The sequence below is a fragment of the Streptosporangium sp. NPDC002607 genome (assembly GCF_053592655.1).
In genome coordinates, this window is sequence record NZ_JBSFWD010000055.1 from 1 (window position 1) to 52,785 (window position 52,785).

Below are 52,785 nucleotides of genomic sequence, written 5' to 3' on the forward strand. Positions count from 1 at the left end.
CGGCCACGTCGCCTGGATCGGCGACGATCAGCAGGACCTGGACGACCACCTCTCCCGCTGGTTCGGCAAGCCCGCCAACTGATTTCGCCTGAGCAACCGAAAAGGCCCGTGAGAAGGATCGGAACGGCCAGTAGCGTCTGTTTGACGCGCGGCTTGAGATGAGGAGGAGTTCCCTTCCGGACGCTCCCGTCCCAGAGGTGCTTGAGCAGGGCGTATCCGGTGGCCGGGAATGACCGGATGTGGCCGCGTTGATCGGTTGACCTATCACTTGGTTCAGATCATCGTCAAAGGCACTTCGGCGGGCGAAGAGGGGTGGTCATGGCGGCTGGGGATGCGCTGCTCAAGATCTACGGCGACCGCGTTTACAGGCATGTGGCGATGGTTCGTCATCAGGGCACCACGGTGGCGTTCGCGATGGACGCGGCGCGGCGGATTGTCTACAACGTCCTGGATCTGGCCAAGCAGGATGCGGCCAAGGGCGAGCTGGACACGGCGTACTGGGCCGACAACCCGGCCGAGCTGCCGTTCCCGCGGGAGATCACCGAGGTCGGCTACGGGATCGCCGGCGCCACGGCGATGCCGACGGTCAAGCGGGGAGGCCGGATCGAAGCGGGGCCGGCCGAGCAGCTGGAGGCCGACGAGATCGACACGTTCCTGTCCACGACCGCGCGGCTCACGGCGGCGGTCCCGTTCCAGGTGATCTCGGACGGCACGTACGTGATGATCCTGCGACAGTCGATCGGCGACGGCCACGCGGACGCGGTGTTCAAGCTGACCGGCGGCGGCTGCTCGTCCGACACGGCCAGGAAGGACTATGTGCTCAGCGGCGGCAAGCAGGTGCCGCTGGTACGCGACACGCTGCTGTGCGACCGGTTCCTGCTGGTGGACGGCAAGCTCAAGCCGGTGCTCGAAGTGCGCTACCGGCGCAGCCGCCACGCCACCCGGCCGGAGTCGGCCAAGGACACTTTGGGCACCGAGGACATGGAAGGGCGGCCGTTCTACGAGCCGACGCGGGAGCTGTCCTTCGTCCGGAACCTGAAGGAGGGCCGGTTCACGGCGGTGCAGGTGCCGACCGCGACGAACGAGATGTGGCGGTGGCAGCTGTTCGCGCACAACGACGCCACCGGACGCGTCGACTCCTTCAACGTCGAACGCGGCGCGGACGGCTGGTTCAACACCCAGGGCACGCGGTTCTACACCAGCCCCGACCCCAAGTACCGCGACGCGGTCTTCGAGCGCAGCCCTGGAACGTGCCCGTTCACCAACCGCGAGCTGGTGCCGGTCGCGGGCGCGGCGGGCCACGCGGAGGCCGCGCTGCTCCTGGACGGCAAGGCCGCACACGTGGACCTGGGCAACCCGGCCGTGCTGAAGTTCGGCGGCGGGCCGTACACGATCGAGGCGTGGATCAAGCCGTCGGCCTTCGACGGGATCGTCCTGGCCAAGGGCGCGGCCTGCCAGCTGGGGACGCGCCAGGACGGCACGGTGTTCCTCTCGCACGACAGCGCGCCCTTCTCGGTGGCCTCCTCCGACCCCATCACGCTGAACGAGTACACCCACGTGGCCGGGGTCTACGACGGCTCCGACGCGATCGTGTACGTCAACGGCAGGGCGAGCGGCACCGTACGATTGCCGTTCCGTGCCAACCAGACCGCGTCGGTCCTGATCGGCGCGACGAACTCCACGGGACAGCCGGGCAGGTTCTTCCGCGGCGAGATCGACGAGGTGCGCGTCTGGGACCGCGCGCGTACGGCGGAGGAGCTGAAGCGGGACCTGGACCACCGCCTCATCGGCAACGAGCCGGGCCTGGTGGCCTACTACCGCCTCGACGAGGGCAGCGGCACCACCGCCTACGACCAGGGCGACAACGCCCTGCACGGCACGCTGCGCGGCGGCCCGCAGTGGGTGGGGTCGCAGGCGCCCGTGGGCGACCACCCGGGAGTGCGCCGCGACAGCTTCACCATCACGGGCAGGAGCGTGACCTCCGGGCTGGCCTCTGTGCTCTACCACCAGCAGCAGGCCTCCACCACCGGGTACGGCGTGGCCGCCAAGCCGGTCAAACAGCAGGCGCGGGTGCTGCTGGCCTTTGCCACCAAGGCGGCCGGCGACAAGGACGCGCAGGTGGCGAGCGTGGATTTCGGCGTGGGCCGGGACGGGCGGCTGGCCCAGGTGGCCGACGTCCTGGACCTGCCGGTGCTGCAGCGGCCCGCGCAAAGCCAGAACCTGGACGCGATCAGCGTGCTGGAGCAGCGGGTCACGGCGCTGGACGCCGAGGTCCTCAGCCTGCCCAGGGACATCGACGCGCTCAAGGCGGAGGCCGGGAAGGTGCCCGCCCTGCAGGCCGCCTACGACGTCAAGGTCGATGAGGTCGACGCCCTGCAGAGGGCGTACGACGGCTTGAAGGACAGGCTGACGGCATGGCGGTATCGCCTGCAGTTCAAGGAGAACCTGGACACCCGGAACCTGTACTACATCGCGGTCCGGGGCAACAGCGTCGACGACGGGGCCGACCTCAGCAAACTGGTCGATGCCAGCGCGCGTTCCGGCCTGTGGCAGTTCATCCCGGTGGGCGAGGACTACGGCGGCAAGCCCTGCTACTACATCAAGAACGTCCTGACCGGCTACGAGATGAACGTGTCCGGCGGATCCACCTCCGACATGGGAAAGCTCATCCAGTTCCACCGGCAGGAGACCCACGCGTGGAACGGCCAGTTCTACCTGCTGGAGGCCGGCGAGTACGTCAGGATTGTCAACCGCAACAGCAGGCTCCCGGTGACCTCCGCGGGCACCACCTCCACCATCATCCAGGCCGGCGTGGGCATGAACATGGACTTCGGCCTGGTGAAGATGATCCGCATGAGCATGGTCTCCGGTATCGACGAGCGGCTGAAGGACCGCAAGATCGAACGCGATCAGGCCAAGGCCGTCCTGGACGTGGCGCTCAAGGCGCAGGCCAGGATCGACGAGCTGCGGCGCAGGCTGGCCAGCAAGCAGGCCGAGCTGGACGCGGCCCGCATCCAGCTCGCTGCGATGACCGGCGCCACCAAGGGCGATACCGACCTGACCGTGAACATGCCGCTGCTCGACCTGGACCGCACCGGTCTGAGCTGCTACGGCGCCCTGCTGGCCTTCGCCCGCTGCAGTGACGCGCCCGCCCTGCTGGACAGCGCCACCGGCAACGTGGTGCTGTACTACCGCGGCGTCAACGACCAGTTCTTCGCCGCCTATCTGGACACCCAGGTCAGCCCGTCGGTTCAGGACTTGGTCGGCGGCGGCGGCGCGGTCCTGTTCACGGCAAAGGACGCGGCCATCGACCTGGGCTCGTTCACGATCACGGTGAGCGACGGCGACGCGCCGGGCCGGTGCGACCTGACCATCTCCGCCGGCCGGGACACCGAGACCTGGAAGTCGCTGCCACGCGACACCGCGCGCATGGCGGCCATCCTGGCCGGAGCCCCGGGCGAGCCCGTCAAGCTCGGCACGGTCTCCAGGATCCTCCGCGACCGGGTGGAGCTGGGCGAGCCGCTGGCGGCCGCCGTGCCGGAGTTGAGCCACATCATGATCGGCACCTCGACCGGTTTCCGCGCCGGCTCCGCCCACGCCCTGGGGGAGAAGAGTCTCACCCTGACCCCTGTCGGCGGGCCGATCCCCCCCGGCGGGCAGATCTTCCTCCTCGCCTACGACTACGAGCAGGCCACCTGCTCCCGGCCGGGGGCGTCGCTGTCGTCGGGTTCGCGCCTGGTCAGCCTCACACCCGGCAACGTCGCCGCCCTGGTGAACGGCAAGGCCAAACGCCTGGTCGCCGGGCACGGCTGCCGCTGGCGGGGCGAGATGCCCGGCCGCGCGTACGCCTTCGACGGCCGCGAGCAGCACCTGCGCCTGTCCGCAGGCCAACTGGAGCGCGTCACGACGACCGGCGACCTGACCATGGAGGCCTGGGTCCACGCCTCGCCCATGGCCGGCAGGGCCAGGATCCTGAACGCCAACACCGGCGCGTCGCAGTACATGCTGGCGCTCGCGGAGGCGCCGCGGGACACCGCGCAGGTGTTCGACGGCATCGACGACTTCGTCGACCTGGCCGACAACATCGAGCTGGCCGGGCGGGACTTCACGATCGAGATGTGGGTACGGCGCACCACCTCCCGGGGGACCACCGAGCCGCTGCTGATCCACGGCGAGATGGCCGGAGGGCAGAACCGGACACTGCACCTGCAGATCTTCGGCGACAACTCGTTCGGCTTCAGCTTCTACGGCGATGATCTCAACACCGCCCCGAGCTCCCTGGACCTGAACTGGCACCACTGGGCCGCCGTGTACGAGCACGCCACCCGCACCCAGATCCTCTACCGCGACGGAGTCGAGGTCGGCCGCCGCGTCTCCAACGCCGGCTACTTCGGCAAAGGCCCGCTGCGCCTGGGCGTCAAGCCCTTCGCCGGCCAGTTCCTGTCCGGCGAGATCGACGAGGTACGCGTCTTCGGCCGCGCCCGGACCGCGGACGAGATCACCATCGAGCGCAACCAGCGGCTGTCCGGCCGCGAGCCCGGTCTGCTGGGCTACTGGACCTTCCCCGGCGCGTCGGCCGCACAATCCCCGATCAAGGGCTACCGGATGGTGGCCGGGGTCGGCGGCCGCTTCCTCCGCAGCCGCGACGTGTTCCCCTGCGGTGAGTGGGCGCACATGGCCGCCGGCTTCGAGCAGTCGTGGGGGGTCCAGGTCAACGGCGGTGCGCACCTGGAGGTGGCCAAGGACGAGGCGCTGGACCTGCCGGAAGACCTGACCATCGAGGTGTTCCTGAAGGTCGACCGGCTGGGCCAGCGCATGGGGCTGATCTCCAAGGGCGAGCCGGACATGGGGGCCGGCGTGCCGTACCACTTGTGTTTACGGCAGGACGGCAAGCTGGAGTTCACCTTCGAGGAGCCCGACGGCAAGGTCGTGCGCTACGCCTCCAACCGCGCCATCAGCCCGAACGCCTTCCACCGGGTGGCCGTGGTCCGCCAGGGACGCCAGATCGCGGTCTCCTCCGTCGCGCAGCCCCCGGCGGACAGCCAGCCCTGGCAGGACATCCGCTTCTACATCGACGGCCAGCCGGCCGGCTTCGAGCGGTACACCGGCCCCGGCGCCCAGGGCAACTCCAGCGGCCTGACGCTCGGGCTGGCCCGTGACGCGGGCAAGGCCTATGCGCTGGCCGGCGTGCTGGGCGAGGTGCGGCTGTGGCGCGTGGCCCGCAAGGAGGCCCAGATCGGACTGCCCGTCACCGGACACGACAAGGGGCTGCTGGCACGCTGGGCGTTCGAGGAGAACACCGGCAACGTCACCTTCGACGACGGCGGCTCCTACCCGGCTCGCCTGCGCGGCGCCCGCTGGACCCGCGATCCCGACCCGAACGCCAGCAAGCTCCGCCTGTACCGCAACGGCGAGCTGCTCACCTGCGACCCCACCACGGACGCCGGCGTGGGCGACTACGGCGATCAGCAGCTCACCCTCGCCGCCCGGCTGTCCTCTGGGGCGGTGAGCGAGCCGTTCGGCGGCAAGCTGGAGGAGGTGCGCATCTGGCGTACGGTACGCACCCCCGAACAGATCCTGGACAGCCTCTTCACCCGGCTCCAGGGCGACAAGCAGGACCTCATCGCCTATTGGCCCTTCGACCGCGACTCCACCACCGACACCGCCAAGCAGGTACGCGACGAGGGCCTGCGCGGCAACTCCCTGGACTTCCCCGCGGCCCGTCCCACCCCGCTGCTGTCCAACGCGCCCATCTCCACCGACACCGCCCAGGTGCGCTCGGCGCTGGCCGCCATCCGCACCCCCTTCCACGACACGATCGGCTCGGCCCCGGCCGTGGGCGAGTACGCGGACATGCAGCGCACGGCCAAGAACGTGGCGTTCGGCGTGCTCAAACGCTGTTACGGCTACGTGCGCGACGGGCGCTGGCACCTGGTCACCGGCTACAAGGTCGGCAGCCTCGTGTCCGAGTGGGTGGGCCAGGTCCAGTTCGACCCGCAGCTCATCGGCTACATCGAGAGCGCACCTCCGGTGCCGTCGGAGAACCTGACCGGTGCCGACTCCTTCGCCGGCGCCTCCAGCGTCGAGTTCAACGAGGCCAACCAGGTCGTCTACAGCCTGTCGGCCAACCGCAACAGCAGCGTCGACTTCGCCTTCAGCTTCACCCTCGGCAACGACACCGACCAGAGCGTGCTGTCGATCACCGCGCCGGGAGGCATCGGAGTCGCCGAACCCCTCGTGAAGATCAAGGCCGAGTTGCTCATCACGGCGGGCCTGGAGTACTCCAACGCCTGGTCGAGCGAGACCAAGCTCTCCCAGGGCCTGAACACCACCCGCGCGGCCAAACTGCGGCTCTCCGGCCACCTGGAGGATTCCACCAAGCTGCTCAACCCCGCCATCGGCCGCCGCTACGTGCCCGCCAACATGGGCTTCGCGCTCGTGCAGTCGGAGACGGCCGATGTCTTCGCGCTGCGCCTGGCCCACAGCGGCGCCCTGGTCGCCTACCGCATGCTGGCCAACCCCGACATCCCCAAGGACTGGAACATCATCTCGTTCCCGGTCAATCCCCGCTACACCAAGCAGGGCACCCTGGATGGCGCGGTCGGCTTCAACGACCGTGGCAAGGTCTGCGATCCCGACTACCCCACCGCCATCGACTACGGCCAGTACAGCTTCTTCAAACCCCGCGAAGCGTACGCCCTCAAACGCCGCATCATGCGCGAACAGGAGCGGCTGCGCGCCTTCTACGAGAACGCCTCCACCGAAACCCACCACGCCGACCCCACGGGCAAGCAGGCCCGCAAGATCCTTCGCGCCATGGGCATTACCGAGCCTCCCGCCAAGCCTGACCGGGACGCCACCTCCAGCGCCGTGCCCGAGGGATTCTCCCACCGCGACCTGGTCAACACCTATGTCTGGACCGCCCAGGGCGGCTTCTTCGCCGAGACCACCCAGGCCACCGATGCCGTCACGGAGACCCATTCCGGCTCCTACACCTTCAAGAGCACGCTGAGCGGCTCCGTCGAGTTCGGCTTCAAGGTCAAGTCGACGGGCCTGACCGGTAAGTTCGACGCCTCGCTCGGCGGCAGCACCTCGGTGACCCGAGCCAAGTCCAAGGAGGCCAGCCGCGGGTTCGGCCTGACCGTCGACTGCGCACCCTCGGGCGACCTGCAGCGCTACGACAACGGCAAACCCGTCTTCACCCCTCAAGGCAAGCCCGTGCTCGTGCCGGGAAAGGTGGACGCCTACCGCTTCCTCACCTTCTACCTCGGCGAGAGCAGCGCCAACTTCGACGACTTCTACCACAAGGTCGTCGACCCGATCTGGCTGTCGAACAGCAACGAGGCCAACGCCGCCGCGCTGCGCCAGGCACGCCAGTCCGTCGCCAAACCGCCCTGCTGGCGGGTCATGCACCGCGTCACCTACATCAGCAGGGTGCTCCCGCCCGTGCCGCCGCCCGGCGCGCCGCCGCTTGAGCGGGCGATGCGGGCGGAGAACATCGACAGCAACTACGAACTGATCCAGCGCCTGGATCCCTACGTCCGCACCTCCGCGACCCGCGCGTCGGACCTGGCCGTCGCCACCCGCGCGGCGCTCGCCGCGCGCCTGCCCGAACTGCTGCCCCACGCCGATGACGTCATCACCTACCTGGCCCAGTACTACGGGCTGGATATCTGATCCCACACAATCCGCCGCCCCCGCTGGTCCGGGGGCGGCACACCAGAGGGGCCGGCAGGCCACCTCGCCAGCCGAACCGGTCACTGAGCGAGGAGAAAGGGGGTCCCCGTAGTACTCGCCGAAAATCGGGCGGATATGGCGCTGACCAGCGATGATCCGACCGGGCAGGCGGCATGATCACCGGGTGGTCATGCGGTCTGCGAGTTCGTCGGCGCTGGGTGTCCAGGTACCGCGCTGGGCCTCGATGCCGTCGAGTCGGCGCTGGGTCCTTCTTTGCTGGGCTTGAGGTAGCGCTGGAGGGTGCGGCGGTCTTCGTGGCCGGAGAGGTTCATCAGGTCGGCTTCGGTGGCGCCGTCCTCGCCGGCGTGGGTGAGTCGGGAGTGGCGCAGGTCGTGCAGATTCCAGCCGTCGGTGGCGGCGCCGAGGTGGCGTTCGGCGGTGCGGTAGGTCATGCGTCGGCGGCGGCTGGCCGGGTCGACGTCACGTACGGGCGCGGTGCCGTCGTCAGGGGCGATGCGCGCGGACAGGAAGATCGGCCCGCGGGTGCGGCGGCCGAGGAGCTGGCCGAGCATTCGGGCGGTGCGGATGTCGTAGAGCAGCTCGTCGGCTTTGCCGCCTTTGCGGATGGTGCGTGCGCGGCGGTTGGCGCGGTCGAGGTCTTCGACGTTCAGGCGCAGGACTTCCTCGGCGCGGGCGGCGGTGGAGTAGAGCATCGCCCACAGCGTCCGGTCTTCCAGCGGGCGGCGTTTCCGGGAAAGGTGCACGGCCCGCACGGGTGTTCCCGCAGGAGCCGATCCCGCCGTTGTCAGATAATACGCCATTATCTGACAAGCTTGGCGGATCGGCGAAGACGAGGACGACCGGGGCACGGACCTGCGGCTCCGTCGCCATTGCGATCGGCATGCTCACCGGCGCAGTTGTCGTCGGCGTCAACGGACAGCTGTGGCTGGCAGCGCTCCTCACCGGCCCCAGCCTCATCGCGCTGGCGAAGATCTTTGTTCTCCGCCGGTCGGATGCCACCGACATGAAGCAACTCCAAGCTCAGCGCGACGCTGTGACCGCGCCACCGCTGGTCTGAACCGTCGGTTAGGCGTCCTGTCCGACCTCGGCGAGGCCGCGCGGGTGACTGACCTCGCCGAGGCGGCGTCTGGTTTGGCATCGCGGTCGGAGGCGCGCCGATGCGGCCCCTAAGTAGCAGGCGCCGAGAAACAACGCTTAGCCGTGCTGACCCCACCTCGACATCGAGGGTGTGCCCGACCCGGAGCACGTTCCCTGGATCGACCCCGACCCATCCGGCCTGGCGAACGGCCCGGTGTCAGCGGCTTCACCGATCAGAAATCCTCCGCCACGTCGTCAGTTCTGTTAGTTTTCGCACCGGTGGAAGGATTGATGACCATGACCGACACCAGACCGCTGGGCGCCGACGAGGCCACGTTCCTCGCGGCGGTCCGCTCAGGCGACACGGCGCGGTTCGCACTCATCACGGAGCGCCACCGGCGTGAGCTGCAGGTGCACTGCTACCGGATGCTCGCGAACTACGAGGACGCCCAGGACCTGACGCAGGAGACGTTCCTGCGAGCGTGGAACAAGCGGGGGTCGTTCAAGGGCCACGCGGCCCTGCGGACCTGGCTGTACCGGATCGCGACGAACGCCTGCCTCGACTTCCTGGACAAGCGCAACGACCGCACACCCGTACCGTCCGAGCTGCCGGACCCCGGCTCCGAGGTGCTGTACCTGCAGCCCTACCCCGACCGGATGCTCCCCGAGGACCCGCAGGAATCGGTGGTGGCGCGGGAGACGATCGAGCTGGCGTTCATCGTCGCCGTCCAATACCTGCCGCCGCGGCAGCGGGCGGTGCTCATCCTGCGCGACGTCCTCGGCTGGCCGGCGTCGAAGGCCGCCGACGCCCTCGAGCTGACCGTCGCGTCGGTGACCAGCGCACTGCAGCGGGCGCGCGTGACGATGCGCGAGCAGCTGCCCGACCGCCGCCTCGATTGGCGGAGCCCCGCCACCCACGAGCTGTCGAATGACGAGCGGGGCGTGGTGAAGTCGTATATGGACGCCCATGAGCGCAACGACCTGGACGGGCTGATGGCCCTGCTGCGCGACGACCTGCGCTTCGCGATGCTGCCCGAACCGGGAACCTCGGTCATCACGGCCAAGGACGCGGTGGACGGCTGGGTCTCCGGTGGGCTCTTCCAGCGCGGCCACGACGACTGGCGCTGTATCACCACGACGGTCAACCGCATGCCTGCCGCCGCGCTGTACCTCCGCACCCCCGACGACCCGGAGTACCGGCTGTTTACCATCGCGGTCCTGCACATCGTCGACGGGAAGATCGCCGAGCTCACCGGATTCGACGCCACCGACAAACCATGGCTGGGCCTGCCCCCGACACTGTCATCAGACAAAAGCCCCATCGTCGACGAGTCCAGCGCACGGGCCGCCGTCACCGAAGTCACCGCGAAATGAGCACCCCGACCAGCTGAACACCAACGCGGCAACGCGAACACCACCGCCCCGCCGGCGTTGCCGGCGGGGCATCTTCATGCCCGAAGAACATCGTCACGATCAACGACGCCGTCGCCCTCATCTCCAGCACGTCGGTCAACAGCTCACTCGGAACGCAAGGAAGGGCCCGGGGAAGGTTCCCTCATAGCCGAGGGTCACGGTGAGCACGCCAGGAAGGATTTCGACCTGGCCTCACGAGCCGAGCATCTGGCCCGTGCTCATCGCCTCGTCTCGTATCGGGTCAGCACCACGCCGCCGGGAAACGTCCGCGTCTCCACCAGGTTCAGGTTCACCCAGCTGTCCAGGGCCGTGAAGAACGGCGTGCCGCCGCCCAGCAAGGCCGGTGCGGTGACCAGCACGTACTCGTCGATCAGCCCGGCCCGCATGGCCGCTGCGGCGAGCGTGGCGCCGCAGATGTCCATCGGGCCGCCGTCCTCGGCCTTGAGCCGGGTGATCTCGGTGACCGCGTCGCCGGTGACCAGGCGGGTGTTCCAGTCGACCGTGCTGGTCGTCGAGGAGAACACCACCTTCGGCATGTCCCGCCAGCGGCGGGCGTACTCGATCTCCGCCGGTGTGGCGCCGGGCTGCTGGTCGGCGGTCGGCCAGTGGGAGCTCATCGTCTCCCACAGTTTGCGCCCGTACAGCGCCAGGCCGGTCGCCCCCACCCGGTCGGACCACCACTGGAACAGCTCGTCGCTCGGTACGCTCCAGCCGAGGTCGTCGCCGGGCGCGGCGATGTAGCCGTCCAGGCTCAGGTTCATGCCGAAGATCAGTTTCCGCATCGTGCCAGCCTCCTGTGAGTCGATCTCACACGTACAGACGGGCACGGCGCGGAAACCTAATCGGTGCGCGATCTGCGTCCGCAGGTAGTCCCCGCGTTCCGGACTCGGCACGGCGTACTCGGCTGGGCTCGAGCACTACCCACCGGATCTCGACTTCACCCTCGTAGGGGTGTGACCCAGATACGCTCCAAACCCGCCACGAGATGATCTTGGGCTAGGCCGTCGCGACGTCGTGCCGCGTAGGTCAGAGAACCGCAGGACAGCCCGGGCAGGAGAACAGGAACTCGCGCGGCACGAACCCGGCGGTGCCGGCGCGCTCGGGTGCGCCGCGCCACCGCCATCCGGCTTCCGTGTCAATTCTGTCCGTGTTGCTGCGTGGGACGTCGGGGCCCCGGACAACTGCCCGGCTTCCGCTCAGCGCTTCCGCTCACTCAGGACGCAGAACTCGTTGCCCTCCGGGTCGAGGAGGGTCACCCAGTGCTGCTCGTCCTGCACGGTGTCGGCGCGCCGGGCACCGAGGGAGAGCAGCCGGGCGACCTCGGCCTCCTGGTCGTCGGGGCGGAAGTCGGGGTGGAGCCGGTTCTTCGACGTCTTGCCCTCGGGGACAGGCACGAAGAGCAGCCCCGGCATCTGGTCCGGCTCAGGCCGGATCTCGATGATTTCCTCGGATTCGTCGACCACTACCCAGCCGAGAGCCTTGGCCCACCAGCGCCCGAGAGCGACGGGGTCGGCGGAGTCGACGATGATCTGTTCCCATTCCAGTGCCATGGGCCTGAGCATAGACAGGACCGGCGGCCCACCCGTCCCTCCGTCGAGGGGCGGGCCGCCCCGGCGGCCCTGGCTCATCATCTCCCGGCAGTGACAGGAGAGCGAACACGGCCTCGGAGTCCTGGCTCAGACACCAGCCGCAAGGTAGCGGTGGATCACGCCTCTGCGGTCGCGGTGGCCTGCTCGTCGTGTTCGCGCAGCATCCGCATGACGGTAGCCGGTGACGGGTGCTGGCCCTTCTTCTTGCCGCTGGTGATGACGAGCTTCGCGGCTATGTCGCGCAGGCTCAGACCTTGATCCCGGTAGTGCAGGGCCATGGCGAGCATGTCCGGGTCGGCGACGGTGGCGCCGCCGATGGTCTTGCCGCGTTTGCGGGCGGACTCGTGGCCTTCGAGGGTGCGGTCGCGGATGTACTCGCGTTCCATGCCGGACAGCGCGGCGAGCACGGTGAACACGACCCCGGAGGGATCGTGCTGGCCCTGGAGCTCTCCGGTGAGGAACTCCAGCCCGACCTCGGACGCTTTGAGTTCTTCGGCGAGCGTGGCGAGGTCGATGCCGCGGCCGAGGCGCTTGTGCTCGTGGACGACGAGGGTGACCGCGGCGCCGGAGGCGCGCAGTTCCCGCGCGAGCGTGACGGCCCTGTCCAGCTCGGGCCGCTTCGTGACCCGGGCGGAGATCTTTTCCGAGAAGACCCGGGTCACCCCGGCCTCGGCGAGGGGAGTCGAGCTGGGCGTCGAGGGACTGCCGGGCGGTGGAGGCGCGGGCGTAGCCGAGGCGGACGTGCCCAGTCGGCTCGGCGCCGGCGGCACGCGGCCGCGGCAGCTTCACCCAGGCCGTGCCGGGCTTGCGTACGGGCGGGGTGGGCACGTTGAGCGTCTTGGCGAGCTGAGGCACCAGGCGGAAGCGGGCGGTGTGGTACTGCACGGCGACCTTGCCCTTGCCGGTCCGGCACAGCGAGCCAGCCGGGGCGGCGCAGGACGACATCGGGCAGGTGTGGGGGTGTGAGGAACATCAGAACCGGATCGTGCGCTTGTACGCTCCGTGACGAGCTATCGCAGCTAACTGCTGAGTATCTGCGGCTTCTGGTCTCGCACTTCCCGTGGAGCATGGACAGGAGACTTCCCCAGGGTGGCGGACTCCGTCTGGTCCGACAGGTCCAGACCGTCCGCGCCCAAAGAGCGCAGGAACTCCAGCTTGGCGACCTCGGCCTTCACCGCGGCCGGGGACGCCTCCACCGGGCCGGTGGCCAGCCACCGCAGACGGGTCATGCGGATCTCCGGATCGGTGATCAGCAGCCCGTCCAGCGCGGCGCACCGTGCCTCGGTGAACTCGTGCGCCAGCCGGTCGAACGTCTCCCGCTGCGCCTCGGCGCGGGCGTGGGCGACCCGCTCGACCACGGTCACCAGTCCCGGACGGATCACGCGTGCCGAGATCAGGTACTCGCACCCGAGCCGGAACAGCAGGGTCGGCGAGTCGTGTTCCATCGCCCTGGCGAGCAGGAACTCGTCTAGTTCCTTGAGCTCCAGCGTGGTCGGCAGCCGCCACCCCAGATACTTCGCCACCAGCCGCAAATGCTCGGTCCGCGTCTTCGCCTGCCGCCCGTACGAGCGCAGCCCGGCCGGGTCGACGCCGAGCTGCTCGGCCAGCCTGGCCACCGCCACCGGCGGGGCCGAAAGCACCTTGTCCGGCACGAACCCCAGCCACGGCAACGTGCATAACGCCACGGCCAGGCCGAGCCGGTCCGCCGGACCACGGCCCCGACCGGGATCGACGAACGCGACATCCGCCGGAGTCAGGGTGAAGAACCTCGCTAGCTCGTCCCTGCCAATCTGCCGGGAACCCCCGCAAGCGCTCCAGCTCCTCGTCCGCGAACACCTGCGTCGCCAAGAACGACCTCCCGCCAGACCCACAGATTCCCAGCTCAGAAGCCTACCCAGCCATATCCGCCCGATTTTCGGCGAGTACTACGGGGACCCCAAGTCGCTGCGGTCACCTCATTGTTCTTTGACCCCCGGGGCAGGCGTCGTGAGTATGGCGGCGAGTTCGGCTCGGCTGGTGGTGCCAAGTCTCGCGTTCACCCTATACAGGTGATTTTCGACGGTACGTATTGAGATAACCAGACGGTCAGCGATGTCCCGGTTAGACATCCCCTGTGCGGCCAAAGTGGCGATCTCGCGTTCGCGGTCCGTGAGTGGCAACGGCCGGATGGCGGCGATCGTCGCGAGAGTGCGGACACCCTCGCAGCGTTCGGTCAGCCGATGGACGCGAGCGACGGCGCTCTGGGCAGCGCCGCGCCGATCCACACGGGTGTATGCGGTCGCCGCCTGCGCGGCCGCGTCGGCGGCGGCCAGCAGGTCTCCCATCTGCTCCAGCTCCACAGACGCAGCTCGCAGTGCGTCGCCGTTGTCGGCGGCTAGCGCGGCGGCGTGCGTGGCCGCGGCCCGGGCCCGAGGCCCGTCCACCCGCGTGGCCAGAGCGGCGAGCCGTTCGACGACGGACCGGTCGCCGAAGCAGGCCGCGGTGTGCAGTGCCTGCACCTCGTGGGCAAACTGCCCGGCCGCGACCGCAACCGAAGCCGCCTGTTGCGCAAACGCGATCGCATCGCTTGAAACGCCTTGTGCGGCAGCCATCCACGCCTGGGCCAACAGCATGTCAGGCCGGAGAAACAGCAGTGTGGGATGCTCGTTGGCGCGTAGTTTCGCTAACACCTCCTCACCGGCGACCAGGTCACCGGTGAGGACCAGCGCACGGCTCAAGGGAATCAGGCAGACATACTCGAAGCCGCCGGCGTGATCGAACCGCTCGAGGCCTGCGTGGGCCTCGAGCAGCCAATGGAGGGCGCTGACCGGCCGGCCCTGCGCGAGGATGGCGTCTCCCATCAGCACGCTGCTGATCACGGTGGGAAGGTCGAAGCCCACTGCCGATTCCCGGCACTCGCGTGCGACGTCGGCGGCCTCCTGTAGATATCCCGCCAAGCGGAGCCCGGTAATCTGCAGACCGATCAGCGGGAAGCGTAAGTAGGCGAGTTCCGTCGAGCGACTCGCCGCCGCGAGGCCACGTGCGACCGCCGGACCGATTTCGTCGGCGCGGCCCACTGTGGCCAGACCGGCGACGTATCCGCAGCTGGCAAGGGCTATCGACCCGTCCGGCAGTCCCGGTGACGCCAACGCCGTGGTCGCGGACTCGATCGCCCGCACCGGCCGTGCGAGCTGTCCCTCGAACATCGATCGCTGCGCCATCAGCTGCATCCGGCCGTCGTTGTCCGCAACCCGCGACTCAGCCGCCTCGAGAAGCATTTCCGCATCCTTCGGCCTCAGCTGCATCCACGCCAGGTCTATCACGTGCATCATCGTGGCCCTGACCACTTCCGCATCCGTGCTGGCCATCGCGAGGAGCGCGGCCATCTCCGCATTCGCGGAGCCGGTCAAACCGGTGACCGCGGCCACCACGATCGCTTGGGCTTCGAACCCGCCGCCGGCTGCCTGCGCCGCACGTCCGAGTCGTACGGCCAAAGGAAGGTCGCACAGCTGGGCAGCGCGCCCGGCCGCCTCGGTGAGCAGGCGCCAGTCCGGTTTGAGGTCTGAATCCACCGCGAGGACGGCACGCCGCAGTGTGTCATCGACCCGGCGTGCCCCGGTTTCCGCCAGCGCTTGGCTGATTCGACCACGGAGCCGGCGCGCCCGCAGTAACCCCATGCCTGCCCGCCGTACCTCCCCGTAGAGAGGGTGGGTCAGTCGCGCCTGGAGTCGACGGCCGGTCTGCTCGACGGAGATCAGGCCCGCCGCCTCAGCCTGCTCGACGGCCATTGGATCGGTAAGCCGGGTAAGCAGGCGGACACCCAGCGACTCTTCGAGGGCGAGCAGGTCCACCACCGCACCCATGGACTCCGACAAATCTCCCATCCGGATCGCCACCAGGTCGACCAATCCTGGCGACACCGGTGACTCTCTGGACCACCGCCACACGCCTCTGATTCGGTGCAGCCGACGAGCCTCGATCTCCCCGTCGACGAGCTGCCGTAGGTACAGCGCGTTGCCCTGGGTGATCGCCCAGATCCGGCTGACACTGACGCCTTCCACCAGTCCACCAAGGATCGCCTCCAGCAGCGCACCGGTCTGCGGCTGCGGAAACGGCTGCACCTCAAGCCGGTCGAGATATCCGTCTTTCCACAGACCGGTCACCGCAGCAGGTGCGGTCTCGCCGGTGCGCACGGTGGCCACCACGGTCGCCATGTCGTGTACGACGAGCTGATGCACCAGCAGCGCCGAGACCTCATCGAGCAGGTGGGCGTCGTCAATCCCGAGCACGACTTCGGCTCGACCGGCACCGGCAACAAGTGCCCGGCTCGCCTCCCCCAGCAAAGACGCCGGATCGCCGCTCATCGGGCCCAGCAACGCCGCGAACGCCCCCAACGGGAGGCTGCGTCCCGACCCTGACCCAACGACCCAGCGGGTGACGGCACCGCGTTCACCGGCCAGCGCGACCGCCTGCCGAGCCAGCCAGGTCTTACCCACCCCGGCCGCTCCCGCGAGCACCACACCGCGCAGACCGCCGGCTCCCCGCGTCGCTTCGTCCAGGAACCGCAACTCCTCCAGCCGCCCCACGAATGGCCAACTCGGCTTCATACGGTCAACATTAGGAAACTGCATCATCGCCGGAAAGTGTGATTCGGTTACATCATCCCCAGGCCATAACCATCTGGTGCTCCAGGTGCTGTAGAGAGACTGACATGACGATCGAGACGGCTGACTATCCGTGGCCTGGGCTTGGTTGAGCGGTGTCGTTCGAGGTTCTTTCGGGTTTGGTGTGGAGGACTTCGCGGGCCTGTTCGGCGGCGCGGGTGATGCTTTCGCTGATGAAGTCGAGGAAGCGGGCGATGTTCTCCAGGCGGGTGGCGGCGGGGGTGTGGGGGCCGAGGATGGCGACGCCTTGGCGTGCGGTTTCGACGAGCTGGTCGTTGGATCGGGCGCTGGCGATCGTCGCCTGGTAGAAGAGTTCGTCGTCGACGACGTAGCGGTCGCGGCGGCGTTCGCCGCGTTCTCGGCGGACGAGGCTCTGGCTCTCCAGGAAGGCGATCGCTTTGGAGATGGACGCCGGGCTGACCTGGAGGCGCTGGGCGAGTTGGGACGCGGTAAGGCTGCCCGCGTCGGTGGTGAACAGGCAGGTCAGCACCCGGGCCGTCATCTTGGTCAGGCCCGAAGCCATGAGGACGGTGGTGAACGTCTCCTCGTACTCGGCCACGGCCTCGGCGTCGCGTCCGTGCGGCTGGGGGACCGACTCCGGCCCTCGGGAGGAGGCGGGCCTGCGCCGGTGGGCGCGGCGTTCGGTGGCGCGGTGGGCCAGGTCGGCGCGGTAGGCGGTGGGGCCGCCGTTGCGCATCACCTCACGCGTGATCGTCGAGGTCGGACGGTCGAGGCGTCGGGCGATCTCGGCGTAGGGGAGGCTGTCGGCCAGCCCTAGCGCGATCTGCTGGCGTTCCTGCTGGGTGAGCCTGCCTCCCGGCATCGCGATCTCCTTGGTGATCCTTCGTGGCGGTCCCTGACCCTCCTACTATAGCGTTCACTTCTCATCCATTGCAATGACCAGGGTAGCTATCGTTGCGTTATCCTCAAGGCCATTGCAACACTTTTCCAGCTTCTACCTGCATAAATCCCGATTCCATGCAACAAGTATGTTGTTGAATTTCGGAAAGCAACGTAGCGTTTCCGGTATCAGAAACAACGAACGAGCACGGGAGAGCACGATGCAGAAGTTCGACACCCCCGCCCCGATCTCCGCCGTCCTGGACATCCCCGCCGGACGCATCCAGTTCATCGCCGCGGACCGCGCCGACACCACCGTCGAGGTCCTGCCCGCCAACCCCTCCAAGAGCCGCGACACCAAGACCGCCGAGCAGACCACCGTCGCCTACGCCGACGGCGTCCTGCGGATCACGGCCTCGACCCCCGACAACCAGCTCTTCGGCCCCTCCGGATCCCTGGAGGTCACCGTCCAGCTGCCTGCCGGCTCTCGCATCGAGGCCACGGCCGCCGGCGCCGAGCTCCGCGGCGTCGGACGCCTCGGCGACATCGCCTTCGAAGGCGCGTACCGCCAGATCAAGATCGACGAGGCCGCGAGCGTCCGCCTCACTGCGATCGACGGTGACGTCGAGGTCGGCCGGCTCAACGGCCCCGCGGAGATCAGCACCGCAAGGGGCGATATCCGGATCACCGAGGCCGTACGTGGCACGGTCGTGCTCCGCACCCAGTCCGGCGACATTTCGGTCGCCGCCGCCGCCGGCGTCTCGGCCGCCCTGGACGCCGGCACCGGCTACGGCCGCGTCAGCAACGCCCTCAAGAGCGATGGCACCGCCGAACTCGACATCCGCGCCACCACCTCCCACGGCGACATCACCGCCCGCAGCCTCTAAAGGAGCAGAACCAGGACCATCCGGCCGGGCCCACCGCGATCGAGATCCTGTCGGTCGTCGCCGAGGACTCGGCCGTCCGTCCCGAGGGGCCTGCGATCCACGCGCAGGTCCTGGAGAAGCCGTACAAGACGTCTAACGCGACCAGGTGGAACACATGACGAAGAACAGTACTTCCTCGACCAGTTCGAAGTGGACCGGCATGGTGCCGGTTGACGATACGGCCCTGGCCGTCACCGACACCGGCGGTGCCGGTATCCCTGTGGTCTACCTCAACGGCCAGTTCGCCACTCAGGGGTACTGGCGGCGGGTCATCGCTGAACTGGGGACGGGGTGGCGGCACATCACCTACGACGAGCGGGCCCGCGGCAAATCGAAGCGTTCGGCGGACTATTCCTTCGAGGTCGCCGTCCGAGATGTCGATGCCGTTCTCGCGGCCAGGGATGTGGACCGGGCGCTGCTGGTGGGCTGGTCCTACGGCGCGGTCGTCGGGGCGCACTGGGCCAGCCGGAATCCGGAGCGTGCCCTGGGCGCGGTCCTGGTCGACGGCGCGTTCCCGCACGACTGGCTCGACGAGGCCATGGAGCAGCGGATCCGGAAGCTGTTTCGGCGGTTGGGCTGGTTCCTGCCGCTGCTGCGCCCGACGGGCCTGGCCCCGCGGATGACCGCCGAACAGCAGGCGAACAGCAACATCGAGCTCGGCAGGCTCTCCCGCGAGCGCGAGCTGGGCCCGGTGCTGGACCACATCACCGTCCCGGTGCGGTATGTCGTTGCTTCGGGGACGTCCTTCGGGAGCCGCGGTGATGAGCAGGAACGGATACGCACCAGCCTCGATGCGGTGACCGCCCGCAACCCGAACATCCAGATCGGCGCGAAGGTCACCAGCAACCACGGCGCGATCCTCAAGAAGGACTTCCCGGCCATCGCCGAGGCCGTACGCGAGGTCGCCGCCCTCGACCGCGGGGAGGCGCTGAAGACACGACCAGCGGACTGACGACAACTACGCGTCCTCGCCACCATCGTCCAGCTCGACCGCGTCCGGGTCGCGCAATGGCCGCAGGCCCTCACGCGGGACGGACGGGTGAAGCTGTAGCGGCCGAGCACGTTGAGGTTGCGGTGCTTGAGCGGGGAGAGCCGGGCGACATCCTCGTCTCGGATCTCGTGGCCCTCGGCGCGGAGCTGGGCGACGGCGTCGTCGATGTAGCGGGGGTCCAGAGCACGACGGCGTTGAGGACCAGGCCGAGCACGCCGAGCTGATCCTCCATGCCGTCGCGGTACGCCTGGTGGCTGGTGCCGCGCTTGCCGTGGCACACGTCGCGGGCCAGCTTGTGGCGGGACTCTTGCACGGTGAGCTGCCGGTTCATCTGCCTGCGGTAGGTGTTGTCGACCGGGTCGACCACGCGCGGCAGGTCCGGTCAGCCGAGGGCGACGCCGTACATCGCCTTGATGATCTTGATGGGGATGTCCAAGGTCTTCGGCTCGATGTTGGTGTGGATGACGACGCTCTGCCGGCCGTCGTCGGTGCTCAGCGCGAGGGTGAAGGATCCCGGGAGGGTGCCGCTGACGCCACGCACGGTCAGGCCGTCCATCCCCGCGCGATCGAACTCGATCACGCCGAGGCCGTAGCGGGCGTGCGGCAGCCAGACGACGCTGTCGTTGGCGACGGTGGTCCACATCTCGTGGTGTTGAGCCGGGGGCAGGAGGCCGCCGGTCGCGATCGCCTTGAGAAAGCGGGTCAGGTCTTCGGTGGTGGAGACGATGCCGCCGGCCGCCCAGCCCCATGAGGTGTTGAGCGCGGTGACGTCGACGGGCGGCTTGTCGTGGTCGATCATCGACGCCCAGTTCTCCGCGGTGAGCGTCGCCGGGTCGACGCCGTCCTTGAGGGCGCCGGCAACGTAGCTCATGGGATGCGGGTGGAGATAGCTTGTGGCGTCGGCGGGCCGTACGTAGGTGTGGGTCAGGTCGAGCGGCCGGATGACTGTGCGTTCGACTTCGGCGGCGTAGGTGTTGCCGGTGACCTTCTCGATGATCGCGCCGGCCAGGTAGTAGCCGCCGTTGGAGTAGATGAACTGCTCGCCCGGCTCGCCGACCGGCGGCTGGGACACCGCGAGTTTGATCAGCTCGGAGGTGGTCCAGATGCGGGCCGGCTGGGTGGCGATGCTGTCCTGTAGTTCGGGTGCGAGGCCGGTGAGGAACAGGCCGCTGGTGTGGTTGAGCAGATGCCGGATGGTGATCTTGTCGCCGTCGTAGCCGCCCGTCTCCATGACGCCGGGCAGCCATGTGTTCACCGGGTCCTCGAGGCTCAGCCTGCCTTCGGCTGCCAGGGCCAGCACGGTGGCGGCGGTGAAGGCCTTACCTGAGCTGCCGATGTGCAGGTGCTCCCCGGGCTGGCGCCGATGGCCGGTGGCGAGGTCGGCCACTCCTGCGGCGCCGAACCATGTTCCGTCGGCGTCGTGAACTTCGGCGACGATGCCGGGGACGCCGTCCTCGGCCACAGCCCAGTTCAGGATCTGCTGCACCTTCTCGTGGATGTTGTGCGTCATGTGCATGCCTTTCGAAGGAGAACCATTGGAGGAGAACAAGACGGTCTTCGGTCCCTGGACGATCAGCGTCCTGTGCGCGTGTGGGCGCGCAGCGACAGCGGGACGAACACGACCAGCAGTGCGGCCGACCAGAGCAGGACGGTGGCGCCCGGGTGCGCGAGCGGCCAGGCCACGTCTCCGGACGGGGCGCCCGGGTTGCCGAACAGCTGCCGGGTGGCGGCGGTGAGCGCGCTGATCGGGTTCCAGTCGGCGATGAATCGCAGCCAGGCGGGCATGCCGTCGGTCGGGACGAACGCGTTGGACAGCATCGTGATCGGCAGGAACAGCGGCACCATCGCGTCGGCGACCTGCTCGTCCTTCACCGCCAGGCCCAGGTAGACACCCACCCAGCTCAGCGCGTAGCGCAGCAGCATGATCAGCGCGAACGCCTCGGCGGTGGGGAGCAGGCCGTGGTGCGGCCGCCAGCCCACCAGCAGGCCCGTGGCCACCATGGCGGCCAGCAGCGGCACGCCGACCAGGGAGTCGGCGCCGCTGTGCCCGAACGGCACCGCCAGCCGCGCCATCGGCATGGAGCGGAAGCGGTCCATCACGCCGCGGGAGGCGTCGGTGGCCATCCGTCCCATGACCCCCTGCACGGCGGTGAAGGTCACCATCGCGAACAGGCCGGGCATGAGGTACTCGCGGTAGTCGCCGCCGCCCGGCACGGTGATCGCGCTGCCGAAGACGTACCCGAACAGCACCACCATGATGACCGGGAAGACCAGCGCGGCGACGATCTGCCCGGGCTCTTGCCGCAGCCGTCCCAGCTCGCGGCCGATCAGGGTCAGCCCGTCGGTGAGCGTCCAGCGCAGGCGGCCCAGTGGTGAGAGGGCGGTCATCGTACGGTCTCCTTGCGGTCGGTGAGGCGCAGGAACACCTCGTCGAGGGTGGGGCGGCGCAGGCTCACGTCGGCGGCGGCGACTCCGGCGTGGTCGAGCTCGCGCACGATGTCGGCGAGCCGGAGGCGGCCGCCGGGCAGGGCGACGCTGAGCTGGTCGGCGCCCGTCGTCGTGGGATCGTTGCCGGTGAGGGTGTTCAGGACGGTCATCGCCGCAGGCAGTGCGGCGGGGTCTTCGAGGGTGACGTCGAGACGGTCGCCGATCGTGGCCTTCAGCTCGTCGGGTGTGCCGGTGGCGATCACCTGCCCGTGGTCGATGACGGCGATGTCGTCGGCCAGCCGGTCGGCCTCGTCCAGGTACTGGGTGGTGAGCAGCACCGTGGTGCCGTCGGCCACCAGCTCGCGGACGTTGTCCCAGATCTCGCCGCGGCTGCGCGGGTCCAGGCCGGTGGTGGGCTCGTCCAGGAAGAGCACCTGGGGGCGCAGGATGAGGCTGGTGATCAGGTCGAGGCGGCGGCGCATGCCGCCGGAGTAGCCGGCGACCGGCCGGTCGGCGGCGTCCATCAGGCCGAAGCGCTCCAGCAGCTCATCGGCCCGCCGGTGCGCCTGACGCCGCGGCAGGTGGTAGAGCCGGCCGAACATGCGCAGGTTGGCGCGGCCGGTGAGCTTCTCGTCCACGGCAGCGTACTGGCCCGCGAGCCCGATCCGCTCGCGCACTTTGCCGGCCTCGCGGACGACGTCGTATCCGGCGATGCGGGCGTGCCCGGCATCGGGAACGGACAAGGTCGCCAGGATGCGCACCGCGGTCGTCTTCCCCGCGCCGTTCGGCCCCAGCACCCCGCAGACCGTTCCTTTCGGGATGCTCAGGTCCAGGCCCCGTAGTGCATGGGTGTCACCGAAGGACTTGTGCAGCCCCTCGGCGACCACGATCGGATCAGGCATGACCCCTCCACTGGGTACGTTGTACGCGGTATGGCGGCCAAGTTAAGCCACTGGGTACTATGTACGCAACTAGGGAGTGGAGCCGGTGACCGACGCCGAGTACGTGAACATCTGGATGCGGCCCGAGCGCCCGGCCCGCGGGCCGAAGCCCACCTACAGCCGCGCGCAGATCACCGAGGCGGCGATCCGGATCGCCGACGCCGAAGGGCTTGAGGTCGCCACCATGCGGCGGATCGCCGCCGAGATCGGCGCGGGCGCGATGTCGCTCTACCGGTACGTCCCGAGCCGCGACAACCTGGTCGAGCTCATGGCCGACCGGCTGATGGGCGAGATCGACGTCACGGGCATGCCCTCGGGCGACTGGCGCGCCGACCTGACCCGCTACGCCGACGGGCTGCGGGCCATGTGGCTGAGGCACCCGTGGATCGCCACCGTACAGCGGTCACTCCCCAGCTTCGGCCCCAACCAGCTGCTCTTGATCGAACGGCTGATGGGAGTGCTCGACGCCTTCGTCTCCATCGACGACAACCTCGGCCTCATGGCCATGCTGAACAGCTACATCGAGGGCACCGTCCGCGAGGAGATCAGCTCGGCCGAGGAATTCCGCCGCAGCGGGCTCAGCGAGTCGGAGTGGATGGCGCGGAGCTACCCGTACGTCGACCGGCTGGTGAAGAGCGGGGAGTACCCGATCTTCACCAAGATCGTGATGGAGGCGCGCCAGCCGCACCTGAGCCGCGACGACCAGTTCCGGCACGGGCTCCAGCGCGTCCTCGACTGCATCGCCGCGGCCCTCCCATCAACGGCCGAGTCTCCGATGTCGGCGCACCGAGAGGGGCGGGAAGAACAGGACGGGCCAGGGCAGGCTCGTAGTCGACCATCCGAGAGGGCATCAAGAGCGAAATAGACGCACAAGCCATGCCTAAATGCCCACCGAAAAGGCGCAGCGGCGGCCCGTGCCTGGCCACGGGTGGGTCCAGGGCTTGCCGATGCCGGGGTATTCCTCCTGCTCTTCTTCGCCGGCGGCCACGCCCGGGCCACCGTCTCGTGGCCCACGGGCCAGGTACTGCGGCCCGTGGTGACTTCCTGGTGGCTTGGGGCGGCGCTCCTGTCGTCCTGCTGGCGAACGGGTTCTCACAGGACGCGGTGCGGCAGATCTTGGCCACAGCGTTCGGGCCGCTGATCTACCATGCCGAGCCGCGCGGCGAGGTGCTCCACCACGGGCCACGGCACCGCGAGAGGGTCCTCCAGGAACAGGCCCACGTACCGGACCTTGCACATCTGGAGCGCGAACCCCAGCTGATGGTGCTTCGTCCGCCGCAGCGCGATCAGGTCCCGGTCGACGTCGTCCAGGAAGAAGAACCGCTCCGGCTCAGGTCTTGTCGGCTCATCAGCGAACTTCCCGTACGCCTCGGCCTGTTCATCACTCAGAAACTCCACCGGCACGGCCGGGCCATAGCCAGCATCCGGGCCGTCCGGCGGCGTTTCGCCGAACCCCGGCGGCGGAGTGGATCAGTGTGCTGGCCGACCATGATCGTTCTCGCCGATAACCGCTGTACCGATGTTCCCCAAGGCCGTTCCCTTCCTGCTCAACCCGCGCCCCCGCCGCACACGACCCCTCGCGGGCGATCAGGATGGAGCCCAGCGAGCGGTGAACAGTTCCTCGCCCGGGGGGTCGCCGGGGAGCCGGTCGGGGGAGCCGGAGCGCAGTCCGTCAAGCGCGATGGTGATCAGTCGCGCGCGTGCCTGGGTGGCCGCGGGAAGCAGGTCGTCCCTGCCTTGTTTGCGGAGCTGGTCGACGAGCGGGGAGCGGCCGAGCTGTTCGATCATGAGTGAGATGTCGGTGACGGTGACGTCGGGGCGGAGTGTCCCGGCGCCGTGTGCGCGCCGCACCAGGGCGTCGAGCAGGTCGTCGCCGCGGCGGGACTTCGCACTCATCTCGTCGGTCACCTCGATGGCCCCGGCGATCGGGGCCATCGTTCCCTGGCCGAACTCCACGCTGTCTTTGATGAACCCGGCGAGTCCGGCCCACGGGTCGGGGTCGGCCAGGCCCTGTTCGGCCGCCTCGATCCAGTGCTCCAGGGATAGGACGCTGAGCCGTTGAAACAGCTCCTCCTTGGTCCGGTAGCGCCGGTAGAGGCTGCCGATGCCGACTCCCGCCCTGGCGGCGATGGTAGCGACGGAGGCGTGTGCGCCGTCCTCGGCGAGGACGGCGCGGGCGGCTTGGAGTAGCGCACGGTCGTTGCGTTCTGCGCGGTCGTTGCGTGTGGCCATCACGGCAAGCCTACCAAGTTGCGGAGCGATCCACTCCGATATACCGTCATCGTACCGGAGTGAATCGCTCCGCAAGCAGAGATGATCAGTGGAGACATGGGGATGAATACCGAGACAGCGGCGATCGAGCAGGTCGTCCGCGACGCCGAAGAGCTACAGAGCGACGTGGACGGGTTCACCGGGCTGCTCGCCAAGAACGTGTCACTCGTCAACTTCGGCGGTGTCCGGCTGCAGGGCCGTGACCAGGTGCGCGAGGTCATGACCAAGGCGCTGGAGACACCGCTGAAGGACGTCATCACCAGGAACGAGTTGCTGAACATCACGTTCCTGCGTGAGGACGTGGCCCTGGCCAATCTGATCAAGCACGTCAACGACGGCCGACGCGGTGCACTGACGTTCGTGCTCGTCAAGAACGATGGACGGTGGCTGATCGCCCTCGCTCAGACGACTCCGGTGGTCGAGTCACGAGTCGCGCCTTGATCATACGAGCCAGAGACCCTCAAGGCGGAGGTACGGCAGGGCACACTGGTGGCGTTCGCCTACGGCTGCAACCTGAGCGCCGCCCAGGGCGGCGTCGACGTCGAGGTCGGCACGCTTGGAGATGCCCAGCCGGTCGCCGAGGCCGGTCCCCGACGGCCCGGGTCGCGGGCGGCCTGAACGTAGTGGTCGAGGACCGCACGTACCCCTAAGCAGGACAACGGTCGCATGGATCCGAATGGTGCGCCGTCATCGCGGCTTGGGCGGACGGCAGTGCAAGGAGCGGCTACGTCGTCGGGAGGCCGACCGCGTTGGACGCGTCGGCCTCGAAGTATTCCGTCGTAGCGAAGGGGCCGGCGTGATCCTCGAAGAAGCTCCTGACGCCGTCGATCGAGTCATGGACGATGACGTTCACCACCTTGGTCCCGTCGGTGCTCGCCACCGCCAGCGTCCACTTGGCACCCTTGGGAAGCCGGCCGTACGCCTTCTTCAGGGAATCCCAGAAGCCGTCGTTGTCGGAAATCGTGGAAACAGCCATGACGTGCACCGTGGCCCCCTCCTCATTGACTCTCGGATTCACTCGGCAATTGATGTGAAGATACTGTGCGGCACCATTTTTGAAGTCGTAGATCGCGACGGTCTGAGGGTCCTCGAGCGGATCGTCCGAAGGCATCAAGAAGTGGGTCTCGCTGATCGGGGACAGTTCGTAGTCGAGCTGTTCTGGTTTATTGAGGAGTTGCGCCTCCATGGGGTTCAGGGTGAATTTGAGGTGGAGTTTTCCGCGTTCGGCCGTCACTTGGTAGCGGGTGCCGGGGCGCTCATAGGAGCCTTCGTATCTGGACAGATCGAGGGCCAGGGTCGGGTCGGGCTCCGGCAGGTCGGGGATCGTGACCACGCCGAGGTCGGCCAGGATTTCGTTGAACACCTTCCGGTAGAAGCTGTCGCGCGGCCCGGCGTTCGCCAGCATCGAGACGGCGATGTTCGATTCCGGCAGGATCCGCAGGCGGGCACTCTGGCTGACTGCGCTGCCGTCGTGGGCGTAGACGGTTTGGCCGTGCCAATCGCACACGATGAGGCCGAGTGCCCATTCCGGCCCGAACATGTACGGGTCAGGTATGGGGACCCGCGACTCCGTCATCTCGCGGATGATGCCGGGTGAGACGATTCTGGTCCCGTTCGGCGCCTTTCCTTCGTTGAGGAGGACGTGCGCCATTATGAGCAATTCCCGGGCTGTCGTGTTGACGTTCCCTCCGGGGCCGAAGGAGCGCGGCAGGTGACCCAGCGGTGAGAGGACGGGTCCCTCTTCGAGGGATCGGATCAGGTATCCGGTCGCGGCCCGGTTCTGGTCCGCGTGCTCACGCCGGCTGCTCGTCGAGGTCAGTCCCAAGGGGGCGAACAGGCGATCCTTCATGATGTCGTCCCACCGCTTGCCGTCGCTCACCTCCATGATGCGGGCGAGGATCGCGTAGCCCAGGGCAGCGCTGTAGCCGTGAGTGTGGCCCAAGGGGTGGACCTGGCATGCGCCGGCGATGTTCTCCACCATGCGCTTGTACACGTCGTCGTCCTCGCCCGGATCTCCGTAGTTCTCCTCGATGCCGTTGGTGTGGTTGAGGAGATGGCGGGGTGTGACCTTGGCACTGACGTCGGGGTCGGCGACCCGGAAATCAGGAAGGTAGGTCCGCACCGGCTCGTCCAGGGCGACTTTCCCCTCGTCGACGAGCTGCATGAAGGCGAGGGCGGTCCATGTCTTGGATACGGAGCCGCACTGGTAGATGGTGTCGGTCGTCGCGGGCTCCCGCGTGGAGATGTTCTTGACGCCGACCGCGAAGTCGGTGATCTCCCCGTCGCTGAGGATGCCGATCGTGGCACTCGGAATCCGGTACTCCGCGAGCAACTCGGAGACGCGAGCTCGCATCCGGGTCACATCCAACGCTCTTGCCATAAGGGGTTCCTCGTCCTGTCCGATTCTTTCCAAGCGAGAAAAGGCTACGTTGCATTTCAAGTCTCGTCAACGATAAACCTCCAATAATGTGCTTTAATGCTGGGCTTTCATGCCGATCGTTGCAACAGTATTGCCGGTAAATGCAATCCACGCCAACCAGCCGTTGCAATGTACTGTTGGTGAACGCACCCGTGAACCCGAACCGACAGGGGGGCGAGCCGATGCCCGGAGGCAGGCTGAGCCACGAGGATCGCCGGCAGCTCGCGATCTGGCTGGCAGAAGGGCTGGGATACGCCGAGATCGCCAGGCGGCTGGGCAGACCCACATCCACGATCAGCCGCGAAGTGGCACGCAACAGCGCGCCCAGCGGCTACCTGGCCGACCACGCCCAGCAGGCCGCCGGGCAGCGCGCCCGCCGCCGCAGACCGGTTCAGGCCGCGGAGCCACCAGCCGACGGGCGTCCGGCCGAGTCCGTGCGCGGTTTCGTGGAGCAGTTCGCGACGCTGCTGGTCGGGACCGGCCTTCCCCGGATGCCCGCTCGCGTGTTCGTCTGCCTGCTCACCTCCGACTCCGGGGGCCTGACGTCCGCCGAGCTCGTACGCCGGCTACAGGTCAGCCCGGCGTCGGTGTCCAAGGCCATCGGCTACCTCGAGGCGATCGAGCTGGTCAGGCGCACACAGGATTCCGGCCGCCGCGAGCGGTATGTCATCGACGACGACATCTGGCTCCGGGCGTTCAAAGCCGACACCGGGGCACACGCCGAGGTCGCGGCGGCCGCGCGGCACGGGATCGAGATCTTCGGCGCCGGCACGCCCACCGGCACCCGGCTGGGCCAGATGGCTCAGTTCTTCACCTGGATCAGCGAGCAGATGAACGACAGCGGCCTCACCGACGCCGTCGTGCACGACGCGCTGACAGTGCTGGCCGCGCTGGTGTACGCCGCTCGGCCACTCACCGTGGACGAACTCGCCACGGCACTGGACTGGCCCATCCAGCGGGCGGCCAACGCCCTGGACGCGATCAGCCGTCGTCCGATCCTCTCCGACCCGCTCACCGTGGAGCAGGTCGGGCGCGGCGGGTACGCCATCACCCCGAGGCCTGACCGCCTGAGCTCCGCGCAACGCGACGCACTGATCGTCAGTCCGTGCTCGCCCCGAGGAACTCGAAAATGACGAACCGGCCACACCCGCGCGCCTGCCGGACAGCGTCGCAGTTCCGAGATTACGAAGCGGCGCCCGGGTGCCCGCCCCACCCGGCTCCCGGGCGCCTACGACACCGTCCTGAGCGAGTACGCCGCCGCGCTGGAAGAGCGCGCCCGCATCCGCTGGCTGCGCGCGGTCGAGGCGCATCTGTCTCCCCGCGACCGGTGCATCGCGCTGATCCCGTACTACGCCGGCGCCCGCATCAGCGAGGTCGTCCGCCTCGATACGGGCGACGTCCAGATGTCGGCCCGCAAAGGCCGGCTGCGCCTGTACGGCAAGGGCGGCAAGTTCCGGCCTCGTCCGCGGCAAGACCGACCTGGTCCTGGTCGCCGAGATCCTCGGCCACGCCCGCCTGCAGACCACCCGCCGCTACAGCCTGTCCTCCGACAAGGGCAAGGAAGACGCCCTCAAACTGATCACGATCGACCGCTAATCGTACGTCTGCCTGCGAAAACCGCACTCAAGATCGACCCATGGCCGGTTTTCCCCGTATCTCGGCTGGACCCGGTCTCGTCCAACTTGAGGCACCGCGGGTACGGAGCATGCCGTGCCTCATGATCGACAAGACAGGACACGAATCGCCGGTCACTGATCCTGTTCAGGAATCGGTCGTAGATGGACACCTTGGCGATCATCACGACCGAGCAGTGCCGTGGCCATCTGCTGGACTGAGCGGGTGAAGCGGCGGGGATCGTCGGCCGGTGTCATCTGGCGGACCAGATCGCCATCGAAGACAGCGAGCAGGGCGTGGGCCAGGAAGTCGGCGTCGAGATCGGGGCGTCCGTCGGCGAGCAGGGCGCTGAGGTGGCGGTGCCAGAACCGGTAGCTGGGGTCGTCGTACTTGTCCTCGGCGCACGCTTGCTCGTGCGCGGACAGCAGGACGGCGTTGCCTTCGGCGATCGCGCCGAGTCCGTCGAGGAAGGCGAGCATCCGGTCCCGGGCGGGTGCTCCGGGCCCCAAAGGTGGGGGGCCATTCTTGACCGCGTCGCGTAGCTCGCGAGACCTTTCCTCCAGCAGCGCCTGCAGCAGTCCGGCGCGGTTACCGAAGCGACGGAACACGGTGCCCTTCCCGACTCCGGCAAGGGCGGCAACGCGGTCGAGCGACACGTGGTCTCCGCCACCTTCGGCCAGAAGCTGCTCAGTCGCGTGGAGCACCGCGCGGCGGTTGCGGGTCGCGTCGACGCGCTCGGCGCGTTGTTGGGCCATCGGTATCACCTCAAGGCGGACTGTCGGTCCGCATATGCTATCGTACGCAAAACGGACTATTAGTCCGGATTATTGCCTGTCCACGAAGGAGTACTCCATGGACATACGCGCGCTCGTCGTTGATCCCGACGCCCCGGGATCCCTGCGTCTGGGGACGGCCGCAGAACCCCAGCCCGCGCCCAACCAGCTGGTGCTCGATGTCCGGCACATCTCACTCAACCGCGGCGAGGTGGCGTTCGCCGGTCGGCGTCCGGCCGGAACCGTGCACGGCTACGATGCCGCCGGTGTCGTCGTACGCGCCGCGGTCGACGGCACCGGCCCCGCCGTGGGCGCCAGAGTCGCGGCGTTCGGCGCCCGAGCGTGGGCACAGCGGATGGCCGTGGACACCACCGCGGTGGCCGAAGTCCCCGTCCAGGTCGACCTCGCCGACGCCGCCGCGCTGCCGATGGCCGGCATCACGGCGCTGCGCACGTTGCGTTCCCGTTCCATCCTGGGCCGGCGGGTACTGATCACCGGAGCGGCCGGCGGCGTCGGCCGTTACGCGGTCCAATTGGCGGCCTTGGGCGGTGCCCATGTCATCGCCTCGGTGGGATCGGCGGCCCGCGCCGACGGCTTGACCGACCTGGGCGCCCACGAGGTGGTGGTCGGTCTGCAGGGCATCGACCGGCCGGTCGACCTCATCCTCGACAATGTGGGCGGACCACAGCTGGCCGCAGCCTGGGAACTCCTCGCGCCGGGCGGGGGTGTGCAGAACATCGGCTGGGCGTCAGACGAGCCGGCGGTGTTCGCACCGTATTCACTGTTCTCCATCGGCCCGTCCAAGACGATGAGCACGTTCGGCGACGTCCATGAGGTCGGCCCGGATCTGGCCACCCTGCTGGGGTTCGTGGCGGCCGGGAGGCTTTCCCCGGAGGTCGACTGGCGCGGTTCCTGGGAACGCGTCACCGAGGCCGCCCAAGCGCTGCTAGAGCGGCGCATCGCGGGCAAGGTGGTCCTGGACGTAGAACCGGCGGCGGTCGACTGACTGACCACAGCCGGGTGGCGGTCCCCGTTGTTCTCGATGACCTCCCACCGGATCGGCCGGGTCAGCGTCGGCAGTCGAGGCCGAAACATTCCTGGGCTCTTGCGTTCCTAGAGGCCGATCGCGTCGGCCAGGAGGTCCACCTGCCCAGGATCGGGATCGTTTCCCATGAAGATCAACTCATCGCAGCCGATCCGGTCGAAATCAGTGATCGCAGCGGTGATCTGCTCTGGTGAGGTGTGGGCGATGGAGATGCCGTACTGCGCGTACTCTTCGCCGGCGAAGGCGTAGTACGAGCCAATGGCGCCAGAGACCGCGGCCTCGGCGTCAGGGCCGAGGGCGTACATCACCGATGCGACCAGGCGCGGCGACCCGGTTCTGCCGGCTTCGGCCCACGCCTGCTGGATGTGGGGTGCGAAGTCCTGCACGTCCTGGACGGTGGCGTCTCCGGCGATCCATCCCGTCCCGTAGGAGGCGATGCGGCGCAGGGTCGCCTTTGAGTTGCCGCCGAACAGCAGGGGAGGTCCGCCTGGTGTGGCCGGCCCTGGGCCGATGGGACCATCGGGGGCTGATGCGGCCGCGAGGCGATCCAGGAGACGGTCGAACCGCTCTCCTCTGATGCTGTAGTCCACATCGCTGAGGACGAAGTCGTCTTCCCGGACGCCCGGAGCAAGACCCAGGTGCAGACGGTCCGGACCTGCGAGCTGGTCCAGCGTGGTGACCGCCTTGGCGAACAGCGCATGGTTGGTACGCAACGGCGCGAGAAGCACACTGGTGAGGAGCCGGATGCGCGAGGTGACGCCCGCGGCGGCAGCCAGGGTGATCAGCGGTTCCGGCGTCGACCATGCCAGGCGATCACTGACGCTGAGGGTGGAGAAGCCTCGCGCCTCCGCGCGGCGCGCCCACTCCACCAGGGTCCTGCCATCAGCCCACCGAGCATGCCCGGGCAACCCGATACCGATATCCATCGTCGGTGCCATTCCCTTCAGAGAAGTCGTATGCAGAAGCCGATGCGGATGGGCGTCAGCCGGTCCGATCAGGCGTGGCCAGGACACCGTGCGGGCGGGGCGAGCCGTGCTCCAGCAGCCGACGTAGCTCGGCGGCGGGCTGGACACCGGAGATCGGTGGCCTGCCGTCGATCACCAGCGAGGGGACGCCGGTGACGCCGTGCTCGGCCGCACGACATCGATCGGCCCGCACCTCCTCGGCGTAGTCGTCACCGGCGAGGACGGCGCGCACCTGGTCGGCATCGAGGCAGGCCTCGGCACCCAGGCGCTGCAGAACCCGCGAGTCGGCCACGTTCAGCCCCTCGGTGTGATAGGCGCGAAGCAGGCGCTCCATCATCTGTTCGGCCCGCCCGCGGCCGGCCGCCAGATGGCACAGCCGGTGTGCGTCGAAGGTATTGACCGGCCGGGCCAGATGCAGGTTGAGCTCCAGGCCTTCCGCGGCGCCCAGGGCCTGAATTCGGGCGACGCGGATCGGCGCCTGGTCACCCCACCATCCGGCCATGGCCTCGGCGGCCGTTGTGCCGGGGATCCGGCCTTCCTCCGGGGCGAGCTCGTAACTGCGCCAGATGATCTCCACCCTGGCGCGGTCGGCGATATTGTCCAGTGCCGCCGTCAGGCGTCTCTTGCCGATGTAGCACCACGGACATAGCACATCGGCGTATATCTCTACCTTCATGGACGTCCTTTGATGATCGGTGACTGTTGGGCCACAGATGTTCGCCTCGCCGCCGCGTCGCCCTTGCCGTCGGCCTGGCGCTCAGGCCGGTGAAGGTGCCCGCTGAGCGGGGTTCCGGCTCGATCAGGGGTCGAGGCGCTGCGGCCCGGGACCGACGTCCCGGGCGACGGTGTAGGTGGGAATCCCGCTCATGCGCGCCTCGGCCTTGCCGGACAGCCCCTCCAGGGCCTTGCCGATGGCGGCTATCCGGCCTTCGGTGTCCGAGGTCTCCACGAAGTTGCGGTAGTCCGCCTCGCTGGCCCAGTGCACGATGTTGTACACACGGGTGCCGTCGGTGCTCACGTGGAAGCGAGCCGACCGGTATCCGGGATAGAAACGCACCCACCGCTCCTGAATCTCCGCGAAGGCCGCCACGAACTCCCGTTGGGTATCAAAGCCGTCGACGGTGTAGTCGATGATCGAGTAAAAGCCGGTGTCCGTGCTCACCTACATGCTCCTCATGGTCAGATGCCGGACAGTCCCTGGTCGCTTATCCTGCAACCTCAACCGCGGTTGAGGTCAAAGCTCACAGGCAGACGCGCACATGTCGCCGAATATCTACCGTGCTTCCGGTCAGAGCGGGTTTGGCGGCTCGCCGCACATTTCTCAACGGCCCTCTGATGGCGCACGTCTCCAGGCCCGCCTACAGGCCGGTATCAGCGTCGCCGATCCGCCGACCGGCCTGCGCGACATCTTCGACGCGATCCTCTACGTCAGCGGCAGGGTCGACGTCGGGAGACAGCCTTTAGAGTCAGGGCGTGGAGGATCTCAATCGGATCCTGGTCGGCCGGTACCGGTTGACCGGGCTGCTGGGGCAGGGCGGTATGGGGGTCGTCTGGCGTGCCCACGATGAGCGGCTGGGCCGGGAGGTGGCCGTCAAAGAGCTCCGGCTGCCCGAGCACCTGGACGCCGCCCAGCGGCAGACCTGGATCGCGCGCCTGGATCGGGAGGCACGCGCCGCCGCCCGGCTGAAGCATCCCGGCGTCGTTACCGTCCACGATCGGATCACCGGCGAGGACGGGCGTCCCTGGATCGTCATGGAGCTGGTGCACGGCCGGTCCCTGACCGACCTGCTGCAGGCTGAGGGGCCGCTGCCGCCCGCCCGGGTCGTCCACATCGGATCGCAGATGGTGTCCGCGCTGCGTGCGGCACATCAGGCGGGCATCACCCACCGGGACATCAAGCCCGCCAACGTACTGTTGGAAGGCGATCGCATCGTCCTGACCGACTTCGGGATCGCGGCCGTCGACGGCGAGGCGGCCTTGACCCATTCGGGCGCGCTGATGGGGACACCCGCCTTCATGGCTCCCGAGCAGGTGCGGGGTCTTGCGGCCACCCCCGCTTCCGATCTGTGGTCGTTGGGCGCGACCCTGTACACCGCCGTGGAAGGCCGCCCCCCGTTCGGCGGCGCGAGTCCCGGGGAAGTCTTCGTCGCCATCATGACGGAGGACCCCGCCCCGGCCGTGCACGCCGGTCCTCTCGAATCGGTGCTCGGTAGCCTGCTTCGCAAGAATCCGGCCGAGCGACCAACCGCCGATCAGCTCCACACGCTGCTGGCCCGGCTCGCGCCGGAAGGGCAGGCGCCTGTCCGGGAACCGGCTTTCCCCGTCCGCGCCCAACCACCGATCCCTGGAAAGGGTCCCGCGCCGCGCAGGCGAGCCGCCCTCATCACGCTGACCGTCGCGGCCGTGTCCGTTCTTGCGGTGGCCGCGGCGATGATCGGATATGCGGTGCTCGGGGGAGCGGGCGCCACGTACAAGGCCAACTTGCGCACCGCTCGGGACCTGGGAGCGCCCATCGGCTTCACCCAGATCTCCGAAACCGACGCCGGAGACGGGGTAGTGCGAAAAACGTTCACCGCATGCTCCACCTCATGCCCTATCGACCCGGCGGCCGAGAGCGCACGTCAATGGCTGAGGTCGAAGCCCAGCGTGCGGGAGGTCGGCGCTGTCGGCCCCAAGGACTGCGCCGACGCGGACGGCTGCGTCATCCCGGTCGTCACACACCGCCTGCCCAAGCTCTCCGACGCACGGATGTTCTTCGTCCCGGATGGTCGTCTTCTCTTTGAGATCAAGGTCGGCTGACAGGCTGGGCGGCAGCCGCATCGCCTGCCGACGTCGAGTCAGGGGCGGAAAACGACATGTGACAGCCAGGACGGACTCGGTGTGTTCAGCGGCTGAGGAAGTCGCTGGTGGAGGCGCGGATCGCGGATACGAACGCGGCTATGGCCGGGTGGGTGGCGGCGCCTTGCCGGTAGGCGATGTGGGTCCGTCTGCGGATGGACAGCGGAATGAGGCGGACGCCGGGGGGTGCCTGCGCGGCGGCCAGCTGCGGTACCAGCGAGACGCCTTGCTCGGCCGCGACCAGTGCGAGCACGGCGGCGAAGTCGTCGGCGTGGTGACGCGCCCGGGGCGTGAAGCCCGCGCTGCGGCAGACGTGCAGCGTAACGGTGTGGCAGAGGGTGCCGGGGCTGGCCATGATCCAGGCGGCGTCTCGCACGTCTCGTAGCGGGCCGGTGTCCTCGGCTGCGGGTGCGGTGCCGGGCACGGCGAGGAACACCGTCTCGTCCAGCAGCGGTACCGCGTCCAAAACGGGATCCGGCTCGACCGGCACGACGTCGTAGTCGTGCAGCAGCCCGACGTCGAGTCGCCGCTCGCGCAGGGCGTCCGGCACCGTGACCGGGTCCAGTTCGGTCACGGTCAGCTCTAGCTCGGGGTGCCGGCGCCCCAGTGCGACCAGCGCCGCCGGGAGGAACGTACGAACCGCGGTCGGGAAGGCGCCGATGCGCAGTGGGCCGGACAGTCCGGTGGCCAGCGCGGCCAGCGCGGCCGTCGTCTGTTCCAGAGCGGTAAGGACCGTCTCGGCGTGCTGTACGAGAATCCGGCCGGCCGTGGTGAAGGTGACCCGCCGGCCGGTGCGTTCCAGCAGCGGTACGCCCGCTTCTCGTTCCAATGCGGACAGCTGCTGGGAGACCGCCGAGGGTGTGTAGGTGTGTGCTTGCGCGACGGCGGCGATCGTGCCGAGGCGGGAAAGGTCGCACAGCAGGCGTAGGCGGCGCACGTCGAGCATCAGCCCAGCTTACGGTTCTGTTCAGGAATGTGAACTGGACCTTACTGGTTTACCTGCCGGATGCTGAGACCATGACGCTTACCGGTGTGTACGTACCGCTGATCACCCCGTTCGACGCCACCGGGGCCGTGGCCCTCACCGCGCTGGAAGCCCTGGCGCACGAGGTGCTGGACGCCGGTGCGTCGGGCGTCGTGGCGCTGGGCACCACCGCGGAACCGACGTCGTTGACCGCCGCGGAGCAGCGTGGCGTCGTCGATGTGATCGCTCGGGTGTGCCGTGAACGCTCGGCCCGGCTTGTCGTCGGCGCCGGCACGGTGGAGGCGGTGAAGGCATTGCGTGGGCGCTCAGAGGTGGTCGCCGCACTCAGTGTGGTGCCGCCGTTCCTGCGGCCCGGCGAGGCGGGGATCATCGCGCACTTCGCGGCTCTGGCCGTGGCCAGCCCTGTCCCGCTCGTCGTCTACCACGTCCCGTACCGGACCGGGCAGCACCTGTCCGCCGACGCCGTCCGGCGGCTGGCCGATCTTGCCGGTGTGGCCGGCATCAAGTACGCCGTCGGTGGAATCGACGCCGACGCCATCGAGCTGCTGGCAGACCCGCCGGCCGGCTTCGCGGTGCTGGGCGGCGACGACGCCTTCATCTCGCCTCTGCTGGCCCTTGGCGCACACGGCGGCATTCTGGCCTCGGCGCACTTCGCCACGGCACGATTCGTCGAGCTGGTCGACGCATGGCACGCCGGCGCCACCTTTCGGGCCAGAACGCTCGGTCACCGCCTCGCCGCCGTGTCGAGCGCGATGTTCGCCGAGCCCAACCCCACCGTCATCAAGGCGGTCCTGCACGCACAGGGGCGCATCCCGACCGCCGCGGTACGGCTGCCACTCCTGCCGGCCGGTTTTGACAGCGTGCGGGCGGCGTTACGGCACGTTGACGCCGAGCGTGGGATGCTCGCCGACGCACGGGGCTGACAACCGCCAATGGCCAGGCCGCCGTGTCCCTCGTGCACGAGCGGGCCCGCACCGGGGACGGGCACGCCGGTGCCGTCCACGAGCTGACCGGGCCGCGCTCCCTGACCCGGATCGAGCAGGCGCGTCATCGGCGAGGTGATCGGCCACCCGGTGCGCCGGCAGGAGATCTCCCCGCCGGGCGCCCGGCGGCAGATGGCGGCCCGCGACCGGCCGTCCGAGGCCGTGGACGACATCCTGCCTGCCCAGGCCGAGATGACAGCCGGGCCGGCACCGGTCACCGCCACCGTGCAGGAGGTCACCGCGGGCGCGGCGCGCACGTTCCGCTCCTGGTGACCGAGCATGCGCACGCCTTCCGTGCCACCGGTTGACAGACACGGACCCACACGGACCCAGCTGGGTCCGAGGTCGCCTCTCAGGCCGCCGGTCGCCCGACATAGGTATGGGTGCGGGTGTACGCGGTGAAGCCCATGGACTCGTAGAGCCGTTTGGGGACGGGGTAGCCGGCGTCTCCACGGGAGTAGACGATGGCGCGGTGGCCGCCGGCGTCGGAGAAGGCGTGCATTACCGCGGTGCAGACGGCGCGGGCCAGGCCGAGGCGGCGGTGGCCGGGATGTGTGCCGACCGGTTCGAACGCGCCGACCCCGTTGACCTCGTCGTACCAGCCCTGGCAGTAGGCGACGACGTCACCGCCGGGAGACACCGCGACGAGATCCAGTTCGGGGCGATAAGGCCAGGTCTCCCGCATCCGGGCATGGCGTTCGGTGGTGATCCGGGTCGATCCGAAGGCGGCGCGGTGCGCCGACGCCCGGCCGGCCACGTCGGCGTGGTCGCGCTGAGCTCGGATCGTGTAGCCGTCCGGCAGGCGGGGCGTGTCCTGCCTGCCGATGAGCTGACGGTCGAGGCACACCATGAACGGGCCGCCGACGACAGGGGGGTAGCGGCGTCGCTCCAGTGCCATGACCAGGTGCGGTTCGGTTTCGGCGACCTCGACGCTCAGCGGGCCGCGGGCCGTTCGCTCGGCCCAGGCGAGCACCTCGTCGGCCAGTTCCGGGTGGTCCGGGTCGACCTGCAGCATCAGGCTGTCAGGTGGCTCCAGCCAGCCCCAGGCCAGCGTCCGCTCTCCTTGAGTCCAGACCGCCGTCGGGCACTGCGCGGCCCGGTCAAGGGACAGGCACCAGTTCCAGGTGAGGTCGCCGATGTGCCGGTATCCGGTCGCCGGGAAACTTCGGGCGGCCAGGTCCTGCATGGCGCGTAGCGCCGTGGGATCGGTGTACTCACGGCGTCGCATGGCCGCCATGCTGCTCGATCGGCCTTTGGTCGGGCAACGGAATTATCCCGCGCTCGGCGGCCTTCATGCCGCCGGCCGGGGTCGACGGGAGTCAGCCGGACAGGATGGTGGCCGGGTCGGGGGGACCGGCATGGGCGCGGTGAGGGGAACGGTCGCGCGGCCGGTGTTGCCTTCGGGACAGCACCCCAGCGCCGAGCCGGGTCCGGCCACGAGGATGCGCAGCACCTGGCCCAGAGCCTCGCGCCGATCCCGCTGGGCCACGGCCAGGGCGAGCATCTCGATGTGGTTGCGGGTGTGCGGCCAGGGCCATGGCCGGCACAGGATGTGCGCCCGCTCAAGGTGATGCCACCGCGCGGTGATGTCGGCGGCGGTGCGGGCCGCGCTCATCTCACGGGTGTAGGCGACACGCACCGCGGTGGGCATCTTGCGGCCGATCACAGTCTCTCCTCCTGGCCGGCCTGGTGGCCGTGGCGGTCATCGGTGCGGCCGGGCGCTTGGACTCCGAGCGATGCGGTGGCCGGGAAGGTCGGGGGCTTGAGTCTTCAGCCACTGGAAGGTCCAGACTCGGGGACATGGACGATGACGGCTCCGAACCACTCACCATCGGGCGGCTCGCCAGGCGCACCGGGATGCCGGTGCGCACCATCCGCTACTGGTCCGACATCGGCGCGCTGCCGCCGGTCGGCCGCAGCGCCGGCGGCTACCGGCTCTACGACGCGGCCTGCGTCGCGCGGCTGGAGCTGATCCGCACCCTGCGAGAGCTCGGGCTGGGGCTGGAGGACGTACGCCGGGTGCTGGAGCGCGAGACCGCCGTCGCCGCCGTCGCCGCCGTCCACGTCAAGGCACTGGACGCGCAGATCCGCGCTCTGCGGTTGCGCCGCGCGGTGCTCAGCACGGTTGCCAGACGGCAGCCGCGACCCGAGGAGATGACATTGTTGAACAGGCTGGCACGACTCTCCGCCGACGAACGCCGCCAGATCATCGACGGCTTCCTGCAGGAGGTCTTCGGCGGCCTGGAGGCCGACCCGCAGCTTCAGGAGCGGATGCGCTACACCCCGGTGAACCTGCCCGACGACCCCACCCCCGAGCAGGTCGACGCCTGGGTGGAGCTCGCGGAACTGGCCCAGAGCCCGGACTTCCGGCGGCGCGTGCGCGCCATGATGGAAGCCGGTGCCGCCGGGCGCCCTCAGGAGGGGCCCGGCAGCGAGCCCGGCGCCTACCGGTTCTTCGCCAGGAAGGTCGGCGGCATGGTGGGGGCGGCCCGCGAGCGCGGAATCTCACCGCGCGCACCCGAGGCCACCGAGGTCCTTGACCGGCTGCTCGGTTCCGCCGACCGAGCCCAGGTGCTGGCCCGCCTGGAAGCCGGGGCTCACGCGCAGACGCAACGGTACGGGCAACTGCTGGCGACCGTCAGGGGGGAGCCCGCGCCGCCCTCCTACGCCGACGACTTCGCCTGGCTGGCGGCCGCCCTGCGCGCCCACCCCTGAGGACGCCGGTCCTCCGCCAAGGCCGCCCTACCTCATCGGCGAAGGTGAACGAGATCCTCCGGGCGACGGCGACCACGCGGCGCGGTCACCGCCGCCCCGGCCATCTACGACGACCTGCCCGCCCTGTCGGCCCGTGGCCGGCCTGGACGGGCAAGAGGGCTGTCGCGGACGGGTGTCAGCCGCAGTTCGTTGCCCGCTTGCCGCCCTCGGTGCCACTGATGCGGCCCATCCAGTCCACGCACCTGCCCGCCGCTGACAGGTAGATCGGGCCCGCGTAGCTGGTGAAGTAGTCGCCTTCGTAGACGTCCCAGTGGTTTCCGGCCGGGCTGACCGACAGGCCGGCCTCGACGAGCACGGCCGAGCCGGCGGTGTTCCGCTTGGCGACCACGCAGTTTCTGCCAGTGGAGGAGCTGTAGGTCAAGAACACGGTCCCCTTGCTGCCGATCGCCGCGGAGTTGACGACGGTGTAGCCGGAGCCGCACTCGCCCCCGTAGGTCGCCGCGGCCGCGGGTGATGCGGTGGCGAGCGCGCCGGTGAGTGCGGTGACGACGAGAGCGGCAGCGGTGATGGTCTTCTTGACGGGCGTCATTGTTCTCCTTTTTCCCGGTTCTTTGACGTTCTTCGTTCGGATCAGCCGCAGTTGGTGCCGTAGCGGAACTGGGTGGCCGTGCCGATGGTGCCGCCCCAGTCGACGCATTCGCCCGCCGCCGACACATAGACGGGGCCGGCGTAGGTGGTGTAGTTGCCGCTGTCCTTGGTCCAGGTGGAAGCCGAGGATCGCCTGAGGTAGGCCTCCATCAGCGTGGCGGCGCCGGGGGTCGTCCGCACGGTGACGACGCAGTTTCTGCCGGTGGAGGAGTTGTAGGTCAGAAACACCGTTCCCCGGCTGTCGGGGAGGTTGAACTGGTTGACGACGCCGTATCCGCTGCCGCACTGCCCTCCGTAGGCGGCGGCGGAGGCGGGGGCGGCCGTGGCGATCGTCCCGGTGACGACGGCCAGGGCGGCGCCGGTGATCAGCGCGGTCTTCGACAGCAGTCTCTTCATGAAGTCATCTCCGGATTCTGCGGGGTCAGCCGCAGTTGGTGTCCTCGCCGCCGGCGTAGGTGCCGCTGATGGCCCCGCCCCAGGTGACGCACGAGCCCTTGGCGTAGCGGTACACGGGCCCGGCGTAGGTGGTGTAGTTGCCCTCGTCCACGGCTCCCCAGGCGGGGTCGGACTGGCGTGCGATGCCCGCGAACATCGAGACGGCCGTGCCGGGGGTGTTGCGGATCGTCACGACGCAGTTGTTGCCGTTGGCGGAGTTGTAGGTCAGGAAGACGGTGCCCTTGCCGGTGATGGTCCGCTGGTTGACGACGCTGTATCCGCTGCCGCACTGCCCGCCGTAGGCGGCGGCGGAGGCGGGGGCGGCGGTCGCCAGTGTGCCCGCGGTCATCGCGATCGCGGCCAGTCCGGTTGCGGCGATCTTCGTGAAGGTTCGCATCCTCGCTCTTTCTCTGCGCTACGGATCCCGCTGTGAGATCCACATCAAAGACGGTAGGTCGTGCCCGGTAGGTCATGAAGGGGACCGGGCACTGTTTCGGCGCACACCGAAAAGCACTGGTAACGGCGCGGATCAAGAGCTTTGTTGATCTTCGTGCCTCCCTGGCGATCGACATCACGCTCGCACCTCGGCATACTGCTGGCGTGAGTCAGAAAACATGACGCTCGATGTTCGACCGTCCGCCGTCACGCCGGATGACCGATTTTTCGCCTGTTGATAGCCGATGTCAGACCACCCGGTGTAGCCCGGGCGCGGGTGGGCGTGGAACGAGAACGGATTCGGAAAGTTCGCCTCGACGGACCATCGCGGGCGATCAGGTGAGCCGCTCCGCGCGTGGGTTCCGGGGGAGAGCGAGACAGAACACGGGATGCTGCGCATCCACTTTTCCCCTCAGGACTGGGAGCGGCTCCGTGTCGTCTCCAAACCTGACCCCCTGTGGGAGATCGTGCTCAGCCTGTACATGCTGGGGGCGGCGTCCGACGAACTCGTCTTCGGGCAGTGGAGACAGAAGGTGCTGTCCCGGATGGCGCCGCAGACCAGGATGTTGCTGGATGTCGTACCACCGGAGGGCTATTCGCCGGATTTCCTCAGCCCTCTGGTGGGAGGGGAGAATCCCGAAGACGGCATCGCCGCGGTGCTGGACACCCCCCGCTGGCGCATCGTCGAGGACCTCGACCTGCGATTCGGCGACGGTCGGCGTCCATCCTGGACGGTCGCGCTGGCCCGGAAGGACAGCGTGGCCGTACGCGCACTGGGCAGGTCGATGCGTACCTACTTCGACATGGCACTGCAGCCGTACTGGGGCTACATCTCGCAGGTCGCCGAGCGCAGCGCGACATCGATCGGCGACGCAGCCCAGGGGCCGGTGGCCCCGATCCTGCGGCTTCGAGATCAGCGGTCGGCCCGCAGGGCCCCTCGTACCACCGTGGCGGTCGCCTACGGAAACGACCAGGAACTGGACCTGCGGGGCCGTGGCCTGGTGCTGGTGCCCGCGTTCTTCTGCGCGGTCAACCCGGTGACCTTCCACGACCCCTCCCTGCCGCCGGTGCTCCTGTATCCGGTCGGCCACAAGCCGATGTCGTTCCTGACCCGGGCCGCCCAGGGAACGGGGCCGACCGAGGAGGTGCTGAGGCGGCTGTTCGGCCGTACGCGCGCCCTGGTGCTGCGGACACTGCGAGACAGCGTCCGCACCACAGGTGAGATCGCACGGACCCTCGACATCTCGCCGGCCTCGGCGAGCGAGCACGCCTCGCTCCTACGCGCCGCCGGGCTCGTGGCCAGCGAGCGGTGCGGCAACACCGTCAGGCACCGGCTCACGCCTCTTGGACTGGAGTTCCTCTACCAGGCCGTCTGACATCCAGCCGGTAGCGGTGCAGTGCCTCGACCTGCTCGTAGGACGGGACGCCGGCGGTGACCGGTTCACCACCGGCCACGCCCAGCGCCGTGGTGACGGCCGCGTGCAGCGCCGCCCGAAACAGCAGCGACCCGTAGCTGATCCGGGCCACGCCCAGATCGGCCAGCCGTCGTACCGGCACGCCGGGCCGGACGAGCACGTTCAACGGCACCCCGGTCCCCGCCACCAACGCCTCGATGTCGTGCTCGGCGCTCGCGCCCGGCACGAACACCCCGTCGGCGCCCGCCTCGGTGTAGGCGCGGGCCCTGGCCAGCGCCAGTGCCCGCGCATCCGGCAGGTCCAGCCAGAACGCGTCGGTCCGCGCGTTGAGGAACACCTGGGGAACCCGTCGCTTGACGGCGGCGATCAGTTTCGCCTGCGCCGAGGCATCCGCCAGGCCGGTGCCGCGCCCGTCTTCGAGGTTGATCCCCGCCACCCCCAGCCCGGCCAGTTGCGCCACCAGGTCGGCCACCTGGCCGGGTGTCTCGCCGAACCCTGCCTCGATGTCCACGGTCACCGGGATCCCCAGCCCCGTGATCGTCCGTGCCAGCGCCAGCGTCTCCTGCCGCGTCGCCCGCCCTGCGTCCGGTTTGCCCGCGGCGGCGGCCACCCCCAGGCTTGTCGTCCCGATCGCGGCGAACCCCGCCCGTGCCAGCGCCGCCGCGGAGGCGTGGTCCCATGCGCAGGGCAGCAGCAACGGCTCATCCGCGTGGTGCAGTGCCCTGAACCGCTCGAATGTCATCGGGCCACCGCCTCGACCGTTCCGGCCGCCAGCGCCAGCGCCACCCGCCTGCCGGGGCAGGCCCGTGGCCCCGCGCCGAACGTCAGGTGCGACAGAGCGCGCGGATCCCGGTTGGCCGCCGCGATGTCGAGCACCACGGCCCTCCCGTCGCCGGGCGCCCTGCGCCGCAGCGTCCGGACCGGAGGATCGCGGCGCAACGTCTCGTCGAGCAGTTCCTCCACCGTCTGCTCCCCTGTCTGCAACGCCGTGGCCAGCGCGCCGCGGACCAGCCCGGCTGTGGGGCCGCATGCCTGGGCGAGCAGTCCCGCCAGCACGGCCAGCCGCTCAGGAGCCGGATCGCCCAGGAGTCGCGCCAGCCGCGCCAGTCCCTCATCGGCGGCCTCGGGGTCCACCTCTTCGCGCCCCGGCAGGTAGGCCGGGGCGAGCGCCGTGACGGCCTCCACGGCCCGTGGCCCGTCCTGGGCCGGCACTCCCAGCGCGACGGCCAGCACCAGCACCGGAACCAGTTCCGGGGGACAGGGCAGCGGGCCGGCGTCCCGTGAGGCGAGCCGGAACGCCTCGGTGCGTAGCGCGTCGGGGTCCAGCCCGGCCAGCACCGCCTCGCCGGCGGCCCGGCGCTCGGCGTGCGTGGATCCCTCGGCGAAGCGGCCGACCGCACCGCGCAACCATGCCACGTTCAGCGCGAACGGCGGCCGCGGTACGGGGTCGACGGTGAACCGGGGATCGGCCAGCACGGCCCGTACCTCGGCGTGGCCGCTCACCACCAGCGGGTCAGATGTCATGACCGGCAGGCTAGGGGCCGGACGCTTCGGCGCTCACCGAAGCGTCCACGAGGCCCGACGGCGGTTCCGGGACTTCGGCTCCTCCCGGGGCGGCCACCTGCCGACCAGAAGTCCAAAAGATGGATATTCCGGTAGCTAGAATCTCCAGGCATGGAACTGAGGCAGCTCGAATACTTCGTCGCGGTCGCCGAGGAGCAGAACTTCACCCGGGCGGCCGAGCGGGTGCACATCAGCCAGTCCGGTGTCAGTGCCCAGATCCGCCAGCTGGAACGTGAACTCGGCGCCGAACTCTTCGACCGGTCGGCGCGCACCGCCACCCTCACCGTCGCGGGAAAGGCCGCGCTCGCACACGCCCGCGCCGCGCTCGCCGCCGCCGGGGCCCTCGGCCAGGCGGTGGGCGAGGTGACCGACCTGATCCGGGGCCGGCTCACCGTCGGCATGGTCATCGGCTGCACCGTCACACCGCTGTTCGACGCCCTGGCCGCGTTCCACCGAGCCCATCCCGGCGTGGAGATCTCCCTGCTGGAGGACAACTCCGACCGGCTCGTCGAGGGGGTCCGCGCCGGCACCGTCGACCTGGCTCTCACCGGGACCGCGACCGCCGCCCCGGAGGGGGTGAACGCGTTGACGATCATCAGCGAGCGGCTCGTCGCGGCGGTCCCCGCCGGGCATCCCCTGACCCGGCGGCGCCGGGTCACCCTGCGCGACCTGGGCGCCCACCCGCTCGTGTGCATGCCGCCGGGCACCGGCCTGCGCACGGTGTTCGACCAGGCCTGCGCCGCGCAGGGCCTCCAACCGGTGATCGCGCTGCAGGCCAGCGCCGCCGACGCCATCGCCGATCTCGCCACCCGCGGGCTCGCCGTCGCCATCCTCAGCGAGTCGATAGCCGCGCACTACCGCGACCGGCTCACCACCTTGCTCATCGACGACGTCGAAGCACCCGCCCTGCTCACCCTGATCTGGAGGAGCACGCACAACCCCGCTGTGCGCGAGTTGCTCGCCCACAGCAGGCGGGCGTTCACTCAGGGCTCGCCGTAGCGCTCCCGGAGTCCTCGACATAACCCGGAGGCCCGTGAATCGCGGGCGCCCACGGCACCCTCTCGTGGACGCCGGCCTTCGCTCAATGCAGCGTCACAACCCGCTCCACCAGCGATTTCGCATGAGAAACGGTGTCAGAAGGTGGTGCGCTCACGGCCGCCGGTCATGCCCCCCGAACAGGTCCGCCACGCGCGGCCGACCTGGCCCGGCTGACGGACGCCGAGGCGAAGGCGCCGATGACCGGGTGCGGGCGGCGCCCGTCGCCGGCCAGTTCCGGCTGGAAGAGGGTGGCAAGGAAGAACGGGTGCTCCGGCAACTCCAGGACCCGCACCAGCCCCGCCTCGTCGTGACCGGTGAAGCGCAGCCCACCCGCCTCCAGGGCGGGCACGTAGCCGGCGTTGGGGCCGAAGGTGCAGTAGTACCTCTCCACGCTCTTCTCTGCGCCGATGACCCTCTCGGCCAGCGACCCCGGCTCCAGCAGGACGGTGTTCTCGTGGCCCGCCAGCGAGCACGCCAGCGGTAGCAGCAGGAAGTTCTCGGCACCCGGATCGTTCTCGGCGTGCGCGACGGACATGTCCAGCACATTGCGCGCGTACTCCAGCAGGGCGTGCTGGAAACCCCCGCAGGTGCCCAGGAACGGGATGCCGTGCTCGCGGGCGGTGCGGGCGGCGTTCAGCGCGCCGGCCTCGCTGCGATACGGGCTGCCGGGCACCATCCAGATGCCGTCGAACCCCTCCAGGCCGGCGGTGTCGGTCGTGGGGATCCAGTAGGCGTCCAGGTTCAGCCCGTCGCGCTCACGCAGCGCCTCCAGCAGCGTGGGGATGCGGGTGTGAGACTGGACGGCCGGTGACTTGTCGCCTACCAGGGCGATCCTCGCGGTGGTCATGCCCCGATCCTGGCCCGGCTGCCAGGGTAAGCGCCAACGATGATTCCTGCTGGGTCGATAAGCGATACTGATGCTCCGTGGACCCGCATCTGTTGCGCACGTTCGTGGTCGTCGCCGACCGGCGCTCCTTCTCCGCCGCCGCCGCCGAGCTCGGCTACACCCAGTCGGCGGTCTCCCAGCAGATCGCCGCGTTGGAGGCCGACCTGGGACTGGCGCTGCTGAGCCGCCGTCCGGTGGTGCCCACCCCGGCGGGGGAGCGCCTGCTGGAACACGCCGGACCGCTGCTGCTGCGCCACCGGGCCGCCCGCGCCGACGTGCTGCGTGCCGCCGCGGGCCCGGCCGGGCGGCTGACCGTGGCGGCCTCCCCGCTGGCCTGCGTCCCGGCGATCGCACGGGGCCTGTCCCCGGCCGCTCTGGAGGGGGTGGAGGTGCGGCTGCGCACCGTCGCCCGTGAGCGCGTCGCCGGCGAGGTCTCCTCGGGATCGGCCGACCTCGGCCTCGTCGACGGGATCACCGCGCCCAGCGATCCGTTGCGGCTGCCGGACGTGGGGCCGCTGTCAGGCTTCGGGGTCGCCGAGGAAGAGCTGGTGGTGGTGTTGCCCACCGGCCACCCGCTCTCACACCGGCGCGGCCTGGCGCTGACCGACCTGACCGACGCGCTGTGGCTGCGGGCGCCGGTCGCCGTACCGGTGGAGCGGCTGCGCGAGCTGGCCGGCGGGGGCGGGTTTCGCGCCGCGCTGCGCTACGACGGCGAGGACCTGCACACGGTGCTGAATCTGGCCGCCGCAGGGAACGGCCTGGTCCTGCTGCCCGCCTCGGTGACGGCAGGAGTGACGCGGGGGGTGCCGCTGACCGCGCCGCGGGTGGTGCACCGGGTGGAGGTCCTGTACGCCGAGCCCGCGGGCCAGGCCGCCGCACTCGCCGCTCAGCTGCGCCAGCCGCCCTCGTCCACCCCGCCGGGCACCTCCGCCCGCGGGTCGTAGGGGGTACGGGTGAAGACGAAGGTGTTGAGATCCAGGTGGCTGGGTGAGCCGTCAGGCCCGCGAACCACACGCAGGGTCTCACCCGCGTAGTAGCCGTCCAATCCCAGCCAGGTCCCGTCGGTCTGGGCGGCGAACCGGGAGGCCCGGCCGGTGCCACCGACCGGGTTGAGGGAGACACCGCCTTCGGGCAGCAGCCGCAGCACGTACGCGCTGGGCCCCCAGTACCACGGGCCGGTCAGCTCCAGCAGGCCCGCGCTGTCGGCGACGGGCGCCCACTCCTCGGGCAGGCGCGGCTCGTGCTGGTCGAGGATCGCCAGCAGGTCGGTCAGCAGAGCGCGGCTGACACCCGAGGTGGAGTTGGCCATGAACAGCACGCCGACCCTGTCGGACGGATCGGCCCACACAGTGGTCAGGAAGCCCGGCATGGAGCCGGTGTGACCGGCCAGGCGGCGGCCGTTCGCGCGGGCCAGCTGCAGCCCCAGACCGTACCCGCCGGTCCAGGCGTCGCCGTCGTCGACGGTCGCGGGTTCGCGCATCTCCGCCACGGTGGCCGGGGCGAGCACGCCGCCGGTGTCGCCGGCCACGAACGCCGCCCACCGGGCAAGATCTGCGGGGGTGGACCACAGCTGCCCGGCGGGAGCCATGGCGACCGCGTCATGCTCGGGTTCGGGCAGCAGTACGTCCGCCCAGGGGTGCACGGCGTAGCCGCACGCGTGCGGCGCGCGCGGCCGGGGCGTGGTGTCGCGCATACCCAGCGGCCGTAGGATCTCCTCGTCCACGGCCCGCGCCCAGTTCACGCCGCGGTGGCGGGCCACCAGCTCGCCCAGCAGGGCGAAGCCCACGTTGGAGTAGTGGTAGCGGCGCCCGGGACGGTGCTTGGCGGCGTCGGGCCCGAGCGCGGCGACCAGTTCCTCGGCCGGCACGCCGGGGGTCCGCTCCCACCACTGGCCCGGCGACTCGGCACTCAGCCCGGAGGTGTGCGACAGCAACTGGGCGACGGTCACCTCGCCGACGCCGACCCCGAGACCGGGGACGTGCTTGGAGACCGGGTCGAGCAGATCCACCTTCCCCTCGTCGCGCAGGCGCATGACCACGACCGCGACCAGGCTCTTGGTGATCGAGCCGATGCGGTACTGGGTGAGGGGGGTGGGGGCGGCCCCCTCCACCCGGCCTCGCGCGCCGAACCAGGCCAGCTCCCCGTCGCGCACCACCCCGGCGGCCAGCGAGGGCAGGCGCCCCTGGGACTGCTCCGCCGCGACCCTGCGCAGCAGCGCGCGAGCCGTACTCTCCAGAACCGGCGACATGAGAGGGCTCCTCCCCGACACGACAAGAAGTGTCCCCAGGTTAGTGCCGCTCGAGCCCGGAGGGCATCGCCGGCGGCTCCGCGAGATGCGCGCCGCCGGCCCCGATGAAGACGATGTCGGCCACGGCGACCCTGGCCACCTTCGTCGGCTCGCGCACCCGTATCGCCTGGCCCACCAGGCACGAACTCAAGCGCATTCCCATCCGCCACCCCACACCCGTCTACCCGTGGTCACTCGCCTGGCACACCGTCAACCACCACCCCGACCTCGGCAAACTCCGCGACCACCTGCGCCACGTGCCCACACCGGCCCCGCCGACCGACACCTGGAGCCCCCTCACGACCGGGGAGGACGAGCCAGGCAGAGGCTAGGACCGGGTGCCCGGCGGCGCCCGCTCTCGCCGGGAGAGGGACCTTCGGCTCTGACCACAGCCAGCCAAAGACCCTGGTACGCCGGGTACGCACGCCGCACGGTGGAGGCAACACCACGGGGGAGGTGGCCCGATGAGTTCCTTCGGCTACCGGATCCGGTGCCGTCTGCGCCTGCATCGGTTCGACAGCAACCCTTTGCGCAGACGCTCGGACCGGATCGAGACAGTCGCCGTGCTGGTGAGCCTGCTGCTTTTCGTCGCCGGGCTGTGGCCGGCGATCGGGCTCGGCCGGCAGGCCTACCAGGACGGCCTGCGGGCCGAGCTCGCCGCCCCCCACCGGCGGGCGGTCGCCGCCGAGGTCGTGGGCACGGCCCGCCCGACGGAGCCTGGCCTCGGCGGGCAGGCGCGCACGGTGCGCTGGACGGCGGCGAACGGGACCCCGCGCACCGGCCAGGTCGTGCTCCCCTCGGCGGTACCGGTCGGCTCGCGCACCGAGATCTGGCTGGATGCCGCGGGCAGGCCCACCGACCCCCCGCAGAGCCGCGTGGAGACGGTCACGGTCGCCACGCTCACCGCGATCGGGGTGATGGCGTGTATCTCGATGATCCTGCTGGTCTTCCTGGTCGGCCTCCGGGTGCTGCTGAACCGCTACCGTGACGCCGAGTGGGAGAGGGCGTGGTCCCTCGCCGACCAGCGATGGCACAGGCCGAAGCAGGGCTGATCTCTGCCGTGCAGAGGAAGGCCGCCACGCCCTGGCCCGCAAGATCTGCCACGGCAAGAAGGGCGAGCTGTACCGTGCCCAGATCCAGCGCATCCCGTCGTATCCGACGCCGTTGCGGACCTCGAAGCCGAGGGTGTCGCGCTAGAAGGCCAGGGAGGCGTCCGGGTCGTCGTGCGGGAGGAAACTCGTGTGAATGGTGATGTCCATGGTGGTCAGGCTAGGTGCGGCTCGGTGACCGGCGCTTCTTGATTCCTGATCGGCCTGGTCACCTGTTTCGCCACGCACGGCGGCATTCCCTCCGTCGCGTGCGCCGCGTGGTGCCGGTAGGTGCTGGGCGGCATGCCGACCAGTTCGGTGAAGCGGGTGCTGAAGGTGCCCAGCGACGAGCAGCCGACCGCGAAGCAGACCTCGGTGACGCTGAGGTCGCCACGACGCAGCAGCGCCATCGCGCGCTCGATGCGCCGCGTCATCAGATAGGAGTACGGCGACTCGCCGTAGGCGAGCCGGAACTGGCGGCTGAGGTGCCCGGCGGACATGTTCACGCCGCGGGCGAGCGCCTCGACGTCCAGCGGCTGCGCGTACTCCCGGTCGATCCGGTCGCGGACGCGGCGCAGCCGCGCGAGGTCGCTCAGGCGCTGCGCCGCGGCGGGTCTGCTGGTCACCTGTGAGATCGTGCCATATACGACTTGTAAAGGTTGAACACGCCTCTTTACCGGTCGGGACGAGTCGAAACAGATGAGAGAACTCGTCTCACGGTGTCCGCGAGGGCCTCGGTCAGGTACCCACGTAGGCCGCGAGGTGCTCGCCGGTGAGGGTGGATCGGGCGGCGACGAGGTCGGCGGGTGTGCCCTCGAAGACGATCCGGCCGCCGTCGTGGCCGGCGCCGGGGCCGAGGTCGATGATCCAGTCGGCGTGCGCCATGACCGCCTGGTGGTGCTCGACGACGATGACCGACTTGCCGGAGTCGACGAGCCGGTCGAGCAGGCCGAGCAACTGCTCGACGTCGGCGAGGTGCAGGCCCGTGGTCGGCTCGTCGAGGACGTAGACGCCGCCCTTCTCGGCCATGTGGGTGGCCAGCTTGAGCCGCTGCCGCTCGCCGCCGGACAGCGTGGTGAGCGGCTGGCCGAGGCTGAGGTAGCCGAGCCCGACGTCGGCGAGCCGGTCGAGGATGGCGTGCGCGGCCGGCGTGCGCGCCTCGCCGGCGCCGAAGAACTCCTCGGCCTCGGTCACCGACATCGCGAGCACCTCGCTGATGTCGCGGCCGCCGAGGTGGTGGTCCAGCACCGATGCCTGGAACCGCTTGCCCTCGCACTCCTCGCAGGTGGTGGCGACGCCGGCCATCATCGCCAGGTCGGTGTAGATGACGCCGGCGCCCTTGCAGGTGGGGCAGGCGCCCTCGGAGTTGGCACTGAACAGCGCCGGCTTCACGCCGTTGGCCTTCGCGAACGCCTTGCGGATCGGGTCGAGCAGTCCGGTGTAGGTCGCCGGGTTGCTCCGTCGCGAGCCGCGGATCGCGCCCTGGTCGATCGAGACCACACCTGCGCGGCCGGGGATCGACCCGTGCACGAGCGAGCTCTTGCCGGAGCCGGCGACGCCGGTGACGACGGCGAGCACCCCGAGCGGGATGTCGACGTCGACGTCGCGCAGGTTGTTCGCCGTCGCGCCGCGGATCTCCAGCTTGCCGGTGGGCTTGCGCACCTTCTCTTTGACGACGGCCCGGTCGTCGAAATGGCGGCCGGTGAGGGTGCCGCTGGCCCGCAGCCCCTCGACGGTGCCCTCGAAGCAGACGGTGCCGCCCGCCGTACCGGCGCCGGGGCCGAGGTCGACGACGTGGTCGGCGATCACGATCGTCTCCGGCTTGTGCTCCACGACGAGCACCGTGTTGCCCTTGTCCCGCAGCCGCAGCAGCAGGTCGTTCATCCGCTGGATGTCATGGGGGTGCAGGCCGATGGTGGGCTCGTCGAAGACATAGGTGGTGTCGGTGAGCGCGGAGCCGAGGTGGCGGATCATCTTGACGCGCTGTGCCTCGCCGCCCGACAGCGTGCCCGACGGCCGCTCGAGCGACAGGTAGCCCAGCCCGATCTCCACGAAGGAGTCGAGGGACTGCTGCAGCGCGATGAGCAGCGGCGCCAACGACGGCTCGTCCAGACCGCGCACCCAGTCGGCCAGGTCGCTGATCTGCATCGAGCAGACGTCGGCGATGCTGATCCCCTTGATCTTGGAGGACCGGGCCGCCTCGCTGAGCCGGGTGCCGCCGCACTCGGGACAGGAGGTGAACGTCACCGCCCGCTCCACAAAGGCCCGGACGTGCGACTGCAGCGCCTCCTTGTCCTTGGACAGCATCGACTTCTGGATCTTCGGGACCAGGCCCTCGTACGTCAGGTTGATGCCGTCGACCTTGATCTTGGTCGGCTCCTTGTAGACCAGGTCGTGGAGCTCGGCCTTGGTGTACTTGCGGATCGGCTTGTCGGGGTCGAAGAAGCCGCAGCCGCTGAAGATCCGGCCGTACCACCCGTCCATGCTGTAGCCGGGGATCGTGAGCGCACCCTCGTTGAGCGACTTGGAGTCGTCGTAGAGCTGGGACAGGTCGATGTCGGTGACCCGGCCCATGCCCTCGCACCGCGGGCACATGCCGCCGGTGATGCTGAAGTCGCGCCGCTCCTTCACACTCTTCCCGCCGCGCTCGAACGAGACCGAACCCGCTCCGCTGATGGAGGCGACGTTGAAGGAGAAGGCCTGGGGCGAGCCGACGTGCGGCCGGCCGAGCCGGCTGAACAGGATGCGCAGCATCGCGTTGGCGTCGGTGACGGTGCCGACCGTGGAGCGGGGGTTGGCCCCCATCCGCTCCTGGTCGACGATGATCGCGGTCGTCAGCCCTTCGAGGACGTCGACCTCGGGCCGTGCCAGCGTCGGCATGAAGCCCTGCACGAAGGCGCTGTAGGTCTCGTTGATCAGCCGCTGCGACTCCGCGGCGATCGTGCCGAACACCAGCGAGCTCTTGCCCGAGCCGGAGACGCCGGTGAACACCGTCAGCCGGCGCTTCGGGATCTCGACGCTGACGTCCTTGAGGTTGTTCCCGCGCGCGCCCTGCACGCGGATCAGATCGTGGCTGTCGGCAATGTGCAGCGCAGGCGACTGCGTGTCCGTCCTCGTGGCCATACTCATCATGTCTCCATCTGTTAAGCGGGGTCGCCTTCACGGTCCCCATCGGCGTCGCCTGGCTTGATCTGACCAGCTTTGAGCAGTATGTCTGGTTCTCCTTCGTCGGCGCGGTCGCGGCAACGGTCCGCTGTCTACCTGATCAGCGTGTCGGCCGGGGGGGCGCGACGAACCGGTCACCCCGCTCCTGCGGCAGCGCGCCGATCTCGATCATGGACACGTCGCGGGCGTGGCCCGGCCCCAAAGGCCGGGGAGGCATCCGGGGCGCAGTGCGAGAGGAAGCTCGCGTGAATGGTGATGTCCATGGCGGTCAGGCTAGTTGCGGCTCCATGACCCGCGCTTCTCGATTCCTGATCGGTCTGGTCACCTGTTTCGCCACGCATGGCGGCATCCCCGCCGTCGCGCGCGCCGCGTGGTGCCGGTAGGTGCCGGACCTGTCGCCGGCCATGCTCGCCGCCCTCGCGTCGGCGACCGAGCGCGTCACGCTCGGCACGGCGACGCCGCTACCCGCCTTCCGCCGCCCGGTCACGGCCGCGCAGGAGCTCGCCTCCATCGGGTCAGCTTCTCAGCCCTGAAGGGCTGAGCTTGCAGCTCCTCGCCGTCGGTGGCTTCGACGGTCTGGTCCGCGTCAGGCAGCGTGACTCACTGCCCAGCTTGTGACACCGCGTGAGGCGATGTTACGAGCCGCGTTGACGTCGGCGCGCTCAGCGAAGC

General features: G+C 69.5%; 49 protein-coding genes and 4 pseudogenes. 20 read left to right on the forward strand and 33 right to left on the reverse strand.

Translation table 11 applies throughout. The annotated features are described in order from the left end of the window. Window positions 1-318: 318 nt before the first annotated feature. Window positions 319-7,677 carry a LamG-like jellyroll fold domain-containing protein gene (locus ACWD3H_RS39050; RefSeq protein ID WP_451958590.1) on the forward strand — a complete coding sequence of 2,453 codons (7,359 nt, stop codon included), beginning with the start codon at window positions 319-321 and terminating at the stop codon, window positions 7,675-7,677. Between the two features lie 188 nt (window positions 7,678-7,865). On the opposite strand, the gene ACWD3H_RS39055 is transcribed toward ACWD3H_RS39050, so the two are convergent. Continuing rightward, the gene (locus tag ACWD3H_RS39055; protein ID WP_451958591.1) at window positions 7,866-8,450 is read right to left on the reverse strand and encodes a tyrosine-type recombinase/integrase; all 585 of its coding nucleotides are present in this window, start codon (window positions 8,448-8,450) and stop codon (window positions 7,866-7,868) included. 2 nt (window positions 8,451-8,452) lie between these two features. Here ACWD3H_RS39055 and ACWD3H_RS39060 point away from each other — a divergent pair, with 2 nt between their 5' ends. Both ACWD3H_RS39060 and ACWD3H_RS39065 read left to right on the forward strand, forming a co-directional pair. Next, entirely contained in the window at window positions 8,453-8,755 is a 303-nt protein-coding gene (locus tag ACWD3H_RS39060; protein ID WP_451958592.1) for a hypothetical protein, read from the forward strand. A 317-nt stretch (window positions 8,756-9,072) separates the two neighbouring features. Further along, window positions 9,073-10,149, forward strand: coding sequence for an RNA polymerase subunit sigma-70 (locus ACWD3H_RS39065; RefSeq protein WP_451958593.1), 1,077 nt, complete (start codon window positions 9,073-9,075; stop codon window positions 10,147-10,149). A gap of 257 nt (window positions 10,150-10,406) precedes the next feature. On the opposite strand, the gene ACWD3H_RS39070 is transcribed toward ACWD3H_RS39065, so the two are convergent. From ACWD3H_RS39070 to ACWD3H_RS39100, 7 genes and pseudogenes are all read right to left on the reverse strand, one after another. After that, on the reverse strand, window positions 10,407-10,970 hold the full coding sequence (locus tag ACWD3H_RS39070; protein ID WP_350742258.1) for a dihydrofolate reductase family protein: 564 nt from the start codon (window positions 10,968-10,970) through the stop codon (window positions 10,407-10,409). A 414-nt stretch (window positions 10,971-11,384) separates the two neighbouring features. Next, entirely contained in the window at window positions 11,385-11,738 is a 354-nt protein-coding gene (locus ACWD3H_RS39075) for a VOC family protein (protein ID WP_358861623.1), read from the reverse strand. 155 nt (window positions 11,739-11,893) lie between these two features. Beyond that, window positions 11,894-12,439, reverse strand: a complete 546-nt coding sequence (locus ACWD3H_RS39080; RefSeq protein ID WP_451958594.1) for a recombinase family protein — start codon at window positions 12,437-12,439, stop codon at window positions 11,894-11,896. A 169-nt stretch (window positions 12,440-12,608) separates the two neighbouring features. Then, window positions 12,609-12,722 (reverse strand): annotated as a pseudogene (locus ACWD3H_RS39085) (zinc finger domain-containing protein); the annotation flags it as partial. Window positions 12,723-12,796: 74 nt separating this feature from the next. Continuing rightward, on the reverse strand, window positions 12,797-13,648 hold the full coding sequence (locus tag ACWD3H_RS39090) for a DUF4158 domain-containing protein (RefSeq protein ID WP_451958595.1): 852 nt from the start codon (window positions 13,646-13,648) through the stop codon (window positions 12,797-12,799). A gap of 84 nt (window positions 13,649-13,732) precedes the next feature. Then, window positions 13,733-16,363, reverse strand: a complete 2,631-nt coding sequence (locus ACWD3H_RS39095; RefSeq protein ID WP_451958596.1) for a LuxR C-terminal-related transcriptional regulator — start codon at window positions 16,361-16,363, stop codon at window positions 13,733-13,735. 124 nt (window positions 16,364-16,487) lie between these two features. Next, window positions 16,488-17,243, reverse strand: a complete 756-nt coding sequence (locus ACWD3H_RS39100) for a helix-turn-helix domain-containing protein (protein ID WP_451958597.1) — start codon at window positions 17,241-17,243, stop codon at window positions 16,488-16,490. A gap of 238 nt (window positions 17,244-17,481) precedes the next feature. On the opposite strand from ACWD3H_RS39100, the gene ACWD3H_RS39105 reads away from it, so the two are divergent. Further along, entirely contained in the window at window positions 17,482-18,147 is a 666-nt protein-coding gene (locus ACWD3H_RS39105) for a DUF4097 family beta strand repeat-containing protein (RefSeq protein ID WP_451958598.1), read from the forward strand. Window positions 18,148-18,301: 154 nt separating this feature from the next. Further along, a complete protein-coding gene (locus ACWD3H_RS39110; RefSeq protein WP_451958599.1) occupies window positions 18,302-19,138 on the forward strand; it encodes an alpha/beta fold hydrolase in 837 nt (278 codons plus the stop codon). Window positions 19,139-19,287: 149 nt separating this feature from the next. Here the strand turns inward: ACWD3H_RS39110 and ACWD3H_RS39115 are convergent. The 5 genes and pseudogenes from ACWD3H_RS39115 to ACWD3H_RS39135 form a co-directional block, all read right to left on the reverse strand. After that, window positions 19,288-19,455, reverse strand: a pseudogene (locus tag ACWD3H_RS39115) (hypothetical protein); the annotation flags it as partial. After that, a pseudogene (locus ACWD3H_RS39120) lies at window positions 19,413-19,508 on the reverse strand (hypothetical protein); the annotation flags it as partial. The pseudogenes ACWD3H_RS39115 and ACWD3H_RS39120, both read right to left, overlap by 43 nt. A 51-nt stretch (window positions 19,509-19,559) precedes the next feature. Continuing rightward, a complete protein-coding gene (locus ACWD3H_RS39125; protein ID WP_451958600.1) occupies window positions 19,560-20,687 on the reverse strand; it encodes a serine hydrolase domain-containing protein in 1,128 nt (375 codons plus the stop codon). 62 nt (window positions 20,688-20,749) lie between these two features. After that, the gene (locus ACWD3H_RS39130; RefSeq protein ID WP_451958601.1) at window positions 20,750-21,565 is read right to left on the reverse strand and encodes an ABC transporter permease; all 816 of its coding nucleotides are present in this window, start codon (window positions 21,563-21,565) and stop codon (window positions 20,750-20,752) included. Next, complete coding sequence (locus ACWD3H_RS39135) at window positions 21,562-22,506, reverse strand: ATP-binding cassette domain-containing protein (protein WP_451958602.1); 945 nt, start codon at window positions 22,504-22,506, stop codon at window positions 21,562-21,564. Before ACWD3H_RS39135 ends, ACWD3H_RS39130 begins: the two co-directional genes overlap by 4 nt. 85 nt (window positions 22,507-22,591) lie before the next feature. Between ACWD3H_RS39135 and ACWD3H_RS39140 the strand changes: the two genes are divergently transcribed. Beyond that, the gene (locus ACWD3H_RS39140; protein WP_451958603.1) at window positions 22,592-23,410 is read left to right on the forward strand and encodes a TetR/AcrR family transcriptional regulator; all 819 of its coding nucleotides are present in this window, start codon (window positions 22,592-22,594) and stop codon (window positions 23,408-23,410) included. 227 nt (window positions 23,411-23,637) lie between these two features. Here the strand turns inward: ACWD3H_RS39140 and ACWD3H_RS39145 are convergent, their stop codons facing one another. Both ACWD3H_RS39145 and ACWD3H_RS39150 read right to left on the reverse strand, forming a co-directional pair. Beyond that, window positions 23,638-23,949 carry a DUF4158 domain-containing protein gene (locus ACWD3H_RS39145; RefSeq protein ID WP_451958604.1) on the reverse strand — a complete coding sequence of 104 codons (312 nt, stop codon included), beginning with the start codon at window positions 23,947-23,949 and terminating at the stop codon, window positions 23,638-23,640. Between the two features lie 183 nt (window positions 23,950-24,132). Beyond that, on the reverse strand, window positions 24,133-24,777 hold the full coding sequence (locus ACWD3H_RS39150; protein ID WP_451958605.1) for a TetR/AcrR family transcriptional regulator: 645 nt from the start codon (window positions 24,775-24,777) through the stop codon (window positions 24,133-24,135). Window positions 24,778-24,879: 102 nt separating this feature from the next. On the opposite strand from ACWD3H_RS39150, the gene ACWD3H_RS39155 reads away from it, so the two are divergent. Together ACWD3H_RS39155 and ACWD3H_RS39160 are read left to right on the forward strand one after the other, a co-directional pair. Then, window positions 24,880-25,257: an SgcJ/EcaC family oxidoreductase gene (locus ACWD3H_RS39155; RefSeq protein WP_451958606.1), complete on the forward strand. Its 378-nt coding sequence runs from the start codon at window positions 24,880-24,882 to the stop codon at window positions 25,255-25,257. A gap of 48 nt (window positions 25,258-25,305) precedes the next feature. Beyond that, entirely contained in the window at window positions 25,306-25,434 is a 129-nt protein-coding gene (locus ACWD3H_RS39160; protein ID WP_451958607.1) for a hypothetical protein, read from the forward strand. A 106-nt stretch (window positions 25,435-25,540) separates the two neighbouring features. Here the strand turns inward: ACWD3H_RS39160 and ACWD3H_RS39165 are convergent, their stop codons facing one another. After that, window positions 25,541-27,196 (reverse strand): serine hydrolase, encoded by a 1,656-nt coding sequence (locus ACWD3H_RS39165; RefSeq protein WP_451958631.1) that lies wholly within the window; start codon window positions 27,194-27,196, stop codon window positions 25,541-25,543. A gap of 221 nt (window positions 27,197-27,417) precedes the next feature. On the opposite strand from ACWD3H_RS39165, the gene ACWD3H_RS39170 reads away from it, so the two are divergent. Then, complete coding sequence (locus ACWD3H_RS39170; RefSeq protein ID WP_451958632.1) at window positions 27,418-28,368, forward strand: helix-turn-helix domain-containing protein; 951 nt, start codon at window positions 27,418-27,420, stop codon at window positions 28,366-28,368. A gap of 615 nt (window positions 28,369-28,983) precedes the next feature. On the opposite strand, the gene ACWD3H_RS39175 is transcribed toward ACWD3H_RS39170, so the two are convergent. Beyond that, the gene (locus ACWD3H_RS39175) at window positions 28,984-29,604 is read right to left on the reverse strand and encodes a TetR/AcrR family transcriptional regulator (protein WP_355563717.1); all 621 of its coding nucleotides are present in this window, start codon (window positions 29,602-29,604) and stop codon (window positions 28,984-28,986) included. A gap of 97 nt (window positions 29,605-29,701) precedes the next feature. Here ACWD3H_RS39175 and ACWD3H_RS39180 point away from each other — a divergent pair, with 97 nt between their 5' ends. Beyond that, on the forward strand, window positions 29,702-30,628 hold the full coding sequence (locus ACWD3H_RS39180) for a zinc-binding dehydrogenase (RefSeq protein ID WP_451958608.1): 927 nt from the start codon (window positions 29,702-29,704) through the stop codon (window positions 30,626-30,628). Window positions 30,629-30,735: 107 nt separating this feature from the next. Here the strand turns inward: ACWD3H_RS39180 and ACWD3H_RS39185 are convergent, their stop codons facing one another. From ACWD3H_RS39185 to ACWD3H_RS39195, 3 genes are all read right to left on the reverse strand, one after another. Continuing rightward, the gene (locus ACWD3H_RS39185; RefSeq protein ID WP_451958609.1) at window positions 30,736-31,605 is read right to left on the reverse strand and encodes an LLM class flavin-dependent oxidoreductase; all 870 of its coding nucleotides are present in this window, start codon (window positions 31,603-31,605) and stop codon (window positions 30,736-30,738) included. A 43-nt stretch (window positions 31,606-31,648) separates the two neighbouring features. Beyond that, window positions 31,649-32,308 carry a DsbA family oxidoreductase gene (locus ACWD3H_RS39190; protein WP_451958610.1) on the reverse strand — a complete coding sequence of 220 codons (660 nt, stop codon included), beginning with the start codon at window positions 32,306-32,308 and terminating at the stop codon, window positions 31,649-31,651. A 123-nt stretch (window positions 32,309-32,431) separates the two neighbouring features. After that, the gene (locus ACWD3H_RS39195; RefSeq protein WP_451958611.1) at window positions 32,432-32,794 is read right to left on the reverse strand and encodes an antibiotic biosynthesis monooxygenase family protein; all 363 of its coding nucleotides are present in this window, start codon (window positions 32,792-32,794) and stop codon (window positions 32,432-32,434) included. Between the two features lie 350 nt (window positions 32,795-33,144). On the opposite strand from ACWD3H_RS39195, the gene ACWD3H_RS39200 reads away from it, so the two are divergent. Continuing rightward, on the forward strand, window positions 33,145-34,431 hold the full coding sequence (locus tag ACWD3H_RS39200) for a serine/threonine-protein kinase (RefSeq protein ID WP_451958612.1): 1,287 nt from the start codon (window positions 33,145-33,147) through the stop codon (window positions 34,429-34,431). Between the two features lie 85 nt (window positions 34,432-34,516). Here the strand turns inward: ACWD3H_RS39200 and ACWD3H_RS39205 are convergent, their stop codons facing one another. Continuing rightward, window positions 34,517-35,416: a LysR family transcriptional regulator gene (locus ACWD3H_RS39205; protein WP_451958613.1), complete on the reverse strand. Its 900-nt coding sequence runs from the start codon at window positions 35,414-35,416 to the stop codon at window positions 34,517-34,519. A 71-nt stretch (window positions 35,417-35,487) separates the two neighbouring features. Here ACWD3H_RS39205 and ACWD3H_RS39210 point away from each other — a divergent pair, with 71 nt between their 5' ends. Then, on the forward strand, window positions 35,488-36,378 hold the full coding sequence (locus ACWD3H_RS39210) for a dihydrodipicolinate synthase family protein (RefSeq protein WP_451958614.1): 891 nt from the start codon (window positions 35,488-35,490) through the stop codon (window positions 36,376-36,378). 135 nt (window positions 36,379-36,513) lie between these two features. Next, window positions 36,514-36,711 carry a hypothetical protein gene (locus ACWD3H_RS39215; protein WP_451958615.1) on the forward strand — a complete coding sequence of 66 codons (198 nt, stop codon included), beginning with the start codon at window positions 36,514-36,516 and terminating at the stop codon, window positions 36,709-36,711. A gap of 79 nt (window positions 36,712-36,790) precedes the next feature. Here the strand turns inward: ACWD3H_RS39215 and ACWD3H_RS39220 are convergent, their stop codons facing one another. Together ACWD3H_RS39220 and ACWD3H_RS39225 are read right to left on the reverse strand one after the other, a co-directional pair. Further along, on the reverse strand, window positions 36,791-37,666 hold the full coding sequence (locus ACWD3H_RS39220) for a GNAT family N-acetyltransferase (protein WP_451958616.1): 876 nt from the start codon (window positions 37,664-37,666) through the stop codon (window positions 36,791-36,793). Between the two features lie 63 nt (window positions 37,667-37,729). After that, the gene (locus ACWD3H_RS39225) at window positions 37,730-38,104 is read right to left on the reverse strand and encodes a DUF3703 domain-containing protein (protein WP_451958617.1); all 375 of its coding nucleotides are present in this window, start codon (window positions 38,102-38,104) and stop codon (window positions 37,730-37,732) included. Window positions 38,105-38,238: 134 nt separating this feature from the next. On the opposite strand from ACWD3H_RS39225, the gene ACWD3H_RS39230 reads away from it, so the two are divergent. Then, window positions 38,239-39,153, forward strand: coding sequence for a MerR family transcriptional regulator (locus tag ACWD3H_RS39230; protein ID WP_451958618.1), 915 nt, complete (start codon window positions 38,239-38,241; stop codon window positions 39,151-39,153). A gap of 175 nt (window positions 39,154-39,328) precedes the next feature. Here ACWD3H_RS39230 and ACWD3H_RS39235 read toward each other — a convergent pair whose 3' ends face one another. The 3 genes from ACWD3H_RS39235 to ACWD3H_RS39245 are packed head-to-tail and all read right to left on the reverse strand — an operon-like array spanning window position 39,329 to window position 40,633. Continuing rightward, complete coding sequence (locus ACWD3H_RS39235; protein WP_451958619.1) at window positions 39,329-39,742, reverse strand: spore-associated protein A; 414 nt, start codon at window positions 39,740-39,742, stop codon at window positions 39,329-39,331. Between the two features lie 41 nt (window positions 39,743-39,783). Continuing rightward, entirely contained in the window at window positions 39,784-40,197 is a 414-nt protein-coding gene (locus tag ACWD3H_RS39240; protein WP_451958620.1) for a spore-associated protein A, read from the reverse strand. A 25-nt stretch (window positions 40,198-40,222) separates the two neighbouring features. After that, entirely contained in the window at window positions 40,223-40,633 is a 411-nt protein-coding gene (locus ACWD3H_RS39245) for a spore-associated protein A (protein WP_451958621.1), read from the reverse strand. A 427-nt stretch (window positions 40,634-41,060) separates the two neighbouring features. Here ACWD3H_RS39245 and ACWD3H_RS39250 point away from each other — a divergent pair, with 427 nt between their 5' ends. Then, complete coding sequence (locus tag ACWD3H_RS39250; RefSeq protein ID WP_451958622.1) at window positions 41,061-42,047, forward strand: ArsR/SmtB family transcription factor; 987 nt, start codon at window positions 41,061-41,063, stop codon at window positions 42,045-42,047. On the opposite strand, the gene ACWD3H_RS39255 is transcribed toward ACWD3H_RS39250, so the two are convergent. After that, window positions 42,007-42,828, reverse strand: a complete 822-nt coding sequence (locus ACWD3H_RS39255) for an isocitrate lyase/PEP mutase family protein (RefSeq protein ID WP_451958623.1) — start codon at window positions 42,826-42,828, stop codon at window positions 42,007-42,009. The two genes, ACWD3H_RS39250 and ACWD3H_RS39255, sit on opposite strands and share 41 nt — an antisense overlap. Next, the gene (locus tag ACWD3H_RS39260; protein WP_451958624.1) at window positions 42,825-43,610 is read right to left on the reverse strand and encodes a cytochrome P450; all 786 of its coding nucleotides are present in this window, start codon (window positions 43,608-43,610) and stop codon (window positions 42,825-42,827) included. Before ACWD3H_RS39260 ends, ACWD3H_RS39255 begins: the two co-directional genes overlap by 4 nt. Before the next feature lie 150 nt (window positions 43,611-43,760). Here ACWD3H_RS39260 and ACWD3H_RS39265 point away from each other — a divergent pair, with 150 nt between their 5' ends. Continuing rightward, window positions 43,761-44,648, forward strand: a complete 888-nt coding sequence (locus ACWD3H_RS39265; protein WP_451958625.1) for a LysR family transcriptional regulator — start codon at window positions 43,761-43,763, stop codon at window positions 44,646-44,648. 163 nt (window positions 44,649-44,811) lie between these two features. Here the strand turns inward: ACWD3H_RS39265 and ACWD3H_RS39270 are convergent, their stop codons facing one another. Further along, window positions 44,812-45,534 carry a CTP synthase C-terminal region-related (seleno)protein gene (locus ACWD3H_RS39270; RefSeq protein ID WP_451958626.1) on the reverse strand — a complete coding sequence of 241 codons (723 nt, stop codon included), beginning with the start codon at window positions 45,532-45,534 and terminating at the stop codon, window positions 44,812-44,814. Window positions 45,535-45,611: 77 nt separating this feature from the next. On the opposite strand from ACWD3H_RS39270, the gene ACWD3H_RS39275 reads away from it, so the two are divergent. After that, a complete protein-coding gene (locus ACWD3H_RS39275) occupies window positions 45,612-46,517 on the forward strand; it encodes a LysR family transcriptional regulator (protein WP_451958627.1) in 906 nt (301 codons plus the stop codon). Here the strand turns inward: ACWD3H_RS39275 and ACWD3H_RS39280 are convergent. After that, window positions 46,460-47,821: a serine hydrolase domain-containing protein gene (locus ACWD3H_RS39280; RefSeq protein WP_451958628.1), complete on the reverse strand. Its 1,362-nt coding sequence runs from the start codon at window positions 47,819-47,821 to the stop codon at window positions 46,460-46,462. The two genes, ACWD3H_RS39275 and ACWD3H_RS39280, sit on opposite strands and share 58 nt — an antisense overlap. Window positions 47,822-47,934: 113 nt before the next feature. Between ACWD3H_RS39280 and ACWD3H_RS39285 the strand changes: the two genes are divergently transcribed. Both ACWD3H_RS39285 and ACWD3H_RS39290 read left to right on the forward strand, forming a co-directional pair. Then, window positions 47,935-48,192, forward strand: a complete 258-nt coding sequence (locus ACWD3H_RS39285) for a hypothetical protein (RefSeq protein WP_355563747.1) — start codon at window positions 47,935-47,937, stop codon at window positions 48,190-48,192. Window positions 48,193-48,324: 132 nt separating this feature from the next. Beyond that, window positions 48,325-48,912: an Rv1733c family protein gene (locus ACWD3H_RS39290; protein WP_451958629.1), complete on the forward strand. Its 588-nt coding sequence runs from the start codon at window positions 48,325-48,327 to the stop codon at window positions 48,910-48,912. A gap of 81 nt (window positions 48,913-48,993) precedes the next feature. Here the strand turns inward: ACWD3H_RS39290 and ACWD3H_RS39295 are convergent. The 3 genes and pseudogenes from ACWD3H_RS39295 to ACWD3H_RS39305 all read right to left on the reverse strand — a co-directional run. Then, window positions 48,994-49,119, reverse strand: a pseudogene (locus ACWD3H_RS39295) (VOC family protein); the annotation flags it as partial. Between the two features lie 5 nt (window positions 49,120-49,124). Then, window positions 49,125-49,574 carry a helix-turn-helix transcriptional regulator gene (locus ACWD3H_RS39300; protein ID WP_451958630.1) on the reverse strand — a complete coding sequence of 150 codons (450 nt, stop codon included), beginning with the start codon at window positions 49,572-49,574 and terminating at the stop codon, window positions 49,125-49,127. Window positions 49,575-49,686: 112 nt separating this feature from the next. Continuing rightward, window positions 49,687-52,077, reverse strand: coding sequence for an ATP-binding cassette domain-containing protein (locus ACWD3H_RS39305; protein ID WP_451958633.1), 2,391 nt, complete (start codon window positions 52,075-52,077; stop codon window positions 49,687-49,689). A 440-nt stretch (window positions 52,078-52,517) separates the two neighbouring features. Here ACWD3H_RS39305 and ACWD3H_RS39310 point away from each other — a divergent pair, with 440 nt between their 5' ends. Continuing rightward, the gene (locus ACWD3H_RS39310; protein ID WP_355569687.1) at window positions 52,518-52,646 is read left to right on the forward strand and encodes an LLM class flavin-dependent oxidoreductase; all 129 of its coding nucleotides are present in this window, start codon (window positions 52,518-52,520) and stop codon (window positions 52,644-52,646) included. Window positions 52,647-52,785 lie beyond the last annotated feature (139 nt).

Bases quoted from the DNA above. Each gene is read 5' to 3' on its own strand.
- ACWD3H_RS39245 (WP_451958621.1), bottom strand. From the start codon at position 40,633: ATGCGAACCTTCACGAAGATCGCCGCAACCGGACTGGCCGCGATCGCG.
- ACWD3H_RS39110 (WP_451958599.1), top strand. From the start codon at position 18,302: ATGACGAAGAACAGTACTTCCTCGACCAGTTCGAAGTGGACCGGCATG.
- ACWD3H_RS39100 (WP_451958597.1), bottom strand. From the start codon at position 17,243: ATGCCGGGAGGCAGGCTCACCCAGCAGGAACGCCAGCAGATCGCGCTA.
- ACWD3H_RS39290 (WP_451958629.1), top strand. From the start codon at position 48,325: ATGAGTTCCTTCGGCTACCGGATCCGGTGCCGTCTGCGCCTGCATCGG.
- ACWD3H_RS39280 (WP_451958628.1), bottom strand. From the start codon at position 47,821: ATGTCGCCGGTTCTGGAGAGTACGGCTCGCGCGCTGCTGCGCAGGGTC.
- ACWD3H_RS39050 (WP_451958590.1), top strand. From the start codon at position 319: ATGGCGGCTGGGGATGCGCTGCTCAAGATCTACGGCGACCGCGTTTAC.
- ACWD3H_RS39190 (WP_451958610.1), bottom strand. From the start codon at position 32,308: ATGAAGGTAGAGATATACGCCGATGTGCTATGTCCGTGGTGCTACATC.
- ACWD3H_RS39260 (WP_451958624.1), bottom strand. From the start codon at position 43,610: ATGACATCTGACCCGCTGGTGGTGAGCGGCCACGCCGAGGTACGGGCC.
- ACWD3H_RS39130 (WP_451958601.1), bottom strand. From the start codon at position 21,565: ATGACCGCCCTCTCACCACTGGGCCGCCTGCGCTGGACGCTCACCGAC.
- ACWD3H_RS39270 (WP_451958626.1), bottom strand. From the start codon at position 45,534: ATGACCACCGCGAGGATCGCCCTGGTAGGCGACAAGTCACCGGCCGTC.
- ACWD3H_RS39165 (WP_451958631.1), bottom strand. From the start codon at position 27,196: ATGGCAAGAGCGTTGGATGTGACCCGGATGCGAGCTCGCGTCTCCGAG.
- ACWD3H_RS39210 (WP_451958614.1), top strand. From the start codon at position 35,488: ATGACGCTTACCGGTGTGTACGTACCGCTGATCACCCCGTTCGACGCC.
- ACWD3H_RS39265 (WP_451958625.1), top strand. From the start codon at position 43,761: ATGGAACTGAGGCAGCTCGAATACTTCGTCGCGGTCGCCGAGGAGCAG.
- ACWD3H_RS39235 (WP_451958619.1), bottom strand. From the start codon at position 39,742: ATGACGCCCGTCAAGAAGACCATCACCGCTGCCGCTCTCGTCGTCACC.
- ACWD3H_RS39285 (WP_355563747.1), top strand. From the start codon at position 47,935: ATGTCGGCCACGGCGACCCTGGCCACCTTCGTCGGCTCGCGCACCCGT.
- ACWD3H_RS39105 (WP_451958598.1), top strand. From the start codon at position 17,482: ATGCAGAAGTTCGACACCCCCGCCCCGATCTCCGCCGTCCTGGACATC.
- ACWD3H_RS39185 (WP_451958609.1), bottom strand. From the start codon at position 31,605: ATGGCACCGACGATGGATATCGGTATCGGGTTGCCCGGGCATGCTCGG.
- ACWD3H_RS39155 (WP_451958606.1), top strand. From the start codon at position 24,880: ATGAATACCGAGACAGCGGCGATCGAGCAGGTCGTCCGCGACGCCGAA.
- ACWD3H_RS39230 (WP_451958618.1), top strand. From the start codon at position 38,239: ATGGACGATGACGGCTCCGAACCACTCACCATCGGGCGGCTCGCCAGG.
- ACWD3H_RS39240 (WP_451958620.1), bottom strand. From the start codon at position 40,197: ATGAAGAGACTGCTGTCGAAGACCGCGCTGATCACCGGCGCCGCCCTG.
- ACWD3H_RS39220 (WP_451958616.1), bottom strand. From the start codon at position 37,666: ATGCGACGCCGTGAGTACACCGATCCCACGGCGCTACGCGCCATGCAG.
- ACWD3H_RS39135 (WP_451958602.1), bottom strand. From the start codon at position 22,506: ATGCCTGATCCGATCGTGGTCGCCGAGGGGCTGCACAAGTCCTTCGGT.
- ACWD3H_RS39205 (WP_451958613.1), bottom strand. From the start codon at position 35,416: ATGCTCGACGTGCGCCGCCTACGCCTGCTGTGCGACCTTTCCCGCCTC.
- ACWD3H_RS39305 (WP_451958633.1), bottom strand. From the start codon at position 52,077: ATGAGTATGGCCACGAGGACGGACACGCAGTCGCCTGCGCTGCACATT.
- ACWD3H_RS39065 (WP_451958593.1), top strand. From the start codon at position 9,073: ATGACCGACACCAGACCGCTGGGCGCCGACGAGGCCACGTTCCTCGCG.
- ACWD3H_RS39310 (WP_355569687.1), top strand. From the start codon at position 52,518: ATGCTCGCCGCCCTCGCGTCGGCGACCGAGCGCGTCACGCTCGGCACG.
- ACWD3H_RS39070 (WP_350742258.1), bottom strand. From the start codon at position 10,970: ATGCGGAAACTGATCTTCGGCATGAACCTGAGCCTGGACGGCTACATC.
- ACWD3H_RS39150 (WP_451958605.1), bottom strand. From the start codon at position 24,777: ATGGCCACACGCAACGACCGCGCAGAACGCAACGACCGTGCGCTACTC.
- ACWD3H_RS39170 (WP_451958632.1), top strand. From the start codon at position 27,418: ATGCCCGGAGGCAGGCTGAGCCACGAGGATCGCCGGCAGCTCGCGATC.
- ACWD3H_RS39075 (WP_358861623.1), bottom strand. From the start codon at position 11,738: ATGGCACTGGAATGGGAACAGATCATCGTCGACTCCGCCGACCCCGTC.
- ACWD3H_RS39125 (WP_451958600.1), bottom strand. From the start codon at position 20,687: ATGACGCACAACATCCACGAGAAGGTGCAGCAGATCCTGAACTGGGCT.
- ACWD3H_RS39095 (WP_451958596.1), bottom strand. From the start codon at position 16,363: ATGAAGCCGAGTTGGCCATTCGTGGGGCGGCTGGAGGAGTTGCGGTTC.
- ACWD3H_RS39250 (WP_451958622.1), top strand. From the start codon at position 41,061: ATGCTGCGCATCCACTTTTCCCCTCAGGACTGGGAGCGGCTCCGTGTC.
- ACWD3H_RS39180 (WP_451958608.1), top strand. From the start codon at position 29,702: ATGGACATACGCGCGCTCGTCGTTGATCCCGACGCCCCGGGATCCCTG.
- ACWD3H_RS39255 (WP_451958623.1), bottom strand. From the start codon at position 42,828: ATGACATTCGAGCGGTTCAGGGCACTGCACCACGCGGATGAGCCGTTG.
- ACWD3H_RS39175 (WP_355563717.1), bottom strand. From the start codon at position 29,604: ATGGCCCAACAACGCGCCGAGCGCGTCGACGCGACCCGCAACCGCCGC.